General features: G+C 42.5%; 48 protein-coding genes and 1 other RNA gene (1 of these 49 running past the window's edge). 26 read left to right on the forward strand and 23 right to left on the reverse strand.

The genetic code is table 11. The features are described 5' to 3' along the window. Positions 1-154 precede the first annotated feature (154 nt). Positions 155-1129, reverse strand: coding sequence for an ROK family protein (locus LCH52_15265; protein ID MCA0389847.1), 975 nt, complete (start codon positions 1127-1129; stop codon positions 155-157). Between the two features lie 123 nt (positions 1130-1252). Between LCH52_15265 and rsmA the strand changes: the two genes are divergently transcribed. Both rsmA and ubiE read left to right on the forward strand, forming a co-directional pair. Continuing rightward, positions 1253-2032 carry a 16S rRNA (adenine(1518)-N(6)/adenine(1519)-N(6))-dimethyltransferase RsmA gene (gene rsmA / locus LCH52_15270; GenBank protein MCA0389848.1) on the forward strand — a complete coding sequence of 260 codons (780 nt, stop codon included), beginning with the start codon at positions 1253-1255 and terminating at the stop codon, positions 2030-2032. A gap of 40 nt (positions 2033-2072) precedes the next feature. Further along, complete coding sequence (gene ubiE / locus LCH52_15275) at positions 2073-2777, forward strand: bifunctional demethylmenaquinone methyltransferase/2-methoxy-6-polyprenyl-1,4-benzoquinol methylase UbiE (protein MCA0389849.1); 705 nt, start codon at positions 2073-2075, stop codon at positions 2775-2777. A 155-nt stretch (positions 2778-2932) separates the two neighbouring features. On the opposite strand, the gene recJ is transcribed toward ubiE, so the two are convergent. The 6 genes from recJ to ispG all read right to left on the reverse strand — a co-directional run bounded on the left by recJ (position 2933) and on the right by ispG (position 9766). Beyond that, the gene (recJ, locus tag LCH52_15280; protein ID MCA0389850.1) at positions 2933-4645 is read right to left on the reverse strand and encodes a single-stranded-DNA-specific exonuclease RecJ; all 1713 of its coding nucleotides are present in this window, start codon (positions 4643-4645) and stop codon (positions 2933-2935) included. A 25-nt stretch (positions 4646-4670) separates the two neighbouring features. After that, positions 4671-5184, reverse strand: an RNA gene (rnpB, locus tag LCH52_15285) — RNase P RNA component class A. 97 nt (positions 5185-5281) lie between these two features. Beyond that, the gene (locus tag LCH52_15290) at positions 5282-5644 is read right to left on the reverse strand and encodes a four helix bundle protein (GenBank protein MCA0389851.1); all 363 of its coding nucleotides are present in this window, start codon (positions 5642-5644) and stop codon (positions 5282-5284) included. A 54-nt stretch (positions 5645-5698) separates the two neighbouring features. Continuing rightward, positions 5699-6433 (reverse strand): C4-type zinc ribbon domain-containing protein, encoded by a 735-nt coding sequence (locus LCH52_15295; GenBank protein MCA0389852.1) that lies wholly within the window; start codon positions 6431-6433, stop codon positions 5699-5701. Positions 6434-6448: 15 nt separating this feature from the next. Further along, positions 6449-7564, reverse strand: coding sequence for a Nif3-like dinuclear metal center hexameric protein (locus LCH52_15300; protein ID MCA0389853.1), 1116 nt, complete (start codon positions 7562-7564; stop codon positions 6449-6451). A 210-nt stretch (positions 7565-7774) separates the two neighbouring features. Then, entirely contained in the window at positions 7775-9766 is a 1992-nt protein-coding gene (gene ispG, locus LCH52_15305) for a (E)-4-hydroxy-3-methylbut-2-enyl-diphosphate synthase (GenBank protein ID MCA0389854.1), read from the reverse strand. Positions 9767-9950: 184 nt separating this feature from the next. Here ispG and dnaG point away from each other — a divergent pair, with 184 nt between their 5' ends. Further along, positions 9951-11858, forward strand: coding sequence for a DNA primase (gene dnaG, locus LCH52_15310; GenBank protein ID MCA0389855.1), 1908 nt, complete (start codon positions 9951-9953; stop codon positions 11856-11858). Here dnaG and LCH52_15315 read toward each other — a convergent pair whose 3' ends face one another. Both LCH52_15315 and LCH52_15320 read right to left on the reverse strand, forming a co-directional pair. Beyond that, the gene (locus tag LCH52_15315) at positions 11859-12314 is read right to left on the reverse strand and encodes a hypothetical protein (GenBank protein ID MCA0389856.1); all 456 of its coding nucleotides are present in this window, start codon (positions 12312-12314) and stop codon (positions 11859-11861) included. Between the two features lie 24 nt (positions 12315-12338). After that, positions 12339-13313, reverse strand: a complete 975-nt coding sequence (locus LCH52_15320) for a DUF5009 domain-containing protein (protein MCA0389857.1) — start codon at positions 13311-13313, stop codon at positions 12339-12341. 351 nt (positions 13314-13664) lie between these two features. Here LCH52_15320 and LCH52_15325 point away from each other — a divergent pair, with 351 nt between their 5' ends. Beyond that, positions 13665-16337: an SUMF1/EgtB/PvdO family nonheme iron enzyme gene (locus LCH52_15325; GenBank protein ID MCA0389858.1), complete on the forward strand. Its 2673-nt coding sequence runs from the start codon at positions 13665-13667 to the stop codon at positions 16335-16337. Positions 16338-16435: 98 nt separating this feature from the next. Here the strand turns inward: LCH52_15325 and LCH52_15330 are convergent, their stop codons facing one another. Next, positions 16436-17095 (reverse strand): ribonuclease HII, encoded by a 660-nt coding sequence (locus LCH52_15330; protein ID MCA0389859.1) that lies wholly within the window; start codon positions 17093-17095, stop codon positions 16436-16438. Then, a complete protein-coding gene (locus LCH52_15335) occupies positions 17050-17868 on the reverse strand; it encodes a geranylgeranylglycerol-phosphate geranylgeranyltransferase (GenBank protein ID MCA0389860.1) in 819 nt (272 codons plus the stop codon). The genes LCH52_15330 and LCH52_15335 overlap by 46 nt, the downstream gene beginning before the upstream one ends. A gap of 135 nt (positions 17869-18003) precedes the next feature. On the opposite strand from LCH52_15335, the gene LCH52_15340 reads away from it, so the two are divergent. The 9 genes from LCH52_15340 (at position 18004) to tnpA (ending at position 28950) form a co-directional block, all read left to right on the forward strand. Then, positions 18004-19362: a hypothetical protein gene (locus tag LCH52_15340; protein ID MCA0389861.1), complete on the forward strand. Its 1359-nt coding sequence runs from the start codon at positions 18004-18006 to the stop codon at positions 19360-19362. Between the two features lie 175 nt (positions 19363-19537). After that, positions 19538-20197: a succinate dehydrogenase cytochrome b subunit gene (locus LCH52_15345; protein MCA0389862.1), complete on the forward strand. Its 660-nt coding sequence runs from the start codon at positions 19538-19540 to the stop codon at positions 20195-20197. Continuing rightward, the gene (locus LCH52_15350; protein MCA0389863.1) at positions 20197-22110 is read left to right on the forward strand and encodes a fumarate reductase/succinate dehydrogenase flavoprotein subunit; all 1914 of its coding nucleotides are present in this window, start codon (positions 20197-20199) and stop codon (positions 22108-22110) included. The genes LCH52_15345 and LCH52_15350 overlap by 1 nt, the downstream gene beginning before the upstream one ends. A gap of 15 nt (positions 22111-22125) precedes the next feature. Next, a complete protein-coding gene (locus tag LCH52_15355; GenBank protein MCA0389864.1) occupies positions 22126-22866 on the forward strand; it encodes a succinate dehydrogenase/fumarate reductase iron-sulfur subunit in 741 nt (246 codons plus the stop codon). Positions 22867-22931: 65 nt separating this feature from the next. After that, positions 22932-24263 carry a hypothetical protein gene (locus tag LCH52_15360; protein MCA0389865.1) on the forward strand — a complete coding sequence of 444 codons (1332 nt, stop codon included), beginning with the start codon at positions 22932-22934 and terminating at the stop codon, positions 24261-24263. A 3-nt stretch (positions 24264-24266) separates the two neighbouring features. Then, complete coding sequence (gene obgE, locus LCH52_15365; protein ID MCA0389866.1) at positions 24267-25265, forward strand: GTPase ObgE; 999 nt, start codon at positions 24267-24269, stop codon at positions 25263-25265. A gap of 21 nt (positions 25266-25286) precedes the next feature. Continuing rightward, the gene (locus LCH52_15370) at positions 25287-26135 is read left to right on the forward strand and encodes a M48 family metalloprotease (GenBank protein MCA0389867.1); all 849 of its coding nucleotides are present in this window, start codon (positions 25287-25289) and stop codon (positions 26133-26135) included. A gap of 9 nt (positions 26136-26144) precedes the next feature. Continuing rightward, positions 26145-28178 (forward strand): S9 family peptidase, encoded by a 2034-nt coding sequence (locus tag LCH52_15375; protein MCA0389868.1) that lies wholly within the window; start codon positions 26145-26147, stop codon positions 28176-28178. A gap of 322 nt (positions 28179-28500) precedes the next feature. After that, positions 28501-28950, forward strand: a complete 450-nt coding sequence (gene tnpA, locus LCH52_15380; protein ID MCA0389869.1) for an IS200/IS605 family transposase — start codon at positions 28501-28503, stop codon at positions 28948-28950. 590 nt (positions 28951-29540) lie between these two features. Here tnpA and LCH52_15385 read toward each other — a convergent pair. The 7 genes from LCH52_15385 to queF form a co-directional block, all read right to left on the reverse strand. After that, complete coding sequence (locus tag LCH52_15385; protein ID MCA0389870.1) at positions 29541-29693, reverse strand: hypothetical protein; 153 nt, start codon at positions 29691-29693, stop codon at positions 29541-29543. Then, positions 29665-30177, reverse strand: coding sequence for a hypothetical protein (locus LCH52_15390; protein ID MCA0389871.1), 513 nt, complete (start codon positions 30175-30177; stop codon positions 29665-29667). Before LCH52_15390 ends, LCH52_15385 begins: the two co-directional genes overlap by 29 nt. Positions 30178-30188: 11 nt before the next feature. Beyond that, positions 30189-30728, reverse strand: a complete 540-nt coding sequence (locus LCH52_15395) for an FMN-binding protein (protein ID MCA0389872.1) — start codon at positions 30726-30728, stop codon at positions 30189-30191. A gap of 1 nt (position 30729) precedes the next feature. Next, the gene (locus LCH52_15400; GenBank protein MCA0389873.1) at positions 30730-31755 is read right to left on the reverse strand and encodes an OprO/OprP family phosphate-selective porin; all 1026 of its coding nucleotides are present in this window, start codon (positions 31753-31755) and stop codon (positions 30730-30732) included. A 187-nt stretch (positions 31756-31942) separates the two neighbouring features. After that, entirely contained in the window at positions 31943-32779 is an 837-nt protein-coding gene (murI, locus tag LCH52_15405) for a glutamate racemase (GenBank protein MCA0389874.1), read from the reverse strand. A gap of 50 nt (positions 32780-32829) precedes the next feature. Further along, positions 32830-35391 carry a [protein-PII] uridylyltransferase gene (gene glnD / locus LCH52_15410; protein MCA0389875.1) on the reverse strand — a complete coding sequence of 854 codons (2562 nt, stop codon included), beginning with the start codon at positions 35389-35391 and terminating at the stop codon, positions 32830-32832. A 6-nt stretch (positions 35392-35397) separates the two neighbouring features. After that, a complete protein-coding gene (gene queF / locus LCH52_15415; GenBank protein ID MCA0389876.1) occupies positions 35398-35763 on the reverse strand; it encodes a preQ(1) synthase in 366 nt (121 codons plus the stop codon). A 416-nt stretch (positions 35764-36179) separates the two neighbouring features. On the opposite strand from queF, the gene LCH52_15420 reads away from it, so the two are divergent. The 5 genes from LCH52_15420 to bshB1 all read left to right on the forward strand — a co-directional run bounded on the left by LCH52_15420 (position 36180) and on the right by bshB1 (position 43083). After that, the gene (locus LCH52_15420) at positions 36180-38816 is read left to right on the forward strand and encodes a hypothetical protein (protein MCA0389877.1); all 2637 of its coding nucleotides are present in this window, start codon (positions 36180-36182) and stop codon (positions 38814-38816) included. A 167-nt stretch (positions 38817-38983) separates the two neighbouring features. Then, on the forward strand, positions 38984-40561 hold the full coding sequence (locus LCH52_15425; GenBank protein ID MCA0389878.1) for an aldehyde dehydrogenase family protein: 1578 nt from the start codon (positions 38984-38986) through the stop codon (positions 40559-40561). Next, on the forward strand, positions 40562-41611 hold the full coding sequence (locus LCH52_15430; GenBank protein MCA0389879.1) for a CehA/McbA family metallohydrolase: 1050 nt from the start codon (positions 40562-40564) through the stop codon (positions 41609-41611). 55 nt (positions 41612-41666) lie between these two features. Then, on the forward strand, positions 41667-42353 hold the full coding sequence (locus LCH52_15435) for a hypothetical protein (GenBank protein MCA0389880.1): 687 nt from the start codon (positions 41667-41669) through the stop codon (positions 42351-42353). A 10-nt stretch (positions 42354-42363) separates the two neighbouring features. Continuing rightward, positions 42364-43083 (forward strand): bacillithiol biosynthesis deacetylase BshB1, encoded by a 720-nt coding sequence (bshB1, locus tag LCH52_15440; protein MCA0389881.1) that lies wholly within the window; start codon positions 42364-42366, stop codon positions 43081-43083. Between the two features lie 85 nt (positions 43084-43168). Here bshB1 and LCH52_15445 read toward each other — a convergent pair whose 3' ends face one another. From LCH52_15445 to LCH52_15465, 5 genes are all read right to left on the reverse strand, one after another. Then, entirely contained in the window at positions 43169-43660 is a 492-nt protein-coding gene (locus LCH52_15445) for a cupin domain-containing protein (GenBank protein MCA0389882.1), read from the reverse strand. A 25-nt stretch (positions 43661-43685) separates the two neighbouring features. Beyond that, positions 43686-45515: a long-chain fatty acid--CoA ligase gene (locus tag LCH52_15450; GenBank protein MCA0389883.1), complete on the reverse strand. Its 1830-nt coding sequence runs from the start codon at positions 45513-45515 to the stop codon at positions 43686-43688. 76 nt (positions 45516-45591) lie between these two features. Further along, entirely contained in the window at positions 45592-46521 is a 930-nt protein-coding gene (locus LCH52_15455; protein MCA0389884.1) for a hypothetical protein, read from the reverse strand. A gap of 14 nt (positions 46522-46535) precedes the next feature. Beyond that, positions 46536-48734: an N-acetylmuramoyl-L-alanine amidase gene (locus LCH52_15460; GenBank protein MCA0389885.1), complete on the reverse strand. Its 2199-nt coding sequence runs from the start codon at positions 48732-48734 to the stop codon at positions 46536-46538. A 171-nt stretch (positions 48735-48905) separates the two neighbouring features. After that, positions 48906-49283, reverse strand: a complete 378-nt coding sequence (locus LCH52_15465) for a T9SS type A sorting domain-containing protein (GenBank protein MCA0389886.1) — start codon at positions 49281-49283, stop codon at positions 48906-48908. A gap of 388 nt (positions 49284-49671) precedes the next feature. Here LCH52_15465 and LCH52_15470 point away from each other — a divergent pair, with 388 nt between their 5' ends. From LCH52_15470 to LCH52_15505, 8 genes are all read left to right on the forward strand, one after another. Continuing rightward, on the forward strand, positions 49672-50688 hold the full coding sequence (locus tag LCH52_15470; protein ID MCA0389887.1) for a low specificity L-threonine aldolase: 1017 nt from the start codon (positions 49672-49674) through the stop codon (positions 50686-50688). A 2-nt stretch (positions 50689-50690) separates the two neighbouring features. Beyond that, complete coding sequence (locus tag LCH52_15475; protein MCA0389888.1) at positions 50691-51152, forward strand: acyl-CoA thioesterase; 462 nt, start codon at positions 50691-50693, stop codon at positions 51150-51152. Then, positions 51149-51835 carry a ribonuclease H-like domain-containing protein gene (locus tag LCH52_15480; protein MCA0389889.1) on the forward strand — a complete coding sequence of 229 codons (687 nt, stop codon included), beginning with the start codon at positions 51149-51151 and terminating at the stop codon, positions 51833-51835. The genes LCH52_15475 and LCH52_15480 overlap by 4 nt, the downstream gene beginning before the upstream one ends. 39 nt (positions 51836-51874) lie before the next feature. Beyond that, on the forward strand, positions 51875-54100 hold the full coding sequence (purL, locus tag LCH52_15485; protein ID MCA0389890.1) for a phosphoribosylformylglycinamidine synthase subunit PurL: 2226 nt from the start codon (positions 51875-51877) through the stop codon (positions 54098-54100). 58 nt (positions 54101-54158) lie between these two features. Continuing rightward, positions 54159-55118: a YihY/virulence factor BrkB family protein gene (locus tag LCH52_15490; GenBank protein ID MCA0389891.1), complete on the forward strand. Its 960-nt coding sequence runs from the start codon at positions 54159-54161 to the stop codon at positions 55116-55118. 118 nt (positions 55119-55236) lie between these two features. Next, complete coding sequence (locus tag LCH52_15495; GenBank protein MCA0389892.1) at positions 55237-55476, forward strand: hypothetical protein; 240 nt, start codon at positions 55237-55239, stop codon at positions 55474-55476. Positions 55477-55667: 191 nt separating this feature from the next. After that, positions 55668-56675, forward strand: coding sequence for a Gfo/Idh/MocA family oxidoreductase (locus LCH52_15500; protein MCA0389893.1), 1008 nt, complete (start codon positions 55668-55670; stop codon positions 56673-56675). Positions 56676-56685: 10 nt separating this feature from the next. Beyond that, positions 56686-57671 carry the start of an LPS-assembly protein LptD gene (locus LCH52_15505; protein ID MCA0389894.1) on the forward strand. 1633 nt of this gene lie beyond the right edge of the window, so 986 of the gene's 2619 nt are visible here — the first part of the coding sequence; the start codon lies at positions 56686-56688; the stop codon falls past the right edge of the window.

Here is a 57671-nt window from a genome sequence, read left to right on the forward strand (position 1 = left end):
ATTTTGGGCATCCTTTTGACTGTTTGTGTTGGTTGTTTAATGATACACAAATTACTGAATTTTAGTAATATGCAGCGAGGATGCCCCTTATTATTTTAAATTAACTTTTTAAACATACCTTCTCATAGTTCATATTTCATAGCTAATAGCTACATCAAACTTTAATCCCCAAAAACTCCTCTGTTAAAACAAGTCCGCCATAAATTGCTGCATCGTCACGGAGATTGGTACCAACTATGGAAACGCATTTTGCTGCATCGGCAATTGAATATTTGAAGAAGGTGTTTTGAATTTTAGGGAGCATAAAGTTTTCGTTTGCCTCCATCATACCGCCACCGAGGATGATGAGTTCAAAATTCATCAGGTTGTTGATGCCTGCGAGAACTCTTCCGATGGTCTTACACGATTGATTAACGGTTTTTACAGCAAGTTTGTCGCCAGCTTCGAGAGCCTTGAAGAGAGCCTTGCTTTTAATTTCTTTGCTTTTGTCGATTCTCTCTTTTAGAACGCTCTGTTTCCCTTTTTTGATTTCGGAGACTATCTGCCTTACAACAGCGGTTCTGCTTGCCAGAGCTTCGAAACAACCCACTTTCCCGCAGCCGCACTTCGGACCTTGTTCGTGAACATTAATATGTCCAATTTCACCGGCAACCCATCCCGAACCCCGGTAAATTTTTCCGTCAGTGATCAGTCCGCTTCCAATTCCTGTACCGATGAACACAACAAGAACATTCTTTTTACCTTTTGCAGCACCGAAGGCAAGTTCGCCCGCTGCAGCGAGGTTCACATCATTTTCGATCAGGACAGGGTAGGGGAGCCGGTTGTTCAGGTGTTCTTTCACATTGTAGTTTTTCAACCCGAGATTTGGAGCCATTCCTATGATCCCGGTTTCTATGTTTACAGATCCGGGAATACCTACTGCAATGGAGGCTACCTGTTCGGGCGTGATGCCCGACTGTTGAATAACCTCATTGGTCAGATCGACAAGAGAACCTGAGAATGACTCGTGCGAGTTGTTCTCCGGGGTCTGTTTTTTAAGGCTTGAAATTATTCCTTGGGCTGAGTTGACGACTGAGGCGAGTTTTTTGGTGCCGCCAACATCCAGACTTACGACAAATTTCGGTTCCACAATGTGTCCTTTTTAATAATGGAAATGGTCTGACTTGAAAGTCATCTAATATTAGTAAGTTTCGGTCTCATTTTACAAAATTCTGAATCTAAAAATATAAAATTAATAGAACCCGCAAAACATTTGAAGCCACTAAAAAGATTTGGTCAGAATTTCCTGACAGACCCCCACTATATAAACAAGATTGTTGACTCATTTTCCCCTCAAAAAGATGACACTATTCTTGAGATAGGTCCCGGCAAAGGAGCCATCACAGAAAAAATTCTTGCTGCAAGCGAAAATCTCCGGGTTGTCGAGATTGATACCCGTGCAATCGAACTGCTCAAAGTAAAATTTCCGTCACTTCAAATTATCGAGGGAGATTTTATGAAAGTGAATATAAGGGAAGTGGCGGGAAGCAACAAAATCCGGGTAATCGGTAACATACCTTACAACATCACCACTCCAATAATTTTCAAGTTACTCGAGGATAGAGATGTCGTAAAAGATGTGATGCTTATGGTACAACTGGAAGTGGCAAAAAGAATAACTGCTCCACCCGGGAACAAGGAATACGGAATTTTAAGCGTAGTTCTTGGGGTCTATGCAACTCTGGAGTATCATTTTAAGGTACCTTCAACTGTATTTTTCCCCAAACCAAAAGTGGATTCGGCTATCATTTCACTTCATTTCAACAAAGATGAATCCCTGATAAAGGATCACAAACTTTTCAGAAGGGTAGTCAGAACCGCTTTTAACCAAAGGAGAAAGACTCTTCGCAATGCTCTTTCTCCGGTCCTGTCGGAAATGAATGTTGATTATATACCCCCCGTTGACCTCGGTTTGAGAGCCGAACAGCTTACTCTCGCAGATTTTATCGAACTTTCCAACTCTTTATCAGGGAATTTTGAAACAGATTCGTGATTTTGATTGTTACTATTTTATAATTATTAATTGAGCAAGAATGTCAACCTCCTTATTCGCAAAAGAAGAAAAGAAAATTGAAGTAAAAAAAATGTTTGACTCGATAGCCTCGCGCTACGACCTGCTGAACAGGGTTTTAAGCGCCGGTGTCGATAAATATTGGAGGAAAAAGGCTCTGAAACTTAGCAGGCTCGACGGAAATTCGATTCTGCTCGACATGGCGTGTGGAACCGGTGATGTGGCTATTCAGGCAAGAAAATATGGCGTAACACAGATTTACGGTGCGGATTTCTCCTACAATATGCTTACACTATTCAATAAAAAAGTTGACTGGATAAATAAAAAGAACTTTCAGACTGCTGCCGAGTTTATTCCTCTTAAGGCAGATTCAGTAACAAATGTAACAGTCGCATTTGGCGTAAGAAACTTCTATGATATCCCGCTGGCATTCAAAGAATTCAACAGAATAATAAAAAAAGGCGGACGGGCTACAGTTTTGGAGTTCGCAATGCCAAAAAACAGATTTTTCAAAGCAATCTACAAATTCTACTTTAAAAATGTACTTCCGATGGTAGGTAAAATGGTTTCGGGACATCCTATGGCTTACGACTATCTGCCCGACTCCGTGGAAGACTTCGACAAAAATGTTGATCTCGTCAAACTCTTCAAAGAAGCCGGTTTCTCCAAAGTTGACCGTCACCTCTTCACCTTCGGCATCGTTCAGGTTGTGATAGCAACAAATTAGGTATTAATTATTAGGTATTAGGTATTAATTCGATATACAGACTTTGTACCGAGGACAAAAAATTCTACCCAAATCTCGTCGCTTCAAAAAAAAATGAATTTGGAATAGACAGTAAATTTCTGTAAATTCTATACCTAATACCTAATACCTAATACCTAATACCTGACTCTAAGGTCTTTTATCCTCAGTTGTGGATGCGGTTTACATTCGCGACCGGTATTGTCAATGGTGTAGACGATATCGAGTCGGGTAGATTTCTCTTTTACCTGTTCTTCGAAGTGACCCAGATCGAAACCGATTGCATCGAAAATTTTGTCGTTGCCGTTCTGCCGAAGCTGGAGGAGCAAGTGGTTGTGTCCCACTTTTCTGACAAATCCTGTGTGCGAAACATCTTCGGACAAAAAGACGGGTCGCGGGTTATCAGGTCCGAATGGAGCAAACTGGTGGAGTATTCTTAAAAATTTTGGTGTGATTTCAGAAAGTTTGATTTTGGTGTCAATTTCAATTTGAGGGATGAGGTCGTCATTTTTTATCTGTTCCTTTGCCAGAATATTGAATCTCCTCCTGAACTCCGGAATATTATCAATGTTAATCGAAAGTCCGGCGGCAGCCTGATGTCCTCCATAATGATTTAACAGGTCACTACAGTGTTTAAGTGCTTCGTAAATATTGAAGTTGGGAATACTTCTTGCGGAACCTTTCGCCACACCGTCAATGGTCGTAAGCATTACAGTTGGTCTGTAATAAAGTTCGACCAGTCTGGAAGCAACAATGCCAATCACACCCGGATGCCATTCTTCTTCGTGAAGCACCAGTGCCATGTCTTCTTCGAGATCGTGGATTCTTAACACCTTCTCGAGAGCGGAATTCAGAGTCTCCTCGTCAAGCTTTCTTCTTTCCCAGTTTTCAGTTTCGAGGAGACGGGAGAGTTCTTCAGCGCGCGAATAATCATCAGTCATCAAGAGTTCGACGGCAATTTTTGCATCGCTTAATCTGCCGGCAGCATTAATTCGCGGCGCGATGGAAAATACGATTTGTCCCGCATTCAACTGTCCGGGCTCTATTCTTGTCGCCTTCATGAGCGCCAAAACCCCCGGTCTGGGTGACTTGTTGATCAAATCAAGGCCATACATTACAAGAATTCTGTTCTCATCAGAAAGTGGAACAATATCTGCTGCACCTGCCATTGCTACAAGATCAAGATATTTCATCGGGAGTGACTGCTTGCCGAGAAGTGCTGCTACAGCCTGTGCAAGTTTGAATGCTACACCTGCTCCGGAAAGATATTTGAAAGGATAGTTGCAACCCGGTTTCAAAGGGTCGAGAACTGCAAAGGCAGCGGGTAAAACCTCTCTGGGCTGATGATGATCACAAATAATCATGTCGATGCCGAGGGATTTTGCATAAGCAGCCTCTTCCACCGCGGTAATTCCGCAATCCACAGAGATAAGGAGGGAGGAGCCTGTAGACTTTACATGGTCGATACCGTGACTGGTAATTCCGTATCCATCACGAAGTCGATTGGGGATAAAAAACTCAACATTGGCACCCAGTTCCTTCAGAAACATATACATTAGTGCAGTTGAGCATGTGCCATCAACATCATAATCGCCGTAGACGAGTATTTTTTCATTTGATGTAATGGCTTGAATTACACGCCGTGCAGCAATCTGCATGCCATGCATCAGGAATGGATTGTGAAGACCTTCGAGGTCAGGCTTAAAGAAATATCTCGCTGCCGGGAAACTTTTTATGTTCCTGTGAATCAGCAGTTTAGCGAGTACTTCGGAGATGTTCAGAGAGTCTGCGAGAGATTTAATCTCGAGATCGTCACGAACAGATCTGATCTTCCACCGTTTAGTTGGCATAGTGAACTTACCGTGGAAATATAAGATATAGACCTGACTTGTAAGCCGGATTCTGTTCCGGTTAAAAGAAATTTCTACAAATGACTACACTTAATGGCGAGTGAGCCGAACGGAATTATCTTCCGGGTGGATACTTAAATCTTTGCACAGACAATGTCATCAGGTGTAAACTCATATTGTAAAAATTAAATAAACCGAAGGCAATCATTTATCTGGGATGAAAATTACTTTTCACCTCGAGCAGCCTACCCGAAGACATTGGACGGACAGCCCTTCATCCCGCAGAACGGGAATCGTCTTCTGCTTGGCTTTGCTCCGGACGGGGTTTACCTTGCCGAGGATGTTACCATCCACGCGGTAGGCTCTTACCCTGCCATTTCACCCTTACCCCGATCACTCGGGGCGGTATCTTTTCTGCGGCACTTTCCGTAAATTATCCATTACAGATAACCTCCCGGGCGTTACCCGGCGTCCTGTCCTGAGGAGTCCGGACTTTCCTCTGCCGTTATAATCGCGACAGCGATTGCCAAGTCAAGTCTATAAAAATATTCCGTGATTTAAAAATTTATGAAAATTATTTACAATGAGCAAATATACAAAAAGGGAAGGAGAAAAACAGTTTTTAGTTATGAGTTATTATTTATTTTTTGGTTGGGAGTTCTTTTGTTTGAGAGTTTTTATTGATGAGGTCAGCAACCTGAGCAGTTCTTCACATTCTGCATGTATGCTTTCAAATTCGATTTGTGTAAGAATTTCAGATTTAAATAATAATTTTAGCCAAAATGAGGTCTCTGAACACTCTTTTTGAGCTATGGAGAGTTTGTGTATAAAATCTGTTGTAGATTCTGCATATTTTGCCTCACTTATGTTTGCTCCGATGCTTGTACCGGATTTCAGGATTTGTGTTGCGAGCACAAATTCTTTCTTCTCTGAAAGATATCTGGAAAGTTTTACAATCCTGACAGCAAACTCCATGCTTCTATCCTCGTGCAGAGTCATCAATCAGCCTCTAATACACAAACTCATAACTCAAAACTCATAACTAATAAATAGCTATTCGTCCATTTCTCCGGCTTCATTGGCGATTTCGGCAGACACGATGATTCTTCCGCAGTATTCGCAAGTGAACATACGGGCATTGCGTCTGATTTCAAGTTGTCTTTGGGCAGGTATGATGGTCTGGCATCCGGAGCAGGCGTTTCTTCTGATTCTTGCTACGGCGAGTCCTTTTTTAGCAGAGCGAACACGGGTGTAGAGTGAATAGTCGCTCTTTTTCATCTGGGCAACGAGGGATTCTCTCTGTTTAAGGAGTTTTTGCTCTTCCATTGCGTTGTTTTCTTTGATGAGAGCCAGTTCATTCCGTTTGTGTTCAAGGTCTTCTTCAAGTTCAGCAACTTTTGGGTTGAGGGCTGCAATCTCTTCATCAACTTTTTCCATGGTCGAAACAAGGAAATCGCTCTCTTTTTCGAGTCTTGTACATTCAGCATCCGCAGCGTCGATCGACTTTGTGATGGTATCGTACTCTTTGTTGTTTCTTACTTTGTAGAGTTGTGCTTTGGCTCTCTTTTGATTGTCGAGAAGCTCTTTGATCTTTTCATTGTTAGCTTCTCTTCTTTCGACCGCGTCAACTCTCTGAGCTACCATTTCTTCAATGGTTTGTTTGAGGGTTTCCAATCTTGATTCGAGAGCTTCAACTGTCAGAGGAAGATCGCCTCTTTGCTCTTCGAGTTTGTCTATACTTCTGTCTATCATCTGAACCTGATAGAAAAGCACCAAGTTATTTTTCAATGTATATTCTCCTATTTAAAAATTGAAGTAGTGGACAGGATTCGCATCACCGTCGTAAATAAAAACTTTTGTGTCCTCGTTTTCTTTTGCAAGAAAATCATCGAGTTTTTTCTTCATTTCCTGAAGTACCGGGACCTCAGTTTCAAAATGTCCTGCGTCCACAATCAGAATGTCGTCTTCTGCATCCTGAAATGTATGGTATTTTATATCCGCTGTCACGAAGGCATCGCAACCGGCGGCAGTGGCATCCTCCCAGTATTCTGAGGCAGAACCTCCAAATACAGCCACTTTTTTAATCTTTTTATCTGTTACTTTTGAATGTCTTAAAGCCTTGCAACCGAGAGCTGTAGCCACATGCTCCAAAAAGGTTGTTCCATTCATCTCTTCGGGCAAAGTTCCGGTAACACCCATACCGTAACGGGTTTCATCATTTTTTAAAGGGTAGATATCGTAAGCGGGTTCTTCATAAGAATGAACACTCTTCATGGCATGCACAACTTTTTTTACATTTCCTTCGTCGACCAGAACTTCGAGACGGATTTCGTTCACCTTTTCAAAAGATGATTTCTTGCCGATTGAAGGATTGCTGTTTTCGCTGCCAAGGAAACTCCCTGTACCGGTTGAGGTGAAACTGCAGTTTTTGTACTCACCAATTACTCCACCTCCCGCAGAAAAAATTGCAGCAGAAACGGCATCCAGATCATTTTCAGGCACAAATACCACCAATTTCATCGACTTGCCTGATACAGGTTTCAAGTATGATAAATTTGAAAGGTTTAATTTTTTTGCCAACTGGTGGTTGACGCCGTCATGGGTGAAATCGAGGTTTGTATGGTAAGAAAGGAGGGTGAGATTGTTTTGGATAAGTTTGTAAATCAATTTTGAAGTTCTGCCTGAGTCCGGGGTTATCTTTTTAAGAGGAAAAAAGATCAGCGGGTGGTGGCTGATTATCAGGTTGCACTTTAATTTCTGTGCTCGCTCGAGGGCATCTTCAGTAACATCGAAACAAAGCAAGACTCCGGTTACCTCCTGTCTGCCTGAGCCGACCAGTAATCCGGTGTTATCCCGCTCCCATTGGATGAACTTTGGTGCCCAACTTTCAAAAAAAATTGATATTTGTTGTACTGTCATAAGAAAAAAAAAGCACTTCGTAAACGTGAAGTGCGGTAAATAAAACGGTAACTAAAAAGCGTTGCTGTTGTTAGGTATAAATTGTCTAATTGGTTTTTTCGTCATTTTGCAAAGTGTAAACATAAACTTTACAAAAATATAAATTTTTCGTTACGTGGCAAAATATACCTGAAAGTTTATAATGAAATTGCAATACATTAAGGCAAACAATTAAACAGGTTCCACCCAATTGTCATCTTCTTTTATCAGATCAATCAGTTTGTCTACTGCAAATTCGGTAGCGATGGCTTTTGTAACAACCTCTTTTCCCCGGTAAAGGGTAATTTTTCCGGGACCGCTTCCTACATAGCCATAATCTGCATCAGCCATTTCACCGGGTCCGTTCACAATGCAACCCATGATGGCGATCTTTACTCCTTTGAGGTGCGAGGTTCTTTTACGGATCATTTCCGTTGTCTCCTGCAGGTCGAAAAGGGTTCTTCCGCACGAGGGGCATGCAATATATTCAGTTTTGGAGGTTCTCACCCGGGCAGCCTGTAAAATTCCGAAGAGTACTCTGTTCACAGTTTCAGTATCATGATTGAACCCGGTTTCCGAACTCTCAACCGTAACGAATACTCCGTCACCAAAACCATCAATAAGTAAACCTCCAAAATCAGTTGCAGGATAGAGGAGAAAATTTTCAGCGTTAATATTTTTATAGTGGCGGTGAAGTACCACGGGATTCCTGATTTCATTTTGAATCAGTTCGAAGAAAAACCGTCTTTGTTCGGCGAGTCCGTGTTCGTTATCTGTTCCGAGAATAATAATAGTATATGAATCTTCCTTCAGACGGCTGACTGTTTCCTTGTCAAGTTCAGGCAGCGAAATGCTGAGAAATTTGAAAAGGAGTTCGGGATCATTTTCCGAAAGATATTCCTCTTTAGTCAGGAGGGGGAGCGACCTTCCCTTGTTCTCGAGACTTTTCCAGAATTTATAGGTGAAAATTCCCCTTGAGCCGTGAGGAAGATCAAACCCGGGCAGATTTTCACCGAAGTAAAAATAATCGCTTGCCTGATCATTCATGTTCCACTTGTCGGTTGGTTCATCATAAAAATAACCGACAGAAGCCAATGCCTCAGGAGTTGAGACATCAGCGTTGGATAAATCAGAGACTACGACAGGCACTGATGAACCACCTGTATTCAGAAGCTGCAGTGTCTCGCGCCTCTTGTAGTCGAATGGGTTTATTGGGGAGACACCTGCATCGGGTATTGGTGTATGGCTTTTTCTGTCATCGTATCTGTTGGCAAGGGCGATGGCAACGGGTGATTCGAATTCGGGGTCTTCAGTCAGACTGACCCTGATTGTGTCTCCCAAACCATCTTCGAGCAGTGCACCAATTCCAAGAGCCGACTTTATTCTGCCGTCCTCGCCTCCACCGGCTTCGGTTACACCGAGATGAAGGGGGTAATCCATTCCCTCCTCTTCCATTTTACTTACGAGCAGTCGATATGCTTCGACCATCACCTGGGTATTGCTCGCTTTCATTGAGAGGACAATATTGTGATAGTTTTCATCCCGGCAGATTCTTACAAACTCAAGGGCAGATTCAACCATTCCCAACGGGGTATCGCCGAAGCGGCTCATTATTCTGTCAGAAAGAGAGCCGTGGTTTGTGCCGATTCTCATGGCTGTACCATATTCCTTGCAAATCTTGACGAGAGGGGTGAACCTCGTCCTGATTCTGTCAACCTCTGCCATATAGGTTGTGTCATCGTACTCAATTACTTCAAATCTTTTTCTATCGACATAGTTTCCGGGATTTACCCTTACTTTTTCCACAATTCTTGCGGCGAGTTCGGCAGCATTTGGTGTGAAGTGGATGTCTGCCACGAGAGGTGTGTTATAACCTCTTGCCCTGAGCTCATTTTTAATGATCTCAAGGTTTTTTGCTTCTTTCAGGCTGGGTGCGGTTATTCTTACCAGTTCACAACCGGCTTCGATCATTCGTATCGACTGTTCGACAGTGCCTTTTGTATCCATTGTGTCAGTCGTGGTCATGCTTTGAATGCGGATGGGATTCGAACCACCAATTCCGATATCTCCAACCTTCACTTCCCGGGTTACATATCTGGAATATTCAGTCAATGAATTGCAATACTTCTTTAGAGCATAAACATTGTTGGTCAACAGCACTTTTGGATCAAAAATTTGTGTCATGGCAGGGTTTTATTTTTCAAAATTTAAAAGAATCAAAAATTAAATTTAAATATATCTTCTGAAGAGTTATTTTTGTGAATAAACTTAAAAGGAAAGAATAAAGTTCATAGTTCCGGTGGAATGCAAGAAGGTAAATCCGGTTTACAAGTCTGCTCATTCCGCTTCTGCTCTATCAAGTCAAAAAATGCAAATATCTGAAGAAAAAATCCAAGAAGTTTTACTTGCCGCGGATATAGTCGATGTGGTTTCGAAGTATGTCCGTTTGAAACGGTCGGGTTCCAACTACAGCGGACTGTGCCCGTTTCACTCCGAAAAATCTCCTTCGTTCATGGTGAGCCCCAAAAAGCAGATTTACAACTGTTTTGGCTGCCACAAGGGGGGGAACTCCATAAAGTTTCTGATGGATTACAGCAATCTCTCCTTTTTGGATGCTGTTCGTGAGCTCGCCCGCGAATATGGAGTGGATTTGCCCGTTCAGGATGAAAAAGCGAATGAAGAACAAAAAAGGTATGAAGAATATTACAATCTGACGAAAGCCACAATTCGTTTTTTTGCTGAACAGCTAATTCAAAACCCCGACCACAAACATATTCTTGAGTACATCCGAAACCGGAAAATTAATGATGCTTCCATCAAAAATTTCAGTCTCGGATATGCACCCGGAGTCCGCGGAAAGCTGATTGAATTTTACAAAAAAGGCGGATTCGACCTGAAAAAAGCGATTGAACTTGGATTTCTGGGTGAGTCTGAAGGGAAATTGTATGAGAGATTTGCGGGCAGACTGATATTCCCAATCTTCTCTCACCACGGAAGGGAAATCGGGGCAGGTGGCAGAATTCTCGAAAAGCGGACTGATACGGGAAAATATATCAACTCACCCGAAAGTCCGATTTACAACAAGTCGCGGGTGTTGTATGGTCTTTCACATTCCAAGGATGAAATCCGCAGACTCGATCAGGTCATTGTGGTTGAAGGCTATCTGGATGTAATCTCCCTTTTTCAGAATGGTATAAAGAATATTGCGGCGGTTTCCGGTACTGCTCTAACTGATGAGCAGGTGAAACTCCTTTCATCCTACACAAAAAACATTTACCTTTTGTTCGATTCGGACCCTGCAGGTTATAAAGCTGCAATGCGAAGCATCGAAGTGGTGCTCAGGCACAATCTGAATTTGATGATAATGTCACTTCCCGAGGGTGAGGATCCCGATTCCTTCGTACATAAACACGGTGCCAAAGAATTTTTGGAATTCGTTAAGAATGCAAAAGAGTTTATAGATTACCAGTATCTGTCATTTGAAAAAGGGGGCTGGTTCAACAATCCCGACAAGATGACTGAAGCGATAAAGGAGATGGTGCGTCCCGTTGCTCTTATTCCTGACGAACTCAGACGCACAGTACTTATCAAAAAAATTGCCGAGAAGTTTCAGTTCCGTGAAAGAATTCTCGAAGAGGAAGTCAGCAGGATCAGGACTCAGGATGTGGAACAGCGACACATCGAACCGAGGGAAAGACAGCTTCCAACCGGGGAAAAAAGGGGTGACACCGGTACCGCCGTTGTAAAAACCGATGAATATTCAGGGCATCAGACAAGAACTGCCACCGAATTGAATGAAATTGAACTGATAAGATTGATGTTTGAGGGGGATGAGCGAGTGCTGCAGTTTATTTTCCAGTTCATCAGACCCGAAGAATACACCGTACCGATACATTACGGTATCGCAGAAAAAGTTTACGAGGAGCTCGAATCGGGCACAATCCCTTCGGTCAATAACCTGCAGGGAAGATACCTGGAAGAGGAACAGTCATATATTATGAATCTCGTTCTCGAAAAGCACAGAATCAGTGAACACCTCGAAGACCTGCTCCCTGTGAATCCGGCAGCAGCCCTCTCTGTTTTTACGATTGATTCGGTAAAAAAATTCAGACTTCTGCGAATAGATCAGACAATTAAAGATATTCAGGCAGATATTGCCCGTACTTCCGACCCCTTAAAAACAAGCGAACTTGCTCTTGACCTCCGTACCTGCATGGAAGAAAAAAAAGACATCAACCGGATAATGGAAGAAATTAAAGCCGACCTGATTCCGTAATCAACTCCTCCAAAATATTTTATATTTTGTGAAAAGCTTCACGATGTAAGCGAGTGCGAGAGTGACCAGGAATCCCTTTAGTGCTCCAAGTACCGGGGTAGTGAAGTACTCGTTCATCAAGCCTTCAATTGCCAACAGCCCCAAAACCGGGGTTATCAGGTTTCCACCGCCAGCATAGGCGATCATTGGATTCTGTCCGCTGTCTATCAGGAGACTCATATAGCTCTTCTTTTTGAAGAAATCGATTAACAATGAGGAGAAAATGATGAAGTAAAGTGCAAGTCCTGATGTAAGGAAATAGTAACTCATTGTTGAGTGATCTTTCTTTATCCCTCCTTCGAAAGGTTCAAAAAAGAAACCGGTAATAAACCAGAATGAGCCCCAAATGAAAAGCTGTTTGAGGATATCGTAGTAGTCTCCCTTCATTTCCTTAATCAAAACCCATGATGCTGCCACAAGAGTGAGCCCACCGATGAAGCCCTACCAAACCCATCTGTTATAAAGAGTTACGAGGGATAGCAGAATGAATCCTGCCATAAAAAGCATGAGCCAGAGGGCCTTGGTTTTGTATTCCGAAAATGTTCCCGAAATCACGGAAGTGTCGGTCCTCATCATTTTAACGATAATGTCTCCTGCGATTGTCCCGGGTATCACAACAAAAAGGTATTTCAGGAAATTTACATTCACTACCCAGCCCGATGGTTGAAGTGATGCAAGATCTTTGATGAATCCAGCATCGGAATTGTGGGAGAGCCTGATTGCAAGAATTATCGCCATTATTCCGAGTCTTACTAAAATGTTTTCACGCGTAAAGAGCCAGATCAGCGAGCCTGCCACAGAAACATTCGCAAGAACGGCAATGATGATGTCAAACCGCGACATTTTGAAACCTGAACCGTCGGGGTATGTAACGAGAGCAAGAAGAACCGCGATTCCAACCCAGCCGGCACTTCTGAGGATTAAGCCCGTATTTTTGGATATCGATGAAGGAAATCGCCAGAAAATCAGGAAAAGGAGTCCGAATCCCAACAATGCAATCAAATATGTGGCTGCATCAGGACTTTTACTCATCACATGTGGACGAAGGTGTTGAATTGCAATCGCAAAAAATGAGAGAAGAACCCCTCTTTTGAAAATCTGGATAATCAAGTCGGTTGATACTTTACCGTCCTTGATTTTTTTAGAGAGAGCAAGTGGAAATGCCGCACCCATGGCAAAAAGGAAGAAAGGGAATACGAGGTCAACCCAAGTAATTCCGGGAAGTGTCGGATCAAATTTATGTGCCGGTGGAGGAATCTGAGCATGATACATCCAGCCCGGGAGGTTACCCCAGGAAATTCTCCCTGATAGTATCATGGTAAGAATTGCAAAGCCTCTTAGTGCATCAAGTGCCCAGGAACGAATGCCGGTTTTCTCTTCCAAAGTTCTGCCTCTCAAAATTCTAAAATCTCTCATTCAAAACTAAACATTATTTGTAATTAGCAGAGAATAGAAACAGTTACACAGATTTCACGGATATGGCACGGATTCCACAGATGATAAAAGCCGCTCCATGATTATTTTCGAAAAATCACTAAAAATTACCATAAAAATTTGCCAAAGCTTTCATAATTTTGTTTTTAGGGTATTTTGCAACTATTCAAAAATGAACTTTAAAATTTGAGGTTTGAAGTAGCTCATAGCTCATAGATCATAGCTCACAGCTCTCCAGAGCAGGATGAATTTAATAAATCAAAAACGAACGAGAAAATATTTATGATTCATACGATACTAAAAATGGTTACTCTTTTTGCGGTGTCAATATTTATGATTTTTATTCAAGGTTGTGCTTCAGTCGACAACCCTGTACAGGTGTTGCCGAGCGGTTCCGTTCAGGTGATTACAACCGCGGACGCTAAATGCATACTTTACAAATCGAGTGATATAGTATCGGAATGGACAGGATCGAAATTAATTCCGGGCTTGGCTGAAGGGACTTACAAGGTCAAAATTACCTCTGATAAATTCAACTCGTCTTTTGAGGAAAGTTTTGAGCTTGGTGTAAATCAGAAAAAAGTTGTTGAATCTGCCATCGGGTCATTGGATATAAGACTCAAATCCGATTTTACCTGGGAAGTTACAAAAGACAATAAATCCCTTTTTTCCGGAAAAGGAAGTCTCAAAATTGATACAATCTGGACTGGTGCCTACAAAGTTAAACTGGGTGTTCCGGGAGTTCCCGATTATTTGACAAGGGATATTACTGTATCAAAAGCACAAACTTTCGTTCTTGAGATGGAGTCAGGAAAACTGGATGTTAGAATTCCCTCTACAATGGAGGCAATCCTGTCGATTAACGACTCGACTGAGCTGTACCGGTGGAATGGCAGGAGGATTATCGATTCACTTTGGGCAGGTACCTATCAGATAAAAGTAAAAGTGCACCCGCTGGTTCCGGATTACACATCCAATATTACGATTGTGAAACAACAGACAAAAGTGGTTGAACTGGATTATGCAAAGCTCGATATCAAAGCCAGAAATCAGATGGAATGTATCTTGTTTCGGGGGAATGTTGAGCTTGACCGCTGGTTTGGGAGTAAACGGTTTGACTCTCTTTGGGTTGGGGATTATACCGTGAAAATAAAGCCAAATCCATTACTTCCGGAATATTCAACAAGTTTTACATTAATAAAACAGCAGGTCAAAGTAATTGAACTCGATTATGGCACGCTCGACATAAGGGTTCCGGTTCAGATGGAATGTGTGCTGTTGAGTGGCGCTACAGAACTTGAACGATGGAACGGCAGCAGAAAATATGACTCTCTTTGGGTCGGGGATTATACGGTGAAGATAAAAGTTAATCCCTTGCTTCCTGAATATTCCACGAGTTTTACTTTGGCAAAACAGCAAACCAAAGTGGTTGAGCTTGAATACGGTAAACTTGATGTCAAGGTTCAGAGTCAGATGCAGTGTGTTTTGTTGAGGGGAACTACAGAAGTTGAACGCTGGAACGGCAGCAGATTATTTGATTCACTTTGGACAGGAGATTACACCGTAAAGGTTAAGGTTAATGCGTTGCTCCCCGATTATGTAAGCAATGTGTCAATTGTTAAACTTCAAACCAAAACAGTTGAACCACCGATTGGCAGTTTCACGATAAAAACAAAGAGTGACTACAAGAATACTCTTCTGGTGGATGGCGTTGGGCAACATGTATGGTCAGGGACAAAAGAGTTTAATCCATGGCTTGCGGGAAGTTACACTTTAAAGAGTCAGATGTTCCCGGGGGCACCTGCTCCAAGCACCAATTTTACCATCAATCAAAACGAAAACAGGATTATTGAATGGGAAACGGGGAGTATTAATGTAGTCGCACCCGGCTCCACATGCAAACTGAAAAGAGACCTGGTGGACCAGTTCACCTGGCAAGGCAGCAGATTACTGGATTCGTTGATTACAGGTTATTATACTGTTGAAATTCAGGAACCAAATTCACCGTTATGGTTCGGGGATTTCAATTTGATTAAAGACGAACAAAAGATTGTAAGTATCCCCTATGGTTCGGTTCAGATAACATCGAATATCGCGACCACAGTAACAAAATTGATTTACAACGGAACGACCTTAAAAACTCTCTCCGGGAACGGAACAATCTCGAACATAGTACCCGGAAATTATACCTTGAGGGTGGAGGCTCCCGATTATATCAGCCAGACGGAAAATATATCTGTAACAAGCGGACAAAACCAGCCGAGGAGTTATCAGTTACAGCAGGATTACACTCAGATGGTATTCATTCCGGGAGGCACCTTCACGATGGGATGCACTTCAGATCAGGGTGTATGCCTCGATAATGAACGACCCTCACATCAGGTTACTCTTTCTGCATATGAAATAAGAAAATTTGAGGTAAATCAGATGGAATGGCTGACAGTAATGGGAACCAACCCGGCGAATTTTATTGGTAACAGCAAACCCATGGAATCTGTAACCTGGTTCGAAATTATTAATTTTTGTAATTTATTGAGTACGAGGGAGGGACTTACTCCAGTCTACACCATTAACGGTTCAATCGTCACTGCCAACTTGAGCGCTAACGGCTACAGATTGCCAACAGAAGCCGAGTGGGAATATGCTGCAAGAGGTGGTGCCTTGACGACCAACACCCTGTATAGTGGAAGTAACAATATTGATGCTGTCGCGTGGTACAACAACAATTCCAATAACACCACACATGATGCAGGTGAGAAAAGTCCGAACCAGTTGGGTATTTACGGTATGAATGGAAATGTTTGGGAATGGTGCTGGGACTGGTACGGCGACTACTCGGCGGCAAGTCAGACAAATCCGACAGGTCCCGAAACAGGTACCCACCGGGTTGCTCGTGGAGGCAGTTGGAGCAGCAGCGCCCAGTACTCCCGCGTGGCTGTCAGGTACAATTTTGCTCCGGACCTTAAGTACGACTTTCTCGGTTTCCGTCTTGTAAGAACGAGATGACAGTTTGAATTATCCCAGCGGGTCGTAATCGCTTTCAGGATTGGAAGTCAGACATCCGGGATTTTGAGTTTTAGTAGATCATCATCTGTGTCAGGATTTTAGTTTTGATTAAACAAATCCGGTCCAATTATGTGATCAATAAATGTTTTTCGGTGGTAATGAGTTGGTCCATACTTCTTGAGAGCAGCAATATGTTCTTTCGTCGGGTATCCTTTGTTGTGCTCCCAGCCGTATTCGGGATGGATTCGCGATAGTTCGAACATGGCATCATCCCTTGCGACTTTTGCGATGATCGAGGCTGCGGCAATGGAAAGGGATTTTGCATCGCCTTTTACAATGGGGAGAAGCGGAACATCTGAATCGAAAGATTTATTTCCGTCAACGAGGATAACGCCCGGTTTTGTGGTAAGCGATTCCACTGAGACCTTCATGGCAAACAGGGAGGCCCTTAAAATATTTATTCTGTCGATCTCTTCGGCATCGATTGCAGTAAATCTTACCGTTAGAGCATAAGTATAAATTACCTCTTTCAATTCCCTTCTTTTTTTGTCGGTCAATTTTTTGGAATCATTCACTCCGGGAAGATCCAGATCCGGGGGAAGAATGACTGCAGCTGCCATTACAGGTCCGGCAAGCGGTCCTCTTCCTGCTTCGTCAGTTCCCGCGAGAAATTCAGTTTTAAATCTGACCCGGTAAAAATCGTCAAATGATTTCATAAGCCGAACAATATCGCCACGATTCCGAGAATCATTATCCATTTAAGATTTCTGCTGATAACTGTATAGTCTTCTTTACGGCTTGCTTTTCTCACTGCGTCCATTGATGATACCAGCCCCGGAGCCACAGACAACGAAATAATGACAAGATATTCAATCCTGTACACCTGAAATGCAAAAGGGAGGAATACAAGAACTACCAGCACAAGACTCAGTATGGAAATTAATTTCTTTGATGCATCCAACCCGAAAACTATGGGAAATGTAGTCACTTCAGTCGCTTCATCCCCTTCCATATCCTCAATATCCTTTACAATTTCTCTGATCAGATTAATGAAAAACGAGAAAATGAAGGGAAAAATCACACCATTGTAGTTGTCGACCGCCGAGGCACCGAAAACGAAAATCAACCCCGTGAAAAATGCAACCGTGATGTTTCCCGCCAGTGGAATGTTTTTAAGATAGTATGAATAGAAAAAGATGACGATGGAGGAGAGCGCTGCAATAACCGCCGGGATTATCCCTGCGAGGGATGCAAAAAATATTCCGCCCATTTTGGTGAAAAGATAGAGACGCATCGCAGTCGTCTCGGAGACCTTCCCTGAGGGGAGCGGGCGATCGGGACGGTTGATTTTATCCGTCTCCACATCCAGAATATCGTTAATGATATTGCCACCTGATCCAACAAGTCCCGCTGAAAGTCCGATGAGACTTCCAAAAAAAAGGACAGTATCGGAGTATACTCCACCCATGGCAATAAAGACAGAGAGGAATCCCGAGATAAAAGAAATGATAAAATTGACGGGTCTGAACAAAGTGAGCAGGGAATACCTCTTTATTTGAGAAAATTAGATTGAGAAAATATCGTCACAAATATAAAAAAACATATATTAAAATGTTATTTTTTGATATTTTGTAACCGAAAAAGTTTTCACATAAGAGAGGAAAAAATGAAGAGAACAATACTACTTCTCTCCGTACTTGTGTTGATGGTTTTTAACCTCAATGCACAAATGAGCAGCTTCCCCGATTTCAGTCACTATCCCGGAGCAGGAACAGGAAATGTTGAGGGCAGTGCCGGTCTTCTTTGGATCGACGGTAAGCCTCATTACAATCTGAGAATCACTCCTGATATCAGCTTCGCTAAATTCGGAGTCGGTCTCGACCTCAATCTTGAATTCACACCAGAAGGTAAACTTCGCGATGAGAATTACAAGACAGCATCTCAGGTTCTATCCATCATCCGCTATGTGAGATATGGTGAAAAGAAAGATGAAATATTCGCAAAGGTCGGTATGATCGACTATTATACACTTGGGCAGGGAAACCTGATCTACATGTATAACAACAGCTCGAGCTTTGATAACAGAAAAACCGGTTTCAACTTCGATGTCGATATGGGCAAATGGGGTTTTGAATCGATGTACAGTGATTTTGCCGCCGGTGGTGTTGCGGGATTAAGAGGGTATGTAAGACCTCTCCGTTTCTCCGAGGCTGCTGCAAAAATTCCTGTAATAAGCAACCTTGAAGTTGGTCTTTCATTTGCCGGTGACTTTAACGAAAAAGCCGGTGTTCTAAAAGGAGCCTACAATTCACAGGGTGACTTTGTCGTAACAGACAAGAAAAATTCTGTAACCGGTTTCTCGGTAGATCTCGGGCTTCCTGTGGTTAAAACCGATATGTTGAGTGTGGATCTGTTTACGAACTACACAAAAATGGCTGATTACGGTTCAGGAGTTAATGCAGGTTTCATGCTCTCTTTGAACGGGCTCGGAATGGTAAAACTTTCGACGAAGTTTGAAAGAAGATTCAATGATGGTAAATTCCTCCCTTCATACTTCGACGGTCTTTATGAGATCGAAAGATTTGCGATCATTGGTGGCGCACCTGCCGGAAAGATCATGGCTCTCGAGTTCATGGGTGAAAGTGACAACGGCTGGTTTGGTGCTTTAAGAGCTGACATTGCAAACTATGCGGTTGTTTATGGAAGTTACCAGAGACTGGACAAGACTCCGAACAGTGGTATCCTTCAATTAAAAACCGATCTTTCACCAAAAGACGGAGCATATGTTCTTTATGCCGGATATGAAAAGTCGGGAATTCAATCAGAATCCGAACTTTTTACAACGGATGAAAGATCGCATGCATATGTTGAAGTCGGGTACAAACCATATAAATTCCTTATTGTGTCACTTGTATATCACTGGACTTTTCTGCCACTCAGAGACGGCTCCAACAATGTAATTGGATATGAACCACAGAAGAGAATTGAACCCAGAGTCAGTTTTGTGATGCCATTTAAATTCTAAAAATCAGAAATAAAAGCCTGAAGGCACTTTATTGATGGTTTTTGAGTTTGAATATATACTCTGAATTCAATAAATTCATGCAGAAAATAAAATTATCAGGGCGGTTGTTCCTTCAGGGATCAACCGTCTGTTTTGTTAAAAAACACTACAATTCAATTTTTCGGAGATCAATGTAATGGGATGGTTTTTGCGGTTTTTGAGCTCTTCGATCGGCCAGAAATTTGTATCCGGTCTAACTGGGCTCTTTTTAATTTCCTTCCTGCTGGTGCATCTCGCCGGTAATTTTCAACTTTTTATGAATGATAACGGGGTCGCATTTAATGCCTACTCGGAATTCATGTCAACCAATCCAATTATCAGAACACTTGAGATCGGTCTGGTTTTGGGATTTGTATTCCATATGTTCATCGGTACCAGACTCTGGCTAAAAAACAGGGCAGCAAGACCCGTTGCTTATGCTGTCAGGGATGCGAACGCAAACAGTGACTGGACTTCCCGTTCTATGTTTCTGAGCGGATTGATAATAGTTGTTTTTCTTGTGATTCACCTGAGGAGTTTTTTCGTGGAGACAAGATTTCTTGGGCAACATGACATGTATAAACTCGTTGTCGAGGCTTTCAAACAACCAGTTTATTCAGGATTTTATGTGTTTGCAATGATCCTGCTCGGAATACACCTCAACCATGGTTTTCAGAGTTCCTTCCAAACCTTTGGGCTTTTGGGAAAGAAATACTCGCCGGTTATAAAAGGGCTTGGTCTGGCTTTTGCGATCATTGTTCCCCTTCTATACGCTGTCATTCCACTCTATTTTTTATTTGGAACAGGAGGTAAATAATGGCTTTAGATTCGAAGATCCCTTCCGGACCAATCGAGAAAAAGTGGTACAACCACAAATTCAACCTTAAACTTGTAAATCCTGCCAACAGAAGAAAATATCATGTGATAGTAGTCGGCACAGGTCTTGCCGGAGGAGCTGCTGCAGCCACTCTTGGTGAGATGGGATATGAAGTTTCGGCTTTTTGTTATCAGGACAGTGCCCGGAGGGCTCACAGCATTGCCGCTCAGGGCGGAATTAACGCTGCAAAAAATTACAGAAATGACGGCGATTCAATTTACAGACTTTTTTACGACACCGTAAAAGGTGGCGACTACCGTGCCCGTGAGGCAAATGTTTACCGCCTTGCAGAATTAAGCGTAAACATAATCGACCAGTGTGTGGCACAGGGTGTTCCGTTCGCAAGAGAATACGGCGGATATCTTGACAACCGTTCATTCGGTGGAGCACAGGTTTCGAGAACATTTTATGCAAGAGGACAGACTGGGCAGCAGTTGTTGCTGGGTGCATACAGCGCACTTTCGCGCCAGGTTGGCCTTGGTCAGGTTAAGATGTATGAACGCCACGAAATGCTTGATGTTGTAATGATTGACGGGAAAGCCCGCGGAATTATAGCCCGTAACATGGTTACAGGTGAAATCGAGAAGCACGCAGCAGATGCCGTGATTCTTGCAACGGGTGGATACGGGAATGTCTACTACCTCTCCACCAATGCCAAAGGCTGCAACACAAGTGCAATCTGGCGTGCTCACAAAAGAGGAGCCTACTTCGGAAATCCCTGCTTTGTTCAGATACATCCGACATGCATACCTGTAAGCGGCGAACACCAGTCGAAACTTACTCTCATGTCTGAGAGTCTAAGGAACGACGGAAGGGTGTGGGTTCCGCTGAAAAAAGGAGATACAAGAAGGGCACAGGACATTCCTGAAGCAGAGAGGGATTATTATCTCGAACGCCGTTACCCGTCATTTGGTAACCTGGTTCCGAGAGATGTTGCCTCCCGTGCCGCAAAACAGGTATGCGATGAAGGCAGAGGAGTTGGTTCTTCCAAAATGGCGGTTTATCTCGATTTTGCAGATGCCATTAAAAGACAGGGCAAAGCCAAAATTGAAGAGAAATATGGTAATCTTTTCGACATGTATTATGAAATAACCGATGAAAATCCGTATGAAGTACCTATGAGAATCTATCCGGCAGTTCATTACACAATGGGCGGATTGTGGGTCGACTACAATCTTATGACCACGGTTCCCGGACTTTTTGCCGCGGGTGAAGCCAATTTCTCGGATCATGGTGCCAACAGGCTCGGTGCCTCTGCACTCATGCAGGGTCTTGCCGATGGTTATTTTGTACTTCCTTCCACTGTTGGAGGATATCTTGGTTCTAACACCTTCCCGAAAGTTACCACTGATGCACCTGAATTTGAAGAAGCTGTGAAAAATGTCAAGTCAGGCATCGATAAACTTCTTTCAATAAAAGGAACGAATTCTGTCGACTATTACCACAAAAAGCTTGGCAAGATAATGTGGGACAAAGTCGGTATGGGAAGAAACGAGACAGGACTGAAAGAGGCAATCACAGAAATTCAATCTCTGAGAGAGGATTTCTGGAAAAATGTCAGAGTTCTTGGAGTGAATGAAGAGTTGAACCAGTCGCTTGAAAAAGCCGGACGGGTTGCAGATTTCTTTGAACTCGCTGAACTTATGGCAAAAGATGCACTCAACCGTCGTGAATCGTGCGGTGGTCACTTCAGAGAGGAATCTCAGACAGAAGACAATGAAGCCAAAAGAGATGATGAAAACTTTAGTTTCGTATCAGCCTGGGAATATAAAGGTGCCGGAAATGACCCCGAACTTCACAAGGAAGAGCTGACATTCGAATACTGCAAACCCAGCCAAAGAAGCTACAAATAGGAAGGAGATGTAAATATGAACTTTAAGTTGAAAATATGGCGTCAAAAGAATTCGAAAGATTCAGGCAGATTTGTTGATTATTCGGTAGCTAATATTTCTGAAGACACATCTTTCCTTGAGATGCTCGACATACTGAATGAGGACCTTATCGCCAAAAATGAGGAACCCGTTGCATTCGACCACGATTGCCGTGAAGGTATTTGCGGGATGTGCAGCCTCCACATTAGTGGCAGACCTCACGGTCCGAGACAGAAAGTAACAGCCTGCCAGTTGTTTATGAGGTCCTTTAAGGAAGGAGAAACAATTACAGTAGAGCCATGGCGTGCAAAGCCGTTCCCTGTGATTAAAGATTGCATCACTGACCGGTCAGCTTTCGACAGAATAATGCAGTCGGGCGGTTTCATTTCTGCAAGCACGGGTTCTGCTCCCGATGGTAACGCGGTTCCGATCCCTAAAAAGGATGCTGAACTGGCAATGGATGCCGCTGCCTGTATCGGATGCGGTGCATGTGTAGCTGCATGCAAGAATGCTTCAGCCATGCTTTTTGTTGCAGCAAAAGTCTCACACCTCGGTCACCTTCCTCAAGGGAAAGTGGAAAGGAAAGAGAGAGTGCTCAATATGGTTGCCCAGATGGACAAGGAAGGATTCGGATCATGCACAAACACTTATGCATGTGAGGCTGAATGTCCTAAAGGCATTTCTGTGGCGAATATTGCGTTCCTCAATCGTGAATACCTGAAAGCGGGTTTATCGTAAGCGGAAATATATTTAATAACGGGCTGTCGGCGGTGATATTGCCCGACAGCCTTTTTTGTTAGAAAATGATGTTTAAAGAAAAAGCAGCAAAGTTACTAAAACTCAACAGTGAACTGATTTCCCGTTCGCCTGTTACCGAATTTTTGATTGAAGAGCTTGAGTCCATGGGTATTCATCCTGCATTCATCAAATTTCTTTGGGCTGAAAGCATTTTGGAAGGTGAAAAAGAGGGGAGCTTAAAAGCCTCAATTTCGAAGGAAGAATTGTTAGTCATTTTGAAAAAGGCGGCCGTATTCAATCTAAATTTTCTTTTTAACCCAGTGTTCCTTCTAAAAAAGCACATCTTTTCCTCGAAAGACGGAGTAAATCCGGGGCTCCTTGCCGATCTTCGAAACAGGGTTTACTATTTTAGATATTATATTGACATCCTGGAGAAACTTCAGAAGTCGGGTAAACTGCTTGAATCGGATTATGATGAAACGATGCAGAGAGTAAACAAAAAGCTCCTTGATGGTAACTTCAATTCCATAATCTCTGACGGTGTGGATGCTCTGAGTCACTTCTTCAATTATAAAGATGAGTTCCCTTCGCTCGACAGGGAATGTATGAAGCTCTTCCTCCTTTCAAGGGGGTTGAATGACGCATATGAAAAGTTGCTTCCTCACTACGAGAGGAAAGAATTATTAAGTGTCTGGAAAATAAAGGATGTTCTCACAGGGGATGAAACCTCAATTTTTGATGCCCATCTCGAAGTAACCAGGGAAATCAAACCTCAGCGACCGGTTTTGGCACCACTTCCACAAGAGGAGACCCCGACAGTTGCGGATCAGGGGATTACGGAACCCGTTCCGGTGATCGAAAAGAAAAAGGAAGACCTGCCTCCCATTGATTTCAAACGGGAAGAGCAGGTAAGAAAAGCTCCGGAAACGATGTCCTCAAAAACAATTGAAGAAACGATCTCAGCTCCTAAAAAGAAAATTGAGTTCGAAGAAGTGGTAGAACCCGGGGTGATTAAGCCCAGTGATGATGCAATGGAGATAATTTCAAAACTGCCATCGATAAATGATGAACCACAGGTTAAGATAATTGATGACGAACCTGTTCAGCGGTATGAATTCAGTTTCCCTCCCAGAGTGGATCCTGAAATTTCGACCGTTAAGGAAAAAAAGAATATTTTGTCGCTCCTCGATCAGGATGAAAGTCTGAAGATAATTCAGCATATCTTCGACGGTGATCATTCCGACTTTTTCAGCAGCATTGAGGCTCTTGAGAAATGTGCAGGTATCAGTGAGGCACGAAACCTTCTCTCAATCATTTTTGCAAATGCCGGATTGAGCGAAAAAAACAAGTATGCGCGTTTACTAACAGAAAAAACAGAAAGAAGTTTTACGGGTTAAAAAGTGTTTATAGATTTTGTAAGTATTGAAATTTCAGCAGGAGCAGGTGGCGATGGTGCAGTTGCATTCAGAAGAGAAAAATTTGTTCCGAAAGGCGGACCTTCAGGTGGTGACGGAGGTGACGGGGGTTCGGTTTATATATACGCCGACCATAACCTTCACACTCTTCTTGACTTTAGATATAAGAAGAAATATGCAGCCGAAGACGGTAAACCGGGAGGCACCTCACTGAAGGACGGGCGAAAAGGTGAAGACCTGATAATAAAAGTTCCGGTAGGAACCATTATTAAGGATGCCGATACGGGAAAGACCATTCTTGATGTAAAAAAAGCAGGCGAAACCTACCTTATTGCAAAAGGAGGAAAGGGAGGCAAGGGGAACTCGAAGTTTGCCACAGCGGTAAACAGAACTCCCAGAACAGCCGAACCCGGAACTCCCGGTAAAGGTTTTAGAGCCGATCTTGAATTAAAACTGCTCGCAGATGTTGGACTTGTCGGTTTTCCGAATGCGGGGAAATCCACGCTCATTTCAGTGATATCCGAAGCCAAACCTAAAATTGCAAATTATCCTTTTACCACACTTGAGCCAAATCTCGGTATTGTCCGCGTGGGAGACTATGACTCTTTCACGATGGCGGATATTCCCGGAATTATCGAGGGAGCAAGTGAGGGGAAAGGTTTGGGAATCCAGTTTCTGAAGCACATCGAAAGAACAGGTATTCTTCTTTTCCTTCTCGACATTACATCAGATGACTACGATCGCGATCTGGCAACACTGCTGAACGAGATGAAAAAATTCAGTCCAACTCTTGCAAAAAAGAAGAAAATTCTCGCCCTGACAAAAGCGGATCTCTTGGATGAGGAGAGTTTGTCAGCACTTCAGAAAGTAAAAGTAAAAGGATATCGGGGAAAACCGATGATTATCTCTTCTGCATCACGCCTGAATATCGACTTGCTCGTAAAGAGACTGTGGGATGAAATGCAGAAAAAGGAAAGCAAATAAACAACCGAATCGAGGTATAATATGAGAATCCATAAATACAGTGCGGTCGTCCTTTCGGTCGCATTTACTTTCTTCATTTCAGCCTGCTCGAGTCTGGGACTGAATATATTTTCAGACGCTGATGAAGTATCATTGGGGTCAAATGTGGCTGCGGAGATAGCTGCAGATCCGAAGGAATATCCAATATTCCGGGGAGATCCATCCATAAAGCAATATTTGAACGACAGGATTTTTTATCACCTGTTGCAATCAAATTCGATCACCAAAAAAAATGTGTACACTTATCAGTTGGAAATTATCGACAGACCCGATGTGCTGAACGCATTTGCTCTTCCGGGTGGAAGAGTGTATGTTTATACGGGACTGTTAAAGTATCTTGACTCTGAAGCAGCACTCGCAGGTGTACTTGGACATGAAATCGCACACGCCGAACGGAGGCACGCAACCCAGAGAATGACTGCACAGTATGGCACTTCAATGTTGATCGGTCTGGTTTTGGGTCAAAATCCAAACAAATATGTGGAAATTGCCGCAAATCTTTTTGCAGGGTTATCGTTGCTTTCCAACAGCCGTTCGAATGAAGATGAAAGTGACAAATATTCGATTGAATACCTGAAAGACACACGCTATTATCCGGGTGGAGTGAAATTCTTTTTCGAAAAGATGAGAGATGACGGTAAAGTCAGTTCCAAAAGTGGTGGAATTGAGACTTTTCTTTCCACACATCCTGATCCAATTGCCAGAATATCGAGTACAGATCAGCGTCTGAAAGAAAAAGGAATGGCAGTGTTTTCCTACACAAACTACGCCGGACAAGGGGTATTCAGAGACGAGTACAAAAGAAACATTACCGATAAATTACCTAAATAGAGAGAGTTCATGAGAATCTTTGCAACCATCATTTTTGCCGTTTTAGTCGTTTTTTCTGCTGTTCCTCAGGATAAAAAACCTTTGACAGCCGAAGATATCTGGAAAATGAAACGAATCGGAAGTTTTGTTGTAAATCCTGCAAAAACCGAAGCGGTATTTTCAGTAACCACTTATGACGCATCCAAAAATGAATCCGAAAGCGACCTTTTTCTGCTTGATCTGAAGACTGCTGATTACAGAAAGTTCACTTCAAGCAAAGGAGGAGAATCATCACCTGTATGGTCACCTGACGGGAAAAAGATCGCTTTCGTTGCAAAGAGAGAAGGTGATGAGCGGGGACAAATTTATATCATCTCCCGTGAAGGCGGGGAAGCGGTACGCCTTACCGAAATGCCTCTCGGCGCCGGTTCAATAAAGTGGTTCCCGGACGGGAAGAAAATCGCGTTTGCTGCTAATACATATCCTGAAGCCCAAGGTAATCTTGATACACTCAAAAAGCTTATCAAAGCCAAAAAAGAGAACAAGGTTACGGCAAAAGTCACCGAAGACAGATACTATCGTTACTGGGACAGTTGGCTGACTGACGGTTTTGTTACACATCTTTATGCAGTAGATGTGACAACGGGAAAAGTGACCGATCTTACACCCGCAAATGAAGCAATTCTTTCAGCAGGGGGAAGTGGTGCCGATTTCGACATTTCACCTGACGGTTTGCAGATCGTACTTTCGGCAAATGTTACTCCAAAACCATATTTCAAAGAATTGAATTTCGACCTCTTCCTCCTTAAAACAGATGGAAGTGGTAAAATGGAAAACATCACGGCAAGTAACATGGCAGGTGATGGAGGTGCCCGCTTTTCACCTTGTGGCAAATTTGTTTTTTATCTTAAAACTCTTGATGTAAATAAACTTGCAGAAAACAACAAACTCGCAAGATTCGAACTTTCCTCCAGGAAGGATACACTTCTTACCGCAAAAATTGATCTTTCCATCGGTGAATACGAGTTTGATACAAAAACAGGCACAATTTATTTTGCATGTGATTTTAAAGGACGGACAGGAATTTTTAAGGTTAATCCTGATGGTAGAGATTTGCAGCATGTTTTTGCTGAAGGTACAAACAGCGGTATCGATCCCGACAGCAGTATAGTTTATTTTCTGAATCAAAACAATAGCACCCCACAGAGAATTGTGTCTTATGATCAGTCTTCAAAAAAACTCACCAAAATAGTTGACCTGAATGAAGAACTTACAGCAAAAATTCAGTTCGGAAAATTCGAAGAGCACTACTATTCAGGTGCGGACAAAGATTCTGTACAGCTTTTCCTCCTTTATCCACCAAACTTCGATAAAACAAAAAAATATCCTCTTATCCACCTGATTCATGGCGGACCTCACGGAGCATTCAGCGATGATTTCCATTACAGGTGGAATTCACAGGTTTTTGCCGGGATGGGTTATGTAGTAGCGATGGTTAATTTCCATGGAAGTACAGGATTCGGTGAGAAATTCGCCGAATCAATCGTGGGTGCCCATGGTGACAAACCTTATACCGACATCATGAATGCAAATGAATTTCTTTTCGACAAGTTCGACTTCATCGATGAAAACAAAGTCGGAGCTGCGGGTGGAAGTTATGGCGGATATCTTGTAAATTACATTGCCGGACAAACGAATAAATTTTCTGCTCTCGTCTCTCATGCCGGAGTTTACAATTATTACGGACAGTTTGCTTCCGACATGACTCACTTCCGTGAACTTGCATACGGAGGTGCTCCCTGGTACAATCAGGAACAGGTACTTAAGTACAGCCCGTCATCATATGCAAGCAAGATGATTACCCCTATGCTTGTCATCCATGGCGAAAAAGATTATCGAGTAGTTGTAACACAGGGACTCGAATTATACGGTGTCCTTAAAGGAAAAGGTGTACCTGCACGGCTCGTCTATTTCCCCGACGAAAACCACTGGGTAATGCAGGCTCAAAATTCAATCTTTTGGTACAAAGAAGTAAAAGACTGGTTCGACAGGTTTTTGAAGTAGAGTGCCAGAGAGGCTTGAGAAACTTGAGAAACCTGAGAATCTCGAGAGAATTGAGAAACCTGAGAACCTGAGAGACCTGAGAGACTTGAGAAACTCGAGAGACATGAGAAACTTGAGTAATCGAGTAACTGAGAGACCTGAGTCATATTGGGTCGCGACAAACTCAAAAAATTGGTTTGGCCCCGGACGGGGTCAAGTATGGGTAGCATGTACGGGTAGCAACGATATCAAAAAATGTTATGGCCCCGGACGGGGTCATGTATGGGTAGCAACGGAATTAACAAATGTTTTGGCCCCGGACGGGGTCAAGTATGGGTAACAATTGTCACATTCAACATACACACAAATATATTTACACATAGTTTTTGCGGTTAAATCGAGAGAAAAAGTTCTTAAATCAACATTTCGTCAAGAGGTGTTAAAATTCATTACCGCAATCATTCAATCACGCAAGCACAAAGTTCGTGAGATTAACGGTGTCGAGGATCATATACATATCCTTATCGGCTATAATCCCATTCAATCTCTTCCTGACTTGATCCGCGACATTAAATCGGAATCATCAAAATTTATAAACGAAAAGCGATTTATTCACGGGCATTTTAGTTGGCAGGAAGGTTACGGCGCATTTTCTATCGGAAAAACGGAGCTGGATAGAATTCACATATATATTCGTAATCAGGAAGTGCATCATTTGGAAGAAAGTTCTATTTCCGAGATAAGGCGTTTTCTTGCATCTTACGGGCATGAAAACCCTGAAAATTATAAATGATCTACCCATACACGACCCCTTGCGGGGCCGACGCAATTATTGATTTTTGCTACCCATACATTTCTACCCATACACGACCCCATCCGGGGCCGACGCAATATTTGATTTTGGTGTTACCCATACATTTCTACCCATACACGACCCCTTGCGGGGCCGACGCAATTATTGATTTTTGCTACCCATACACGACCCCATGCGGGGCCGACACAATTATTGATTTTTGCTACCCATACACGACCCCATGCGGGGCCGACACAATTATTGATTTTTGCTACCCATACACGACCCCTTGCGGGGCCGACCAAATATTTGATTTTGGTGTTACCCATACATTTCTACCCAACACGACCCCTTGCGGGGCCGACGCAATATTTGATTTTTGCTACCCATACACGACCCCATGCGGGGCCGACGCAATATTTGATTTTGGTGTTACCCATACATTTCTACCCATACACGACCCCATCCGGGGCCGACACAATATTTGATTTTTGCTACCCATACATTTCTACCCATACACGACCCCATGCGGGGCCGACTCAATTATTGATTTTTGCTACCCATACACGACCCCATGCGGGGCCAATTTTTCATTTGTTCGATCTCTCAGGTTTCTCAAGTCTCTCGAGTTTCTCAAGTTTCTCAAGTTTCTCAAGTTTCTCAAGTCGCTCAAGTTTCTCAATTCTCTCAAGTCTCTCGAGTTTCTCAGGTCTCTCAATTCCCTCTCTTCCACAGAAGTTCATACAACACAACTGACACCATGATCAGGAATGAAATGTAGATCAGTGTGGAGGAGAGTGCCGTAAGGTAAATAAAACCAGGATGAACAAATCTTACAAGCCAGATACCGCCAAATGTGAAGAGGGTGGAGAAGAGAGGTTCGACCATGAAGAAACCCTTCCAGAAGCCGCCAATGGTTGAGTTAAACCAAAAGATTCCTCCAAGTGCGAGAAAAATGAATGCAAAACCAAACAGATGATTGTGGGTTGTGATCAACAGCTCCGAAACCGGTTTTTCATATTTTTCGGGAATGTCAAACTCATCGGCTTTACCTGTATCCGTGCCGTTAAAATGTTCGACTGCCTTGTCCGGTTGGTAACTTGTATTGTGGTAAAGAAATATGAGCCCCGTTGCTACTGCGGCTGACAGCAGAATCGTAAAAGCTGCCAGGAAGATTTTAAGATTTTTCGGCAGCAAATGAAGTTTGATTTTTAAAATTGATTCCACATTATCCTTTTCTAAAATATTTCGTGAAACAGAACAGCGAGTTTTTTAATGCCTTTTGAGACTGAATTGGCAGAGATAGTAGCACCTGAAATTGAGTCTATTGCTTTCCCGACCGTATAATCGGAATCTTTGTTCTTCCCTTTGAATTGTTTGTTCCATCCCTTATCAGCAACCTCTCCACCATACTGTTCTCTGTACTTTACGATGTGTGAGGAGAGAATATTTCCTTTTGTATCGAACAGTACCAGAAATGTTATCGGCATTGCTTTGCCGTAAACATTATCCAGGAGTCCGTAAGAGGTGACTTTCCCTTTGTTGGAAACTGTATAAATATAGATAAAGTCATTTGCGAATTTTTGTTTCGAGGCAGATTCTGCATTCTTTTTTGCTTTTGCGGGGATGGTGTATTTCTCCTGTTTGATGGAGACACCTTTCCCCATTTCTGAGCGGATTATCGATTCCGTCAGTTCTTTTATCTCCTGCCCGCGGGTTTGATTCCACAGGCAGGAAATGGCTATAACAAATGTAATTGTGATTATTTTCGCAGTCATATCAGAACATGTATCCAACGCCAAGATTGAATGACTTCGTTTCTTCATCGTTTGATTTTCTCTTTTTGGAACTGAAATCGACTTTGAGAACGATGTTATCAAGGGGCAGGATATTTAATCCGACCATAATTTGAGTATAAGCGAAATCATCCGGTTTCAGGTTTGTATTTCTTACAGTTGATGCGGTGTTGTAGAATGAATATCTTACAAACGGGATTATTTGCCAGTCGGATTTAATGAATCTGTTGATGTCATATCCAAGGTCGAAGTAGTAACCTGTTGAAGTTTCGACTGATCCTCTGTTGTAATTTATCATTGCGCCTTCAGCAACGGCATATAATCCGTTTTTGCTGTATTTGGCGTGTAATTCCACGAGGTTAAATTCGATAGTGGAGGAGTCACCTCTCGCTTTGTTGTAAGTTGCAGAAGCTCCTGCTTTGAAAGCTGATGAAATGTTATAGTCGAGTCGAAGTGTGTACATGAGATCGGTCGCGTCTGCAAGATAACCTTTTCTTCTTCCGCTTCGAAGTGCTGATGCAGGTGAAAACTTCTCGCTGTTCAGTCCTTCCATAACATTCAAAGTATATTCCAGACCTTTGTAATTTCCGAAAACTGATGCTCCGTTTCCATACCATGTGGTTGGGATGATTGCATTGTGGTAGTCGGGTCTTTCCACTCCAAAGAAGGTCGGGGGTTCATGAATTTCGTTGATTATTCCTACAGGAGCAAGCACGACACCTGCTCTGAATCCAAGCCAGTTGTAGGGAAGGTAGCTGACATACGCCTGCTCAAGTTCCACTTCGCCATTTCCACCGCTGACGAAGTTATGCTCCAGTTCGAGTTCAGCTTTGAATGACCATTTCTCTGAAAATGAGTGACTGAAAAAGAGGACGAATCTGTGAAAATCGAGTTTCTTTTCAGCTTTTTTTGTATCGAATGTATTATTGTTGTAATGCAGTTCTCCATATCCACCGACACCGGTCTTTGGGGTAAAAAAATCATCCTGGGCGAACAGGCTTGTTGTCATAAGTATGACAAGGATAAGGAGGGGTTTAAAATTATTGGCATAGTACATATGGGCTAACTTTCATTGTTTTATGTTTATATTAAGATTAAGTCTAAATAACAATAGCAAATATAAGAAAGCGTTTGATTCTGTGCAATATATATTAAAGGAAGTATAAGATTTTTTTTACAATTGTAAAGGAACGGGGTTATTTTTTAATCGAAAAGAGGGAGGAAATGTAGTCGGTCTCCACTTTATGGATGTTTGTTATCTCCTTTCCGAGGAAGAGGGATGCGACAAACTGAAAAGTGGTTGGCACATCACTTACATAATAAATATGTGAACCCTGTGAATTTGAATTGTTGAGAATATCCCGTTCGGTGAGTTCTTTCACCACCGAGTAGGAAGCCGCAATACCGGAATCAACAAGTTTTATTTCGGGTCCCACCTCCCGTTGAATAACCTCGCGTAGTATGGGGTAATGGGTGCAACCGAGAATGAGTGTGTCAATTCCTGCAGTTTTAAGTGGTGCAAGATATTCAGCAGCCACAGCCTGTGTTGCCGGATGATCAACCCAACCTTCCTCTGCAAACGGGACAAAAAGGGGACAGGCTGTCTCGAATACCTCAACATTCGGGCTGAGTTCTTTAATCTTCCGGGAGTAGGCATTGTTGTTAATCGTGGCGCGGGTACCAATGACACCGATTTTATTGTTGGAAGTGTAGCCGAGACCATACTTTGAACCGGGCTCAATCATTCCGATTACGGGAACATCAAATTTGTTTCTCAGGCTTTCTATGGCAACGGAAGAAGCTGTGTTGCAGGCAACCACAATGGCTTTTACACCGAACTCCATTAAAAATGCTGCATTCTGAATTGAGTATTCAATGACTGTATCGTTTGACTTGGAGCCATAGGGGACCCTTGCGGTATCGCCAAAGTAAACGATATTTTCATTTGGGAGGGCATCGATGAGGTGCTTTACAACGGTAAGTCCACCAATACCTGAATCGAAAACGCCAATTGGAGCCGGTCTGTTTTTCATAAAATCCAAAATGTTGAACTCAAAAATAAGAAAAAGAAATGATCAGAGTCTCAGAGAATCTCTTCAATACAATTTTTAAGCTCTTCGGTGATTACGGGATAAAAATTGCGCGAGACTTTTTTCTTGCGGGAATCGAGTACATAGAATGAATCCACAATGTCGCTTCCCATGGTAAGGATTTTGGCAAAGTAGATGTTTAGACCCAAATCATGCAGTTTTGAGGTAACTTTAAAGAGGAAACCGATCCTGTCTGGGGAATGGATATCAATAATCGTATATTTTTTTGATTCTTCAAACCTGATGGAAACTTTCCCTTGTTTCTTGAAGAACTTGCTTTCGAGTCGCCACCATTTCGATTTGTGTTTTTTCAGTTCTGTGGAAAGCTGGAGCATTCCTTTTTCCATCTTTACAAAGTCAGCTTCAATTTTGGAAAATTTAAGCTCATCCACATTGGAACCGGTTCTGAAATCAGATACATTAAAACTGTCGATGATTATTCGGTCTTTCCTTGTGAAAATCTTTGCATCGTGAATATTTACATCATTGATCAGAAAGACACCGCAAAGTTTTGCCAGGAGTGATTCCGCATCGAAAGTTATTACTGTTACATTGGTGAAGTTCCCAGCCTGCTTAAACATAACAGAAATTGGTGAGCCTGAGACAATCTCCTCGATATGTCGTGCCATTTCCTCTTCCGAAAAGTAATTGGCATAAGCAAGGTCTTCAAACGAATCGATATGCGATTTCACATGTGCGTGAGAAATATTTGATGAGTGTTCAAGTATTTTCTCTGCAGCGGGAAAAGTTGACTGATAGAGAAGTTCTTCGGCGGGAAGTTCCTCTTTGATCATTTCCGACGATTTACGGTAGAGTTCATTAAGCAGGTCGTTTTTCCAGGATGTCCAAAGGGCACTGTTGACGGCAGAAAGGTCTGAATAAGTGAGGAGGTAGAGCATGTCAAGCTCTTCAGCAGAACTTATATTTGATACAAACCGGTTAAGCGTCTCAGGGGAGTTCAGGTCTCTTCTGAAAGCGGTATGTGCCATTAAAAGATGATTTTTGACCAGGAACTTCACCATTTCAATCTCTTTTTCCCTGTAACCGAGGCTTTGCATAAAGGAGTCTGCTATTTCAGCTCCCAGCAGATGATGCCCCTCAAGGTTAATTGGTTTGGCAATATCGTGAAATAAAATCGCCAGATACAAAATATCTCTTCTAGCGATTGTATTAAAGAGTCTTCCCAGAACCGATTTTTCGTGCTGTACTTTCTCGACATTCATTATAGCGATAATAGTGTGCTCATCGGCTGTGTAACTGTGATACACGCCATGCTGGATAAATCCTGACAGATCAACAAATTCGGGGATCAGGGCACCAAGCACTCCGAGTTCGTGCATTGAAGCGAGAGTTGCACCGACATTGTCTTTTTGCTGCAGGATTTTCTTAAAATAGTTTGTTGCCTGGGGAGTGCGTTCGATGGTAGTGTTGTCGAGGCTGTTTACAATTTGCGACCTCAATTTTTCATCGAAGAGAGCTGCCTGATCCGCCTTGAGGTAAAACGCTTTCATTATCTGATCAGTATTAAGATAACCCTCATCGGAAGAATAAAGAGTATCGCCTAAAATATAAAAATCGTCATCGAGTCTGATTGCAAGGGAAGAAGAGGGAAGAGGGAAGAGGATTTTTCGGTACCGTTTTATAAATGATTTCAAAAATCTGTTTACAATACCTGTGGCATTGTAATATTCCTTCATCAGCTCCTTGTAACCGCCACCAAATCCCATTGCATCTGCCACTGTTATCTGTGCTTCAAAATCGAGTCTGTCGGCTTTCCTTCCAGCGGAGAGGTGGAGGATATTTCTGACTGTAATCAGAAATTTGTAACTTTTTATTAACCGGGCAATCTCATTGACCGGAAAAGGTTTCTCCTCAAAGATTGTATTGATAAAGAGTTCAGACTGCGACAATCCCTCTGTTTGTCCGAAAGTTCTGGCATGGGAGAAGATATAAATCCATTGAAGAAGCTGGAAATCCCTTAATCCACCGTTGGAAAGTTTCACATTCGGTTCAATCATTTTGCTCGAGAGACCATGCTTGTTGTAACGGTTGGTCATATCTTCCACAAATTCCTTAAAGAGATTTTGCTTTAATTCGGGAGTAAAAATCTCTTCCAGGGTCGACAACCAGCTCTGATATACAGGACTGTTTCCGCAAATAAAGGAAGTTTCGAGAAGGGATGTGAAGACATGCAGATCTGTTGTGGAATATTTGCTGATGTCATCAAGTTCTCTTACGGTATGCGATATCTCGAGACCCGAATCCCACATAAGAGTGACAAATGCGGAAATTTGTTCCGAATCCTTTTTGGAATCAGAGGAAATTATGGTGATATCGATATCAGAGTAGGGTGCAAGTTCTCTTCTTGAGAGGGAACCTCCGGAAACCACAGCAAAACTAAAATCCTGATGACCTGCAACACGACGAATGAGATTCTCAACTTCAAGGCTGAAACGGTAGGAACAGCCCAGTCCGTTTTTAATAACTTCATCGCCCGAAAAGAAATTTTTAATCAGGTCTTTAAGATTATACTTTGCAGGGTCTCCGGAATCCATAAATTTTTATCCCTTGAAGTCTTCCGCTTTATGCTCAACTTCTACAACGGATGAAACTCCACCTCTCACCGAAAAATTGGCAGTAAGTTTGAAGTATCTTGGCTGAAGTACACCAATCAGGTCATCAGCTATTCTGTTGGTCACATTCTCATAGAAAATGCCGTCGTTTCTGAACGACTGGAGGTAAAGTTTTAAAGATTTCAATTCCACGCACCATTTTTCAGGAATATATTCAAACTGCATGGTTGCAAAATCGGGATGTCCCGTTTTTGGACACACAGATGTAAATTCATGAGCGGTATGGATAATTCTGTAGTTTCTGTGAGAATTACTGTTTTCAAAAATTTCGAGTATTTTGACTTTTTCGTCCACTAACAAGCCTTTCTTTTCTTTTTCTAACAACTATTGCGTTAAATTAATTCAAAAACCAAACTTTAAATTTAAACTCTTTGGCGGATTCGACAAATTGTGGGGGTAAGTCAGAACCTCAGAACTTCGGTGCGCCGCGGCGCATCGGAGTTACTGAAGCAACGGAGTTCCAGTGTTCTCGGAGTAAGTTTTGCATTAACTATATATATTGTTATTTTTGATACTTAAATCAGGATTATAAAAGACAACCTGGAACAATTCATCGGACAGATAAATGAAAAAAGAACCTCAGAGTTTCAGGACCTCAGAATTTCGGAGAAACTGAGATTCCGGTGTTCGACAATTATTGAAAACTAAAAGAAGACAGATCAATGACCTGTAGATACAGTTTATTAAGTTGTGCTATTTTTACGATCGTTTTGGTACAAACCATAAAATCACAGGTACCAGACGGGATACTTTTCGGGAAAAATTTTGCACAAAACAGCTTTTGGAATATATCTGAACCCGATGAAAGGCAAATTGACTGGGAGAAACTATTCTCTCACGGTATCCATAATGTTTGGGAAGCAGAAGGAGGCAGTGGTGGTATGTATCCCGGCACTGTCAGAATGAACCGTGACTCCAATTACACAACCGTCATAAGCGATCAATCGGGGAGTTATATCAAAACCAAATTACCTGAAAGGTGGCTGACAGACACAACCTGCAACAAAACCCGCCAGGAAATCACACTCGTTGAAGGTCCTTTCATTTATCAGGAAAGGGATTACAGGTTTACAAATCTGCCGGGACTTCCAAATTCAATGCTGATACAATATCTGGCACAATTTAAGTTAAAGGGAGGAGGAAGGCCTGATTCGAACATCACGGTTTGTTCATTACGGGTGAATCTGAACCTGACAGATATATCGGGGAAGACGACAACCGTCACATTAGCGGGAAAGGAAGTAAAACGGGATGATTTGTCCGATGAATATTTTACGCTGATCATTCTTCCATACGATTTGCGAATAATAAGCAGTCCCAATAACAGTTCATCCGGTACAATCGACCCGCAGAGCATAAAATCGATGAATATATCGTATGCAGTTGTACTTCCTGAAGGTATCAGCACATTGAACCACGGTGAACTTTACATCGATAATATTGAAGTTATGGATGAGTTAATCTGGTATGTTTATGGCAGAGACAAGGAAAGAATACTGGAACGCTTCTCGCTGAAGAACGGCCAAATGCTCAGTAAGACGAACAGCAATATAAAGACAGGATACCTCAACAAAAAAGATGAGATTGCTGAGAAGGGTCACTCCGGACGGACTCCTCATTCAGGGAGCGGTCGGGCTGTTGTACCAACCATCCGCTATGTGAAAGCGGGCAACCCGACACCTGTGTATCCATACACAAGTTGGGCGACTGCATCTGACAGTATACAAAAAGTTGTGGACATGTGTGAGAGTGGAGATACGATACTTATTGGAACGGGTATTTACAGGGAGCAGGTGGTATCAGAACACCAGGGAAGAGACCTTGCGATAATCGGTGTTGATGTTGACAGTTGTATCGTGGATTTGAGTGGGTTTCCTCAGTTTTCTGAGATATATGCGTTTTTTATGAGAGATAATCTTACACTTGAAAACCTGTTGTTTAGAACAAAGAAAGCCACTACTTACCATAGCGGTCTCTATATATCACGACCAACAGGAATAGCAAAAGTCCGTATTCGTAATAATTGGTTTCAAGGGAATTTTCGATGTGCACTGTCTGTATGGTCTGGAACAGGAGAAGTTTCAATGAATCTATTTACGGGTACCGAAACAGCAATTGAGACTGCTTATCAAACATCAGCTTCTCCAATAGAAATAAAGTCAAACATAATGTATAAAAATACTTACACATTATCATTAAGTACAGGTCTTATAAGCGGAAACTTGATATTATATAATGACTGGAAGGCAATTTCATTAGGGCTCTTCGGCGGAACGTCTAAATTCTATAATAATTTAATTTCATTTGGGGGTCAATCGTCAACGGGTGTTGGGATGGGACGCGGTTATCTTGAAAACAATATCTTCAGATTCTTTACGAAAGCTGTTGAGTCTTGGACAGCAAACACGCCAATCAATTTTATAAACAACATAATTGATTCATGCGGAATGGTATTCGATTTATACAGAGAAAATGTGGTAGCAGGAAATATAAATTACAACAACTTCTATGGCAACGGCACAATCTCCAATGACATTTCAAAACTTGATCCCGATACTCTGATCTACACTTCATTTGACCCGATGTATGAAGGCACCGACAGTAGCAATTACCGTCTTCAGATGTATTCCCCCCTCATAGATGCCGGTGACCCGACCATCCTTGATGTTGACGGAACCAGTAGTGACATCGGAAGATATGGAGGTCCCTATGGTCAGAGATACGAATATCTTGATCTTGCACCCAAAAAACCAAGGTTTACTCTTGTTACCAAAAAACCGGTAAGCATTGAAACACGCTGGCGGGGAGGTACAGAGGCGGATTTCAATTCATTTTCGCTTCACAGGGGGAAAGACCCGTATTTCATCCCGGGAGAATTAAACAGAATATATACGGGCAGAGACACAATGTTTACCGATTCACTCTCTGACCCGACAGGAAACTATACATACAAAATTACAGCGAAGGATAATCAGGGACTTGTAAGTAAATGGGACAGTGTAACGGTGGTACTGACAGATATTGCTGAAGGAGGTGAACTTTCACCCAATGGAGTGGTACTCTACCAAAATTATCCCAACCCGTTCAACCCATCCACAACAATAAGATTCAGGCTTGAAGAACCGGGAGAGGTGATACTGAGGGTTTACGATGTAAACGGAGGAATTGTGGCAGTATTGAACAACGGCTGGCTTCCTGCCGGAGAGCACGAGAGGGATTTCACCCCGGGAAAGACAGGAACGATGAATGACATGGCATCAGGAGTATATTTCTACAACCTCACCGTAAGGGATGCAAACCTGAAACCCCTGTTCATCCGCTCGGACAAGATGCTTTTTGTGAAGTAGAGCCTCAGAGTTTCAGAACTTCTGAACTTCCGAGATACTGAGGTACTGGAGTTCCGAGGTTCAGGAGTTCTGAAGTAATGAAACATCTCCCAACTCAATTGTTAATAGAATTGATAGTTAGGGAAATAATCTATATATTTCGAGATGAGATTTTTTAAGGAAATTCAATGAATATTGATAAAGACCTGCTCTCGATACAAGAGGCAAGAGAGCTTTCGAGGAGAGCCAAAGAGGCTCAAATGGAATTCAAGCATTTCTCACAGGATCAGGTTGATCGCATTGTAAAGGCGATGGCTGACGCAGGTTATGCTGCTGCTGAGAAACTCGCAAAAATGGCTTGTGAAGAGAGTGGATTTGGAAAGTGGCAGGACAAGGTAATAAAGAATCAGTTTGCCACCAAAAATGTATGGGAATCGATAAAAGACTTTAAAAGTTGTGGTGTAATCGAGAGTTTACACGGCGGCAAAGTACTAAAAATAGCAGAACCGATGGGAGTTGTTGCCGCACTGGTTCCTTCCACTAATCCGACTTCGACAGCAATGTTTAAGGCTATTATTTCCCTTAAATGCAGAAACGGCATAGTTGCCTCGCCTCATCCAAGAACAGTGAACTGTACTGCTGAAGCCCTCGCAATTGTTGCCCAGGCGGCTGAGAAGGAAGGTGCTCCGAAAGGATTGATTCAGTGCCTCCGGACACCTACAATCGAGGGGACCGAAGCCCTGATGAAAGATAAAAACATAGCTGTGATACTCGCCACCGGAAGCACTCCAATGGTTAAGGCAGCCTACAGTTCGGGGACTCCTGCATACGGCGTGGGAGCGGGCAATGTCCCTGCATTCATTGAGAAAAGTGCCAATGTAAAAAAAGCGGTTCTCGATATTGTTTATGGAACCACTTTTGACAATGGGACACTATGTTCTTCCGAACAGGCGATGATAGTGGACAGGTCAATCAAAGAAACAGCAATTGCAGAGGCGAAATCCGCCGGTTGCTACTTTGTTAATGGGGAAGAGAAAAAGAAACTTGGGGCTGCAATTCTTAAAGGTGGCAGAATAAATCCGGAAATAGTGGGAAAACCTGCTCCATGGATTGCCAACTATGCGGGATTTACTGTTCCGGAGAATATCAAAGTTCTTGTTGCTGAATGTGACAAGGTAGGGAAGGAAGAGCCCCTTTCATACGAAAAATTGTCTCCGATACTTGCTTTTTATACGGTTGACGGCTGGCTTGAAGGCTGTCATAAATGCATAGACCTCCTGCATTTCGGCGGGGTGGGGCATACAATGGTAATTCATTCGAACGACCGTGAGATTATAATGAAATTTGCTTTGGAGAAGCCTGCTTTCAGAATTCTATGCAATACTGTTTCCTCCATAGGGGCGGTTGGTTATACAACAGCACTTCTTCCATCCCTGACTTTGGGACCCGGAACATGGGGTGGCTCGATTGTTTCCGAGAATGTCAGCGCCAAACACCTTATGAACATAAAACATCTGGCATTTGAGGTGAATCCGGTAAATCACGGAAATTCTCTTTCGGGAATGGGTGATAATATTACCCGTTCGCAAAGCTATCTTCAGGAAATTGAGGAAAGACTGAGAGCAAGAGCGGGTAACCCGGTGATAAACCAGAATAATGCTGTGAAAGAAACTCCGAAAAAAGAAGCTAAAAACCCGGAGAGTTCGGGAGAGAAAGTGCTGACGGCGGCAGAAGTGCAAAAAATAATCGACGAGTTCAAGTTTTAGATGTTTGTTTATTCAGGATCCCTGCATATACATTCAAAATTTTCAGACGGTTCGGGCGAAGTTCGTGAAATAGCGAACCTCGCCAATGAATCGGGGCTCGACTTCATTATCCTTACAGATCACAACACTCTTAGAGCGAAAGATGAGGGGTACGAGGGATTTTACGGTAAGACACTTCTTATTGTGGGGTGCGAAATAAATGATAAAGAGAATAAGAATCACTACCTAGCCTTTGGAGTGGACAAGACCTTTTCAACAAGAATGCCGGCTGCGCAGTATGTAAAAGCTGTCAATGATGCCGGGGGAATCGGCTTTTTGGCACATCCGCACGAAAAACGGGACTCGATGGAGCAACACCCGCCTTATCCATGGACTGACTGGGAAATTTCAGATTTCACCGGAATAGAGATATGGAACCACATGTCGGAATGGATGGAAAACCTCACCGAGCAGAACAAATACAATTCTTTTGTACATCCACTCAGAACAATAGAGCGACCAGCCGAAGAAACTCTTGAGGTCTGGGACAGACTGAATCTGCAGCGGAAAGTAACAGCAATTGGAGGAATTGATGCCCATGCCCACCGGGTGAACCTGCTCGGATTTTTTGAAGTGGAGGTCTTCCCCTACAAAGTCCTTTACAGATCGATCAGAACCTATGTAATCCTTACTGAACGGATGTATCCCACTGATGACCCTGCTGTTCAGAACCATTATCAAAAGCTGATATTTGAGGCATTAAAAGAGGGAAGAAGTTTCGTTGCGAATTACTATCACGGGGATGCCACGGGGTTCAGGTTTGTTGCATCTGCGGGGGGGCAAAATTACAATATGGGTGATACGGTTCCACATGGCGAAAAAATCAATCTGCGGGTACTTGTACCTGCCCAGCTCGCCGTGATGAAACTTGTTCACAACGGCAGGATTATCGACGAGACTACGGGCAGTGATATCGAGTTCGTTGTATATGAAAAAGGGGTTTACAGGGTCGAAGTTTATCATGAGGGGAGAGGATGGATATTTTCAAACCATATTCGTGTAGGAATTTAAAGAAATTACGGTTATCTTTGTTATTCGCAATTTTTAGAATTTAGAAAGGTTAATAATGGCTAAACCTGTCAGCAAATTTAAACAAAAAGAAATCAAAAGAGAAGCATCGGTCGAACTGTATTACCGTGTTCTCGGCTGGTACGAAGAGAATAAAAAGATTGTTTTCGGCGGTCTTGCTGCATTTGTTATAATCATTGCAGCAATCGTGTTTTACGGAATTAACAAAAAGCAGAATGATGAAGCTGCAGGAACCGCTCTTACGCTCGTTCTTTCACAGTATGAATCAGGCGCGTATCTTCAGGCAATTGACGGTGACCCTGCCAAGAAAATTATCGGATTGAAAAAAATCGCCGAAGACTTTTCCGGGACCGAAAACGGTGAGGCTGCAAAAATATATGCCGCTAACTCATACAACTACCTTGGAAAACAGGAAGAAGCTTTCAAATATTACGATGACTATTCAGGCAGTAACCCGATTTTCAAAGCTGCGGCCGAAGTCGGCAAAGCGGGCTACTATGAAATGAAAAAAGAATATGAAAAAGCCGTGGAAGGTTATGAGAAGGCAGCAAGCTTTTCAAAAGACAATCCTATGAATGCACAATACCTTTTGAATGCTGCAATTGTTTACATCGAGATGAACAATAAAGAGAAAGCAAAAGATATTCTTATTACTTTAAAAACCGATTATGCAAAGTCGACTGTTATTCCTGAAGTTGACCGTTACATGTCGATAGTCGAATAAGGCAATAAAGATGAAGATTGATGCCATAGTTTTTGCTGCACATCCGGATGATGCCGAACTCTCGATGGGTGGTACCATCGCCAAACTTGCATCACACGGGATGAAGGTTGGAATAATTGACTGTACGAGGGGTGAGCTGGGAACCCGCGGTTCTGCCGAGATAAGACAACACGAAGCCATTCAGGCAGGAATTGTTTTGAAAGCTGAATTTAGAGACAATTTTAACATTCCTGATGGTGAGATACAGGTGAATCGCGAAAATCTGCTGAAGTTTATTCATGCGATCAGAAAATACAAGCCTAAAGTTATTTTTGCGCCATACTTTAATGACAGGCATCCTGATCATATCGCAGTGAGTCAGCTCGCAAAACAGGCATATTTCTATTCAGGTGTTGGGAAAATCCACACATTCGAAAATGAACATATGCAACCATCTTACAGACCTTCGGCTCTCTATTATTACATGCAGACTTATGAGTTTGAGCCTTCGTTTATAGTTGACATTTCAGGATACTTTGATACAAAGATGAAATCTGTAAAGGCGTTCTCGAGTCAGTTTTTTGACCCCAAAAACAAAGAGCCTGAGACATTTATCAGCAAACAAGGTTTTCTCGACTTCATTGAATCAAGATCAAAATTGTATGGATTCAGAATCGGGAAAGATTACGGCGAGGCTTTTTATTCAGAAGAGGCAATCGAACTTGATCTTGTGCATAAACTGAAACATTGATTTCTGTTCAAATATTAAAAAAGGCTGTCCCGCAATGAGACAGCCTTTTTAATTTTAAAGAACTGCAGTGAAGTTCGCGGAAATTCTATCTGCAAAGTCTCTTTACGATTTCAAGAGGGAACTGCGAATAGAGGATATCTTTTTCGGCGAGTTGGAAATCATTAAAATCGAATCCAGGCGCTACCGAGCAACCCACCAAAGAAAAGTCACCGCCATCTGCCACTTCTGCTGCAAACCAGACACCTCGAGTTATGGTAAACTGTGGTTCTGCACCATCTTCAAGTCCGAGTGTTGTTGTTATCACTCCTTTTCCCGGATGGAGGCAGTGCAACAGCACGGGAGAACCGTCGTAGAAATGCCATGTCTCGTCTGAATTTACCTTATGGAATGCGGAGAAATTCCCGGACACGAGCATAAAATATATCTGAGTGGAAAATGATCTGTTGCCACCATACCTTTCGGGAAGGGCAGATTTTTCAATTTCCTCGTCTGAACGGTATGTTTCACCAAAGAAACCTCCTTCCGGATGTGGGTTCAGATGAAGTTTCCCGATCCAGTATTCTTTGTTGCGGTTCAAGTATCAATTCTCCTGAGATGAGAAATCAGGCATACATTCTTTCAATTTCTTCAGCGTACTTCTTTTCGACAATCTTTCTTTTGATTTTCATTGAAGGTGTCATCTCTCCATCTTCGATCGTAAAAGCTCTTTCCATCAAGGCGAATTTTCTGACTTTTTCATAGCTCGCGAGAGGTTTCTGAATGTTTACGATTTCCTTTTCGTAAAGCTGAATGATCTCCTTTTTCTTTATGAGGTCAGGAACATCCACATATTCGACATTGTTGGCTTTGGCGAAATCCTTAAGATTATCATAATCCGGTACGATAAGCGCACTCAGAAAAGTTCGTTTATCGCCAATTAGCACAAACTGCTCTACATATTTGTTTGCGAGGAAAAGATTCTCAATTGGTGTCGGGGCTACATATTTTCCACCCGATGTTTTGAAAAGATTCTTTTTCCTGTCGGTGATGAGGAGGAATCCATCTGAATCAATATATCCGATATCTCCTGTGTGAAGCCAGCCGTCTTTTATGGTTTCGGCAGTTTCGTGCGGGAGTTTGTAGTAACCTTGCATGATGTTTGGTCCCTTGGCAAGGATTTCGCCATCATGATCATCAGGATGCTCCTTAACAATTTTCACCTGTACACCCGGTATTATTTTACCAACGGCTCCAAATTTGTATGCCTCAACTCTGTTCACTGCAATCACGGGGGAGGATTCAGTTAGTCCGTAACCTTCAAGTATCAATATTCCAAGTGCTTCGAAAAATTCACCGATTGGTCCGGGAAGTGCTGCTCCACCTGAGACGAAGAACTTCAGTCTGCCCCCGGTTCTTTCCCTGATTTTCTTAAGCACGAGAGCATCGGCAGCTTTATGCTTTAATTTAAGTGCCATTGGTATTTTGCCGGCTTTTTTGGCTTTGACGAAATCTTTTCCGACTTGAAGCCCCCAATGGAAAATTTGTTGCTTTTTCTCTGATCCGCTTTCTACAGTCTTGATTACCCGGGCATGGAATCTCTCAAAAAGTCTGGGCACAGCGGTCATGAGAGTAGGCCGCACTTCAACCATGTTTTGTGGGACGGTTTCAATACTTTGAGCGAAGGCGACCTGACTACCGGAAGCGAGTCCGAGATAAAATCCCGCCATTCTCTCAAAAATATGGCAGAGGGGGAGGAATGAGAGGAACACTTCGTTATGTGTAACTTCTATTACCTCGAGGACAGACAGTACATTGGAAACAATATTGTGGTGAGTCAGAAGCACACCTTTAGGTTCACCTGTAGTTCCGGAAGTGTAGATAATAGTACAAAGGTCATACTCTCTCACACGGGAACTCATTTCGACAAACAGACCCGGACTGAATTTTCTGTGTTCTTCTCCCATTTTCTGCAGATGTTTCAGTGAATAGAGGCCTGTAATTGAATCATCGGCATCCTTCTCGTTGATCACAATTATATTCTCTACGCTCGGGCACTGATCTTTTACCTTGAGATATTTCGAGAGCAACAGTTTATTGGAAACGACTACAACTTTGGCTTCAGAATTATTTACTATAAATCCGATATCATTTGGAGTGAGGGACGGATAGAGGGGAACATCCACAGCACCAATTCCGAGTATGGCAAAATCGAGCATCATCCACTCAGGCCGGTTTTCAGCGAGAAGGACAATTTTATCTCCCTCTTTTACTCCAATCGAGAGAAAACCGTGTGCCATCAGTTCCACTTCCGTCTTGACCTGCTGATAAGTGATATCCACATATTCTTTGCCGACTTTATGTTTCAGCATAACCTTCGAGGGGTCTTTGCCATAGTCATCTACAAGAATTCTGAATAGTTCAGGGATTGTTTTAAAATTTCTTGATGGTCCCATTAACTGCTTGTGCCTCGCATTTAATTGAAATGATTACCGGGAATTATTAATGTAAAAATACAAAAAATTGTTCATTTTAATTCTTATAAAATTCAACTTTGGTTACATATATCTTATGGTCGCTGCCTGTAAATATAATCGTACCGTCATTGGAAGCCGAAGGGAAAAGAGCAGGGGTCATAAATTCCTTTGTAATAATTGTTGATTCGCTTCTGTCGAACCGGGCAACCATGACCTCACTGTTCAGCAGTGTGTATCCGTCGTCTTCAGTCATCATGTACGCAAAATAATCATCGTTTATCCAGGAAGGATATTCACACTTCGGAAAGTTATATTCTTTTCCGGATTCGAGATCAAAAACAAAAATTCCATTGCCTGCGGAGTGAACGGCAAGTCTTTTCCCTGAAGGTGACCACTCTGCAAAGAGGACTTTTTCCTTCAATGAGGTTTGTTCCACTGCTCCCGGCTTCAGTTTCCCTGAAGGGTCGACGACAGTTAATCTTCCTTCGTTAATCGATGTGAAAAGATCATCAGAACGGTTTGAATTCCGTAAAATCTGACCGGTTCCGTTTTTCCCGCCGGTAGATATTCCATCTCCGAGAAGAGAGTAGAAGAAAAGATTGTTTGATTCGGGATCCAGTTCTGCAATTTGTGACAATCCTTTTCCATCGGTGTATTCAAAAAGGGAAACTGTCTTTCTGTCAGGGGTTGAATTGCTGTTTGTTTTAAACAGGAATCTCTGACCATCGCGATTCCACCTCATACCCCAACCGGAACCGGGAGAATTTTCTGTGATAATCTTCGATTTCCCTGTGGGGATTTCAAGGAGTTCAATTTTTGTATATCCCTTACCCGAGAGGAGGGCGTATTTCCCGTCAGGAGAGAGTTTTCCGAGTGAATACAGGGCATCACCATTTGTCAGGAGCACCGGGTTTATCGTCACCGAAATACCCTGGCCTAACAAAAGTGTTGCTGAAATAAGAGTTATAAATAATATTTTTTTCATTTTAATTTCCGGACTTATTTAAGGAGTAATATCTTTTGAACAGAATTCACATTATTTCCCGAAACATGGATAAAATAAGTTCCGGAGGGGAAATTGTTCATTTCCACATTGTAAGAATGTGAACCTCTGACAAGAGATCCATCATAAAGGGTTTGAATTTCTCTGCCAAGAATATCAAAGAGTTTGATCTTGTAGAGACCTTCTTCTGGAAGATTCACCGTCAGTTTTGTCGATGGATTGAAAGGGTTCGGATGTACTGTCATTGAAAATGAACCGGGGAGCAAGCCATCAGCCAAATCATCCACTGAAACAAAACCGCCAAAGTATCCCATAATCATGTCCACGAGCGCTTTTCGCTTGGTTGCATCGCCGATGGTTTCCACGGTAAAAGCCACATAAACAAGTTTACCGGGGTTTGTTCCTGAAGGAAACATACCATCAAATGCTACGGCTGCATTTTGAGTGGCATTATATCTAAGAATTGATGTGCTGCCATTAAGCGGGGCAATAACATCTGGCCAGTCTTCAGGATATGTCACTCCAAAAGTTGCAGAAAAACCATCAGTAAAAGTACCCGGAACACCCGATGCTGAAGGTGTATTGGGAGTCGGGTTGTCAGCTATATAAGAAGCTTTCAGAAACTGATTAAAAAATTCCTTGTCGGTGGTCGTGCCGCGACTGTCGAGATCCCATGCCACTTCAGAACCGGTAACGAAAAGCTTTCCGCCGTTTTGAAGGTATTCCTTCACAAATGTTTGTTCAGTTGTGGAGAAAGTTTCATCGAGGGTCGATTCATCACCTAAAAGCCAGAAAAGGTACTTAAACGGCTTTATTTGAGATGAAGAGGTAATAGCCATATTGGAGACAGTGGAAAACCTGAGCAGAGACTCACCCAAAATTTCACCGTAATAAGAAGTGAAATTGTGGTAAGGTTGCTGCCAGCTTCCGGAGCCGCGATAACGGTTGAATCCGTCAACCACTAATACCTGGTCACCACTTCCGGTGGTGAGAGCTCCATAAACTTTTGAGATTGCCGGACTGATACCGAAGAGATTTTTGGCTTTAAGGGCAACATAATAAGTCTGGTTAGCCGTTAGTCCCGAAAGGATATGGGTAGTAACATTCCCGGCTATTGTCTTGTAAGGGTTTCCTGTGGGGATGGCACCTGTTTCTGAGAGGTAAATCATGATCGAATCCACGAGTCCAGCGGGTTGTTCCCATCTTAGATTAAGAGCGCCCTCAGATGCAGTAACAGACAATAATTTCACAATCGGAGGAGCATCGGCAGAACCGCTGAGGAGATTTTTTTTGTTGATTTTACCGGCTGTTATTGTGACAGTCGTGTTTGTTGTATCCAGATTTGAATAGACCGAGATCGGGTAGGTACCGGGCGCGAGAGAATCGAATCTGTAAAAACCGTTTCCGAGAGAGTCAACGAGATAAGTTTTGTTAAGCGATGTGAGTACGACTCTCACTCCTTTTACGGGATTGCCTGTGGTCAGATTTGTAACGATTCCGACGAGACTTCCGTGTGAAGGGAGTGGTTTTTTGTAATATTTCAGGTAAGACAGGTAGAGTGCTTCAGCCTCTGTCATCAGATAGTCAAGATTAGCCAGTCTTGCCGCTTCAGCAGGGAAATCGAAAAAAGAACCCTCGCTGAGGACCCCGGGCATTGCCAGATCATTCAGTACACCCAGATTGTAGCCGAGGAAGCAGTAGTCACCACGGGGGTATCCTACAGTTGTCTGAAGTCCTGCAAAAAGTTCTGCTGCCATATAGACAGACATACTGTCAGCAGTTCCAGGCCACTGCGGATTACCGTTAGGGCATAACGAGTTGTTCAACTGTTCAAACAATACGAGAGAGTAATTGCTTGTTCCCTGGAAGGCGTTGTGATGAATGGAGTGAAAAAAATCGACATTGTTGTTGTTTGCTACTGCTTCTCTCTCCGAGAGGGTGAGGCAGGCACCGAGCGAATCGAAATCACCTCTCGTCGAAAAAACCGTTGCACCATCCCTTTGCAGGTACCTTTTGAGGTAGGGCATGACGATATGGTTTACATAGGCTTCAAACCTTTTTGTTTCAGGCTCGCAGGTTGCACTCTTAGGACTGCCGTGTCCGGGATCGAGAGCAAATTTCTTACCCGCAAAATTCTGAGAAAATGTTGAAATTGTAACAATTGTCAGAAAAAATATAAAATAGTGTAGCCGCATTTCGAAAACCTTTTATCCAAATATGTATCATATAAAGTTACGGATAACCAAGCTAATATCAAAGGATTGCGGTTCATTTTTAAGGGATACAAGGAGAGTGACGGAGGATCAAATAAAAAAGGCTGCCCTTTTTGAGACAGCCTTCAAACTTTTAGATGCAGTAAAATGAAATTACTTAAGGTAAGTCATTTTTCTGGTAAGAGTGGTGTTTCCCATTTTCAATTTGTAGAGATAAACTCCAGACTGAAGAGGGGCAGCATTAAATTTTATGCTGTAGGTTCCGGTTGACTGGAACTCATCCACGAGAACTGCGACTTCAACTCCGAGGAGGTTATAGACTGAAAGTCTTACCTGACCCGCATTTGGAAGATGATAGCTGATGGTCGTTTCAGGATTAAACGGATTGGGATAATTTTGTTCCAATACAAAACTGCGTGGATTATCTCCGTTACCTTTAGGCGTACTTGCCTTGGTTTCCGTCTTCATCGAGGGAAGACCAGCCACCACCAGTAAGGTGGCTAAAATTATAATTGTAAAAAATCTTTTCATGATTAAACCTCTATAGTCTGTATCGTTCTCATTCATTCACTAATAACGCTACAAAAAATGTGCCAAAGTAAAATTTAAGTAATAGATCGCCTTTTATCGCTTTTAGACGCTGTTTGTCTTTGTAAAGTTTTACGGGTTGCCCTTAATTATGTACACCCGTCCAAAAATGTGTACTATGTACAATGCAAATATAATTTAAAAACAGGTCATTATGCAAAATAATTCCATGAAAGGATAAATTTTATTTTGGACGGAAATAATTTCGTGATGCAGCGCATTCAGCCCTTCTTTTTCCAGACCGGGAATTCGATTAATGATTGTAAGGCAAACAAAAAAAAGTGGTATTTTTGAAGATGAATTAAAGCAGAATTTGGATGACACATTGAAAATAATTGATTTAAGAAGCGACACAGTGACAAAACCTTCGCCCGGGATGAGAAAGGCGATGTACGAAGCTGAAGTTGGGGATGATGTATTTAAAGAAGATCCGACAGTAAATGAATTTCAGGAGTATGCGGCAGACCTTCTGGGATTTGAATCAGCCCTCTTTGTTTTCAGCGGTGTTATGGGTAACCAGTTGTGCCTCAAAACCCACACTCAGCCGCATGATGAGGTGATTTGTGACGCTGAATCGCATATTTTTTATTATGAATCAGGCTCTCCCGCAGTTTTAAGCGGCTTACAGTTGTTTCCTGTCTTTACAAATGACGGTATCATGACGCCCGAACTGGTTGCCCCCGCAATCAGACCAGTCGAAGCCTACTACATGCCGAGAACCAGAGTAATTGCACTCGAAAACACACATAACAGAAGAATGGGGAGGGTTTATCCTCTCGATAACATAAAAAAACTTGAAAAATTTGTACATGACAAGGGATTTATTTTTCATCTGGATGGTGCAAGAGTTTGGAATGCTGCCGTGAATCTCGGCGTGGAGCCAAAAGAAATTACTTCTCACTTCGATTCAGTTTCCTGTTGTCTCTCGAAAGGTTTGGGAGCTCCTGTCGGATCTGTCATTGCCGGGAACAGGGACTTTATTAAAGAGGCATTCAGGTTCAGAAAGGCGTGGGGAGGTGGAGCAAGACAGGTTGGAGTATTGGCAGCAGCCGGACTCTATGCGTTAAAAAATAATATTATCCGACTTCAGGAAGACCATGAAAATGCCGGATATATGGCAAAAGAACTCGCGAACATGCCCCAATATGAGATAGATTCAGATGCTGTTCAAACAAATATTCTCATTTTCAAACACAGAACAAAATCACCCGAGGTACTGATGGCGGAGTGTGAGGCGGAAGGTCTTCGTTTCCTTCCCGGTCCAATCGGTACAGTCAGGGCGATAACGCACATGGATGTGAATAAAGATCAGATCAGCGAAGCACTAAATATATTGTGGAGATTGTAACTATGTTTGAGTACAATGGACATAAATTTTATCATGTCACAAAGTTGAAAGTCAGATTCCACGAGGTTGATATGCTGGGAGTATGCAACAATGCTGTTTATGTTTCATTTTTTGAACAATCCCGTCTCGAATATCTGAAAGAGACAGGATTGATTCCGGAGAAGGGTTTGTTTAGTGATGGTTTCGATTTTTTCATGGTGAGAAATGAGATTAACTACAGAAGACATTCAAAATATGATGACGAACTCGAGATTTATACAAGGATATCCTACATAGGTAATTCCTCTTACGGATTTGAACATGTAATTGTGAACACCACTTCAGGAGAGGTGGTGGTGGACGGTTCCGGTGTTGTTGCTCAGGTCGATCAAAAAACTGGTAAAACAGCTCCCTTGAGTGACGAATTTACAACAAAAGTTGGAACATTTGAGAGAAGAAGTTTTGACAGGAGTAAAAAAGCATGAAAAGAATTGTTTTTGATATAGAGACTGTCGCACTACCGTGGGAGTCATTTTCTCCCAGCCAGCAGGAATACCTCCTGAGAGATGCAGAAAAAGAAAAAACACCGGAAGACAGGGAACGAAAACAGGCGGAACTGAAAGACTGGACAGCATTGTATCCCTTTACATCGAAAGTTGTGGTAATCGGGATGTATTATGTGGAACAGCAAAAAGGATATGTTTTTTATGAGAATGAGACCGAGGAAGTGTGGCAGTCGGAGGAGACCGGTTTTAGCTACAAGGGATTGCCCGAGCGGGAAATTCTGATAAAGTTTTGGGAATTTGTTTCAAAAGTTGATCAACTTATTTCGTTTAACGGCAGGGGATTCGATGTTCCTTTTCTTATGTTGCGGTCGGCACTTCTCGGAATAAAACCTTCGAAAAATTTGATGGGGAACAGGTTCGACAGCAAGCTGCACCTCGATCTTCTCGAACAGTTATCATTTTATGGTGGATTCCGCAAATTCAATCTCGATTTTTACTGCCACAGTTTTGGAATTAAAACTCCCAAATCGAAAGATGTTTCAGGTTCTGAAGTAAAAAACATGTATCATGAAGGGAGAATAAAAGAAATTGCTGAATATTGCGGAAGGGATATTTATGCGACATATCAACTCTATGATATTTGGCAGCAATATCTTGCGTAAAATTAAACCCGGAAATTTTGAAACCAATGGAATTGACGAATGAAAGAACCTGAAGTAACACTTGAACTCTCTCTCGAACACGGACTCACCAAAGAAGAATATGAAGATATTTGCAACCGTTTGGGAAGGACACCCTCATTCACCGAGCTGGGGATTTTCAGTGTAATGTGGAGTGAGCATTGCAGTTATAAAAATTCCATTAAGCTGATAAAAACATTACCCAGAAGTGGTGGCAGACTCCTTGTGGGAGCCGGGGAAGAGAATGCCGGACTTGTGGATATTGGAGACGGTTACGCTATAGCATTTAAAATTGAAAGCCATAATCATCCGTCTGCGGTCGAACCTTATCAAGGAGCGGCCACCGGTGTCGGAGGAATTTTAAGGGATATCTTCACTATGGGTGCCCGACCAATCGCTGCCCTGAACTCACTTCGGTTCGGATCACTTGATGATGACAGAACGAGATACCTTTTCAACGGGGTGGTTGAGGGTATAGCTGATTATGGAAATTGTTTCGGTGTTCCGACAGTAGCCGGAGAAGTCTATTTTGACGAATGCTATCACGGTAACCCTTTAGTAAATGCGATGGCTGTCGGAGTTGTCAAACATGGAATGACAGCTTCAGCCACTGCTGAGGGAGCGGGAAATCCTGTGATTATAGTGGGTTCATCCACAGGACGGGACGGGATTCATGGTGCTACATTCGCTTCCGAAGAAATTTCGGAGAAAAGTGAGGCAAAGCGTCCATCGGTTCAGGTTGGTGATCCGTTTACTGAAAAGCTGTTGCTCGAGGCAAGTCTGGAAGTCATTAGAAAAGGTTATATTGTAGGAATTCAGGATATGGGGGCGGCGGGAATCTCCTGTTCCACTACCGAAATGAGCGGGAAGGGGAACCACGGGATGGTAATCGACCTGTCAAAAGTGCCTCTTCGTGAAACCGGGATGACAGCCTATGAGATAATGCTTTCCGAAAGTCAGGAGAGAATGCTCGTAGTTGCGAAAAAAGAATTTGAGAAAGATGTAAAAGAAGTTTTTGAAAAATGGGATCTTCATTGCGAAACAATCGGGGAAGTTACTGCAGACAGAAGAGTAAAAATCTTTTACAACAGTGAGTTAAAAGCCGATGTAGATCCTTACGATCTCGTACTTGGAGGTGGTGCTCCGCAATATGACAGAGAGACCCGGAAACCACTTTATTTGGAGGAAACAGCAAAATTCCAAAAAACAGAACTTCCCGTTCCCGGAGATCTGAAAGCTGCAGTTCTGAAGGTTTTGTCGTCTCCGGTGATTGCATCCAAAAAATGGGTTTACAGGCAATATGACAGTATGGTTAGAACCAATACAGTAAAAGGTCCGGGAACAGGTGACGCTGCTGTGGTATACCTGAAAGACACCAATAAAGCAATTTCAGTGAAAACAGATTGTAACTCAAGATTCGTTTATCTTGATCCAAAGGAAGGAGGCAAACTCGCCGTTGCCGAGGCAGCGAGAAATGTCGTATGCACAGGTGCCATTCCCCTCGCAATCACAAATTGTTTGAATTTCGGAAATCCGTACAAACCTGAAATTTACTGGCAATTCAAAGAAGCTGTCACAGGAATGGGTGAGGCATGCAGGTTTTTTGATACACCCGTGACAGGAGGAAATGTCTCCTTTTATAACGAGTCACCTGATTCTGCTGTATATCCGACACCTGTAGTGGGAATGCTCGGGTTAATTGAAGATTTGTCCCACATAACAGGGATGCACTTCAAAAATGAGGGAGATCTCATAATTATTGCCGGAGAAGATGCTGAAGAAATTGGCGGTTCCGAGTATTTAAAAATCATTCACAATTTGGTAAAGGGAACACCTCCGGTTTGTGATCTGGAGAAAGAGAAAAAGCTGCACGATTTCACTCTTGCAGCCATCAGGGCGGGGTTTGTTAATTCAGCACACGATGTGTCTGAAGGTGGAGTCGTGGTCACAATTATTGAGTCGTGCATTGCAGACCCGGAGAGACCTGTTGGAGCGGAGGTCATTCTCCCCGGCACACGCGAAGATTTCGCCCTCTTTTCCGAAACCCAGGGGAGAATTGTCTTTTCAATTGCACCGGAAAACCTGAAGAAGTTAGAGTCATTGGCACTCGATAAGGGTGTAGCTGTCAGGGTTGCCGGGAAGACCGGGGGAAAAAGTGTAAAAATTAATGACATTGAATTTGAGATATCGGAGCTAACAGAAAGATATTATGAAGCTATTCCGGCACTTATGGCACGAAAAAGTTAAGCCATTTTTTAAAATATTTGTTTTGATATTTGATGGAGTGTTCGTTTTTGAACCTGAAATGTTCAGGAAGAAATCGACCTATAACCGGGTTAACAGGCTTTACAAAATTTATGTAGAGTGGATATTAAGATTTATTGACAGATTTGATCAGCATCATGTCTTTCTTTTTTCGGGAGCGCTCGCTTTTTCTCTATTCTTGTGTATAATCCCGATCACACTGATCATGTTCTTTATTTTGGGAAATTTTCTGACCTCGGTAGAATTTGTTGGCAGGATAAACACATTCATTGATGCATTGATACCTTATCAGAGTTATGCGGAATTTGCGAAGACTATGATTGGCGGCAGAATCGAGGAGCTTGTGGAGTACAAAAATGTCGCCGGAATCATCGGTTTTAGTGCATTACTTTTTGCTGCGTCCGGCTTTTTCTCAAGTATCCGGACAGTTTTGCACAATGTTTTTGATGTACCTGAGCAGAAAAACATAATCATCTCGAAACTCGTTGATTTTCTTCTGATACTTGTGATGATTGTTCTGTTTTTTGCGATATTTCTGATCTTGCCGGCTTTGATGGTTCTTCAGAGGATTGCGCTTGAGATGCCATTTCTGGGGCTGCTCGACTCGGTGTTGCTTAAGGACACTTTTACAGTTGCGGTTTCTTTTTTATCGATTTTTATACTCTTTTATTTCTTTTACAGGATTGTTCCTTCAAAAAAGATAAGGAAAGTTTCATTGTTTGTCGGAGCCATGATTGCAGCCGGACTATGGATACTTGCAAAGTTTGCATTCGGATATTACATCGACAATGTGGCTTCATTCGGTCAGATTTACGGGACTTATTCTCTTCTGATAGTGATAGCGTTCTGGATCTATTACACTAACATGGTTTTTATAATCGGAGCAGAGCTGGCAAGACTGTACGATGAGAATGTGAAAGTAAAACAAAAAAAATCAAAATTTATTGCGATCAACACCATGCTTCGCTGGCTGGATGATCAAACGATCAATAAAAAGTGAAAATATTGCATATAATTGCAAGAATGTCCGACAGAGATTTTGTTCTGTCAGTATCTATTTATTATATTTAACAGTTATTCTAAAAAAGTTTATGCTCAATTAGGAGTCAGATAAGTTTATGAAATTTGATTGGTCTCAATTCAAAGGAAAATCTGTACATGTTACCATGTTTGAAAATTACGGACTGGTAACCGATTCTTTCTCTAATACTCCCGTATATGAGATCGTTTTCAAGATGGGGAAGCTTGAAGCCACTTACGATGACGGCTTGCTTCTGAGGAACGAGAGAGAGAATGGTGAAACGGTAAGGATATTTATTCCTTACAATTCGATTAAATGTGCAGAGATACAAGAGTAAAAATAAATTTTGCTCTTTTAGCTGATCAGAAATTTAAATTGAAGAGGAATTTCAGACACCACTTCAAAAGTTTCAAGAAAAGTGGCTCCAACATTTTTAAAATTTGAGGGGTATGGTACCGGTTGCCCGGGTGATTCATGCCCTCATTTTCCCGCTCAATTCTTTCCTCAAATAAACAAGACAGAAATTCGATGAAAAAGATAAAAACCGGCGTAATTGGTACAGGCCATCTTGGCACTCTCCATGTCAAGATGCTTAAAAATATTGAATCAACGGAGCTTCTGGGGGTATATGATACTTCCAAAGAAAGAGCAGAAAAATGTGCGAATGAATTTGGTATCAAGGTTTTTGCCACTCTCGAAGAACTGGTTCTGGAATGTGAAGCGGCTTCGATCGCCGTAACCACCACAGCACATTACAGTGTAGCCAGATTTTGTCTCGAACACGGGCTTGATGTATTTATAGAAAAACCTGTAACAGCAACAATTGAAGAAGCGGAAAAACTCGTTGCACTGGCAAAAGAAAAGGGAAAACTGATACAGGTCGGTCACATAGAAAGGTTTAATCCCGCAATACTCGCCGTAGACAAATATAATCTCGAACCAAAATTTATTCAGACAGACCGGCTCGCACAATTCAACCCCAGAGGTACAGATGTGGCAGTGGTTCTCGATTTAATGATCCACGACATCGATATCATTCTCAGCCTTGTTAAGAGTGAAGTGGTGAAAGTGGATGCAAGCGGGATAGCTGTAGTGTCCCCAACCACCGACATCGCAAACTGCAGGATAGAATTTGCTAACGGAGCTGTTGCCGTGGTTACTGCAAGCCGCATTTCACAAAAGAAAATGAGAAAAATGAGGCTCTTCCAAAAGGATAATTACATCACTCTCGATTTTATTACCGGTACAACTGAGATATACAGACTTGTATCGCCGAGCGAACCGTCAGGAGCTGCCTTCTCATTTGGTCTTATCGGAGTAGGTGCCAATGCAAAAAGTGTGGTTTATGAGCAGGCGGAAGCTCCGAAGGTGAATGCACTGGAATATGAACTCGAACTTTTTATTAAAGCGGTAATTGAGAGGACTACCCCGGTGGTGTCAGGCGAAGACGGACTGAAAGCATTGCAGGTCGCTCATATGATCGGTACAAAAATTGAAGAATCGATTCATAAAATAAATTCAAATATGGAAGCATAATTCAATAATAATGAATCGCTTTTTTTTATTACTGATTATTCTTGGTGCGGTTGCATCTTCTCCTCTCTCGGGAAGTACCGGGCTGCAGTTTCAACCGGAAAGAGACAGCATTCCACAGGGAAATGATTCACTCTCTCTGTTTGCCGATACCGTTCTCACGAAGGATTCAGTAACGAAAAGCGACATTGACACCCTGATATATTCTTCTGCTACTGATTCCATACTTTTCTTTACAAAGCAGAAACGGATGGAGATTTACAACAAAGGATTGATAAAGTATCGAACGACTGAACTCAGAAGCGGTAAAATTATCGTCCATTTCGAGTCCTCCAATGTTGATGCCTACGGAAGTTATATTGACAGCGCCGGTTACAAGGTAGTTAAGCAGCTTCCCGAACTGATTGACGGGAAGGAGAAATATAACGGCGAAGTAATGAAATATAATTTCAAGACCAAAAGAGGTTATATAACATTTGCATCGACCACTAATCAGGAGGCTTCTTACTCGGGCGTAAAAATCAAGAAAATGGATGAAAAAAACTATTTTGTTGAGGGGGGATTTTACACCACCTGTGAACACAACCCGCCCCACTACGGCTTTAAGTGTACAGAAATGAAGGTAATTCCGGATGAACAGTTAATCGGAAAGTGGATCTGGCTAACTTTCGGAGGTGTACCTTTTCCGGTGCCACTCCCCTTTGCTGTTATCCCGTTGCAGAAGGGAAGAAGGTCTGGACTGCTTACACCTGCGTTCGGAAACAGAACCGGTTACGGAAGGTATCTCTCCAGGTTTGGTTATTACTGGGCTATCAACGATTATATGGATCTGACAACGACCGGAGATTACTACACCCGTGGCGGATGGGGTATAAATGGAAATTTCAGATATGTGAAAAGGTATGATTTCTCGGGTTTTTTGGAGGCAGGGTACTCAAATTTAAACCAGGGAGAGTCAACAGATCCCGACAGAACGGATGAAAAAAACTGGCGTTTGAG

The sequence above is a fragment of the Bacteroidota bacterium genome (assembly GCA_020161395.1).
In the GTDB taxonomy this organism is placed as follows: Bacteria; Bacteroidota; Ignavibacteria; order Ignavibacteriales; family Ignavibacteriaceae; genus UTCHB3.

What these genes read in the sequence shown, in the direction of transcription:
- LCH52_15480 (MCA0389889.1), top strand. Translation starts at nt 51,149, where the DNA reads ATGAAAAGAATTGTTTTTGATATAGAGACTGTCGCACTACCGTGGGAG.
- LCH52_15475 (MCA0389888.1), top strand. Translation starts at nt 50,691, where the DNA reads ATGTTTGAGTACAATGGACATAAATTTTATCATGTCACAAAGTTGAAA.
- LCH52_15395 (MCA0389872.1), bottom strand. Translation starts at nt 30,728, where the DNA reads ATGACTGCGAAAATAATCACAATTACATTTGTTATAGCCATTTCCTGC.
- LCH52_15320 (MCA0389857.1), bottom strand. Translation starts at nt 13,313, where the DNA reads ATGAGAGATTTTAGAATTTTGAGAGGCAGAACTTTGGAAGAGAAAACC.
- LCH52_15360 (MCA0389865.1), top strand. Translation starts at nt 22,932, where the DNA reads ATGATGTTTAAAGAAAAAGCAGCAAAGTTACTAAAACTCAACAGTGAA.
- dnaG (MCA0389855.1), top strand. Translation starts at nt 9,951, where the DNA reads ATGCAAATATCTGAAGAAAAAATCCAAGAAGTTTTACTTGCCGCGGAT.
- LCH52_15340 (MCA0389861.1), top strand. Translation starts at nt 18,004, where the DNA reads ATGAAGAGAACAATACTACTTCTCTCCGTACTTGTGTTGATGGTTTTT.
- LCH52_15460 (MCA0389885.1), bottom strand. Translation starts at nt 48,734, where the DNA reads ATGCGGCTACACTATTTTATATTTTTTCTGACAATTGTTACAATTTCA.
- glnD (MCA0389875.1), bottom strand. Translation starts at nt 35,391, where the DNA reads ATGGATTCCGGAGACCCTGCAAAGTATAATCTTAAAGACCTGATTAAA.
- purL (MCA0389890.1), top strand. Translation starts at nt 51,875, where the DNA reads ATGAAAGAACCTGAAGTAACACTTGAACTCTCTCTCGAACACGGACTC.
- LCH52_15430 (MCA0389879.1), top strand. Translation starts at nt 40,562, where the DNA reads ATGTTTGTTTATTCAGGATCCCTGCATATACATTCAAAATTTTCAGAC.
- murI (MCA0389874.1), bottom strand. Translation starts at nt 32,779, where the DNA reads ATGAAAAACAGACCGGCTCCAATTGGCGTTTTCGATTCAGGTATTGGT.
- LCH52_15300 (MCA0389853.1), bottom strand. Translation starts at nt 7,564, where the DNA reads ATGACAGTACAACAAATATCAATTTTTTTTGAAAGTTGGGCACCAAAG.
- LCH52_15370 (MCA0389867.1), top strand. Translation starts at nt 25,287, where the DNA reads ATGAGAATCCATAAATACAGTGCGGTCGTCCTTTCGGTCGCATTTACT.
- LCH52_15325 (MCA0389858.1), top strand. Translation starts at nt 13,665, where the DNA reads ATGATTTTTATTCAAGGTTGTGCTTCAGTCGACAACCCTGTACAGGTG.
- LCH52_15375 (MCA0389868.1), top strand. Translation starts at nt 26,145, where the DNA reads ATGAGAATCTTTGCAACCATCATTTTTGCCGTTTTAGTCGTTTTTTCT.
- LCH52_15465 (MCA0389886.1), bottom strand. Translation starts at nt 49,283, where the DNA reads ATGAAAAGATTTTTTACAATTATAATTTTAGCCACCTTACTGGTGGTG.
- LCH52_15385 (MCA0389870.1), bottom strand. Translation starts at nt 29,693, where the DNA reads ATGAACTTCTGTGGAAGAGAGGGAATTGAGAGACCTGAGAAACTCGAG.
- LCH52_15450 (MCA0389883.1), bottom strand. Translation starts at nt 45,515, where the DNA reads ATGGGACCATCAAGAAATTTTAAAACAATCCCTGAACTATTCAGAATT.
- LCH52_15495 (MCA0389892.1), top strand. Translation starts at nt 55,237, where the DNA reads ATGAAATTTGATTGGTCTCAATTCAAAGGAAAATCTGTACATGTTACC.
- LCH52_15490 (MCA0389891.1), top strand. Translation starts at nt 54,159, where the DNA reads ATGTTCAGGAAGAAATCGACCTATAACCGGGTTAACAGGCTTTACAAA.
- LCH52_15350 (MCA0389863.1), top strand. Translation starts at nt 20,197, where the DNA reads ATGGCTTTAGATTCGAAGATCCCTTCCGGACCAATCGAGAAAAAGTGG.
- LCH52_15345 (MCA0389862.1), top strand. Translation starts at nt 19,538, where the DNA reads ATGGGATGGTTTTTGCGGTTTTTGAGCTCTTCGATCGGCCAGAAATTT.
- LCH52_15500 (MCA0389893.1), top strand. Translation starts at nt 55,668, where the DNA reads ATGAAAAAGATAAAAACCGGCGTAATTGGTACAGGCCATCTTGGCACT.
- ispG (MCA0389854.1), bottom strand. Translation starts at nt 9,766, where the DNA reads ATGACACAAATTTTTGATCCAAAAGTGCTGTTGACCAACAATGTTTAT.
- recJ (MCA0389850.1), bottom strand. Translation starts at nt 4,645, where the DNA reads ATGCCAACTAAACGGTGGAAGATCAGATCTGTTCGTGACGATCTCGAG.
- bshB1 (MCA0389881.1), top strand. Translation starts at nt 42,364, where the DNA reads ATGAAGATTGATGCCATAGTTTTTGCTGCACATCCGGATGATGCCGAA.
- LCH52_15455 (MCA0389884.1), bottom strand. Translation starts at nt 46,521, where the DNA reads ATGAAAAAAATATTATTTATAACTCTTATTTCAGCAACACTTTTGTTA.
- ubiE (MCA0389849.1), top strand. Translation starts at nt 2,073, where the DNA reads ATGTCAACCTCCTTATTCGCAAAAGAAGAAAAGAAAATTGAAGTAAAA.
- LCH52_15290 (MCA0389851.1), bottom strand. Translation starts at nt 5,644, where the DNA reads ATGACTCTGCACGAGGATAGAAGCATGGAGTTTGCTGTCAGGATTGTA.
- LCH52_15355 (MCA0389864.1), top strand. Translation starts at nt 22,126, where the DNA reads ATGAACTTTAAGTTGAAAATATGGCGTCAAAAGAATTCGAAAGATTCA.
- LCH52_15400 (MCA0389873.1), bottom strand. Translation starts at nt 31,755, where the DNA reads ATGACAACAAGCCTGTTCGCCCAGGATGATTTTTTTACCCCAAAGACC.
- LCH52_15435 (MCA0389880.1), top strand. Translation starts at nt 41,667, where the DNA reads ATGGCTAAACCTGTCAGCAAATTTAAACAAAAAGAAATCAAAAGAGAA.
- LCH52_15330 (MCA0389859.1), bottom strand. Translation starts at nt 17,095, where the DNA reads ATGGATAATGATTCTCGGAATCGTGGCGATATTGTTCGGCTTATGAAA.
- LCH52_15425 (MCA0389878.1), top strand. Translation starts at nt 38,984, where the DNA reads ATGAATATTGATAAAGACCTGCTCTCGATACAAGAGGCAAGAGAGCTT.